The 57671-nt window shown below is 63.2% G+C and carries 52 protein-coding genes (1 of these 52 running past the window's edge); 45 read left to right on the top strand and 7 right to left on the bottom strand.

The genetic code is table 11. From position 1 onward, the window contains the following. Together ACE3RX_RS17480 and rplQ are read left to right on the top strand one after the other, a co-directional pair. Window positions 1-591, top strand: the 3' portion of a protein-coding gene (locus tag ACE3RX_RS17480) for a DNA-directed RNA polymerase subunit alpha (protein WP_374486259.1). The gene continues 390 nt to the left of window position 1, outside the view; only the last 591 of its 981 coding nucleotides appear in the window; its start codon lies beyond the left edge, outside the window; the stop codon is at window positions 589-591. 26 nt (window positions 592-617) lie between these two features. Continuing rightward, a complete protein-coding gene (gene rplQ / locus ACE3RX_RS17475; protein ID WP_374486258.1) occupies window positions 618-1019 on the top strand; it encodes a 50S ribosomal protein L17 in 402 nt (133 codons plus the stop codon). Window positions 1020-1807: 788 nt separating this feature from the next. Here the strand turns inward: rplQ and ACE3RX_RS17470 are convergent. Further along, window positions 1808-2359, bottom strand: coding sequence for an NUDIX hydrolase (locus tag ACE3RX_RS17470; protein ID WP_374486257.1), 552 nt, complete (start codon window positions 2357-2359; stop codon window positions 1808-1810). Between the two features lie 154 nt (window positions 2360-2513). Here ACE3RX_RS17470 and ACE3RX_RS17465 point away from each other — a divergent pair, with 154 nt between their 5' ends. The 30 genes from ACE3RX_RS17465 (at window position 2514) to motD (ending at window position 39941) form a co-directional block, all read left to right on the top strand. After that, complete coding sequence (locus tag ACE3RX_RS17465) at window positions 2514-4535, top strand: diguanylate cyclase (RefSeq protein ID WP_374486256.1); 2022 nt, start codon at window positions 2514-2516, stop codon at window positions 4533-4535. Between the two features lie 57 nt (window positions 4536-4592). After that, window positions 4593-6374: an EAL domain-containing protein gene (locus ACE3RX_RS17460; protein ID WP_374486255.1), complete on the top strand. Its 1782-nt coding sequence runs from the start codon at window positions 4593-4595 to the stop codon at window positions 6372-6374. A 156-nt stretch (window positions 6375-6530) separates the two neighbouring features. Further along, window positions 6531-6848, top strand: coding sequence for a flagellar transcriptional regulator FlhD (gene flhD / locus ACE3RX_RS17455; protein WP_374486254.1), 318 nt, complete (start codon window positions 6531-6533; stop codon window positions 6846-6848). A gap of 24 nt (window positions 6849-6872) precedes the next feature. Beyond that, window positions 6873-7421: a flagellar transcriptional regulator FlhC gene (gene flhC / locus ACE3RX_RS17450; protein ID WP_374486253.1), complete on the top strand. Its 549-nt coding sequence runs from the start codon at window positions 6873-6875 to the stop codon at window positions 7419-7421. A 181-nt stretch (window positions 7422-7602) separates the two neighbouring features. After that, window positions 7603-8454: a flagellar motor stator protein MotA gene (gene motA, locus ACE3RX_RS17445; protein WP_079432679.1), complete on the top strand. Its 852-nt coding sequence runs from the start codon at window positions 7603-7605 to the stop codon at window positions 8452-8454. 43 nt (window positions 8455-8497) lie between these two features. Further along, a complete protein-coding gene (motB, locus tag ACE3RX_RS17440) occupies window positions 8498-9493 on the top strand; it encodes a flagellar motor protein MotB (protein ID WP_374486252.1) in 996 nt (331 codons plus the stop codon). A gap of 105 nt (window positions 9494-9598) precedes the next feature. Continuing rightward, window positions 9599-10759 carry a methyl-accepting chemotaxis protein gene (locus ACE3RX_RS17435; RefSeq protein WP_374486251.1) on the top strand — a complete coding sequence of 387 codons (1161 nt, stop codon included), beginning with the start codon at window positions 9599-9601 and terminating at the stop codon, window positions 10757-10759. Window positions 10760-10783: 24 nt separating this feature from the next. Next, entirely contained in the window at window positions 10784-11149 is a 366-nt protein-coding gene (locus ACE3RX_RS17430; protein ID WP_374486250.1) for a response regulator, read from the top strand. A 37-nt stretch (window positions 11150-11186) separates the two neighbouring features. Next, the gene (locus ACE3RX_RS17425) at window positions 11187-13490 is read left to right on the top strand and encodes a chemotaxis protein CheW (RefSeq protein ID WP_374486249.1); all 2304 of its coding nucleotides are present in this window, start codon (window positions 11187-11189) and stop codon (window positions 13488-13490) included. Between the two features lie 126 nt (window positions 13491-13616). Beyond that, window positions 13617-14120: a chemotaxis protein CheW gene (locus ACE3RX_RS17420; RefSeq protein WP_374486248.1), complete on the top strand. Its 504-nt coding sequence runs from the start codon at window positions 13617-13619 to the stop codon at window positions 14118-14120. Continuing rightward, complete coding sequence (locus ACE3RX_RS17415) at window positions 14086-17325, top strand: methyl-accepting chemotaxis protein (RefSeq protein WP_374486247.1); 3240 nt, start codon at window positions 14086-14088, stop codon at window positions 17323-17325. The genes ACE3RX_RS17420 and ACE3RX_RS17415 overlap by 35 nt, the downstream gene beginning before the upstream one ends. Before the next feature lie 53 nt (window positions 17326-17378). Continuing rightward, window positions 17379-20642: a Cache 3/Cache 2 fusion domain-containing protein gene (locus tag ACE3RX_RS17410; RefSeq protein ID WP_374486246.1), complete on the top strand. Its 3264-nt coding sequence runs from the start codon at window positions 17379-17381 to the stop codon at window positions 20640-20642. 10 nt (window positions 20643-20652) lie between these two features. Further along, window positions 20653-21594 (top strand): CheR family methyltransferase, encoded by a 942-nt coding sequence (locus ACE3RX_RS17405; RefSeq protein ID WP_374486245.1) that lies wholly within the window; start codon window positions 20653-20655, stop codon window positions 21592-21594. Beyond that, the gene (gene cheD / locus ACE3RX_RS17400; RefSeq protein WP_374486244.1) at window positions 21578-22195 is read left to right on the top strand and encodes a chemoreceptor glutamine deamidase CheD; all 618 of its coding nucleotides are present in this window, start codon (window positions 21578-21580) and stop codon (window positions 22193-22195) included. The genes ACE3RX_RS17405 and cheD overlap by 17 nt, the downstream gene beginning before the upstream one ends. Before the next feature lie 37 nt (window positions 22196-22232). After that, window positions 22233-23330, top strand: coding sequence for a chemotaxis response regulator protein-glutamate methylesterase (locus ACE3RX_RS17395; RefSeq protein WP_374486243.1), 1098 nt, complete (start codon window positions 22233-22235; stop codon window positions 23328-23330). A 74-nt stretch (window positions 23331-23404) separates the two neighbouring features. Then, entirely contained in the window at window positions 23405-23710 is a 306-nt protein-coding gene (locus tag ACE3RX_RS17390) for an STAS domain-containing protein (protein WP_374486242.1), read from the top strand. A 243-nt stretch (window positions 23711-23953) separates the two neighbouring features. After that, window positions 23954-25633 carry a methyl-accepting chemotaxis protein gene (locus ACE3RX_RS17385; RefSeq protein ID WP_374486241.1) on the top strand — a complete coding sequence of 560 codons (1680 nt, stop codon included), beginning with the start codon at window positions 23954-23956 and terminating at the stop codon, window positions 25631-25633. A gap of 174 nt (window positions 25634-25807) precedes the next feature. Then, a complete protein-coding gene (locus tag ACE3RX_RS17380; protein ID WP_374486240.1) occupies window positions 25808-26776 on the top strand; it encodes a chemotaxis protein in 969 nt (322 codons plus the stop codon). A gap of 24 nt (window positions 26777-26800) precedes the next feature. Then, window positions 26801-27748, top strand: coding sequence for a chemotaxis protein (locus ACE3RX_RS17375; RefSeq protein WP_374486239.1), 948 nt, complete (start codon window positions 26801-26803; stop codon window positions 27746-27748). Between the two features lie 15 nt (window positions 27749-27763). Beyond that, window positions 27764-28162, top strand: a complete 399-nt coding sequence (cheY, locus tag ACE3RX_RS17370) for a chemotaxis response regulator CheY (protein ID WP_079432693.1) — start codon at window positions 27764-27766, stop codon at window positions 28160-28162. A gap of 27 nt (window positions 28163-28189) precedes the next feature. Continuing rightward, complete coding sequence (gene cheZ, locus ACE3RX_RS17365; RefSeq protein WP_374486238.1) at window positions 28190-29026, top strand: protein phosphatase CheZ; 837 nt, start codon at window positions 28190-28192, stop codon at window positions 29024-29026. 38 nt (window positions 29027-29064) lie between these two features. Next, complete coding sequence (locus tag ACE3RX_RS17360; protein ID WP_374486237.1) at window positions 29065-31038, top strand: chemotaxis protein CheA; 1974 nt, start codon at window positions 29065-29067, stop codon at window positions 31036-31038. Window positions 31039-31156: 118 nt separating this feature from the next. Further along, window positions 31157-31462: a DUF3135 domain-containing protein gene (locus ACE3RX_RS17355; RefSeq protein WP_374486236.1), complete on the top strand. Its 306-nt coding sequence runs from the start codon at window positions 31157-31159 to the stop codon at window positions 31460-31462. 102 nt (window positions 31463-31564) lie between these two features. Then, the gene (gene flhB / locus ACE3RX_RS17350; protein ID WP_374486235.1) at window positions 31565-32716 is read left to right on the top strand and encodes a flagellar biosynthesis protein FlhB; all 1152 of its coding nucleotides are present in this window, start codon (window positions 31565-31567) and stop codon (window positions 32714-32716) included. Window positions 32717-32806: 90 nt separating this feature from the next. Beyond that, window positions 32807-34897 carry a flagellar biosynthesis protein FlhA gene (flhA, locus tag ACE3RX_RS17345; protein WP_374486273.1) on the top strand — a complete coding sequence of 697 codons (2091 nt, stop codon included), beginning with the start codon at window positions 32807-32809 and terminating at the stop codon, window positions 34895-34897. Window positions 34898-35054: 157 nt separating this feature from the next. Beyond that, on the top strand, window positions 35055-36614 hold the full coding sequence (gene flhF, locus ACE3RX_RS17340) for a flagellar biosynthesis protein FlhF (RefSeq protein ID WP_374486234.1): 1560 nt from the start codon (window positions 35055-35057) through the stop codon (window positions 36612-36614). 1 nt (window position 36615) lies between these two features. Continuing rightward, complete coding sequence (locus ACE3RX_RS17335) at window positions 36616-37407, top strand: MinD/ParA family protein (protein WP_374486233.1); 792 nt, start codon at window positions 36616-36618, stop codon at window positions 37405-37407. Window positions 37408-37521: 114 nt separating this feature from the next. Then, window positions 37522-38295, top strand: a complete 774-nt coding sequence (locus ACE3RX_RS17330; protein WP_374486232.1) for an RNA polymerase sigma factor FliA — start codon at window positions 37522-37524, stop codon at window positions 38293-38295. Between the two features lie 20 nt (window positions 38296-38315). After that, window positions 38316-39056, top strand: coding sequence for a flagellar motor protein (locus tag ACE3RX_RS17325; RefSeq protein ID WP_374486231.1), 741 nt, complete (start codon window positions 38316-38318; stop codon window positions 39054-39056). Between the two features lie 3 nt (window positions 39057-39059). Then, window positions 39060-39941: a flagellar motor protein MotD gene (gene motD / locus ACE3RX_RS17320; RefSeq protein WP_374486230.1), complete on the top strand. Its 882-nt coding sequence runs from the start codon at window positions 39060-39062 to the stop codon at window positions 39939-39941. A gap of 26 nt (window positions 39942-39967) precedes the next feature. Here motD and ACE3RX_RS17315 read toward each other — a convergent pair whose 3' ends face one another. The 3 genes from ACE3RX_RS17315 to flgA all read right to left on the bottom strand — a co-directional run bounded on the left by ACE3RX_RS17315 (window position 39968) and on the right by flgA (window position 41560). After that, window positions 39968-40447, bottom strand: a complete 480-nt coding sequence (locus tag ACE3RX_RS17315) for a flagella synthesis protein FlgN (protein ID WP_374486229.1) — start codon at window positions 40445-40447, stop codon at window positions 39968-39970. A 6-nt stretch (window positions 40448-40453) separates the two neighbouring features. Next, the gene (gene flgM, locus ACE3RX_RS17310) at window positions 40454-40768 is read right to left on the bottom strand and encodes a flagellar biosynthesis anti-sigma factor FlgM (protein ID WP_374486228.1); all 315 of its coding nucleotides are present in this window, start codon (window positions 40766-40768) and stop codon (window positions 40454-40456) included. Between the two features lie 87 nt (window positions 40769-40855). Further along, the gene (gene flgA, locus ACE3RX_RS17305; protein ID WP_374486227.1) at window positions 40856-41560 is read right to left on the bottom strand and encodes a flagellar basal body P-ring formation chaperone FlgA; all 705 of its coding nucleotides are present in this window, start codon (window positions 41558-41560) and stop codon (window positions 40856-40858) included. Window positions 41561-41880: 320 nt separating this feature from the next. Here flgA and flgB point away from each other — a divergent pair, with 320 nt between their 5' ends. From flgB to ACE3RX_RS17240, 13 genes are all read left to right on the top strand, one after another. Then, entirely contained in the window at window positions 41881-42285 is a 405-nt protein-coding gene (flgB, locus tag ACE3RX_RS17300) for a flagellar basal body rod protein FlgB (RefSeq protein WP_374486226.1), read from the top strand. A gap of 11 nt (window positions 42286-42296) precedes the next feature. After that, window positions 42297-42701, top strand: coding sequence for a flagellar basal body rod protein FlgC (flgC, locus tag ACE3RX_RS17295; protein ID WP_374486225.1), 405 nt, complete (start codon window positions 42297-42299; stop codon window positions 42699-42701). An 18-nt stretch (window positions 42702-42719) separates the two neighbouring features. Continuing rightward, entirely contained in the window at window positions 42720-43400 is a 681-nt protein-coding gene (locus tag ACE3RX_RS17290; RefSeq protein WP_374486224.1) for a flagellar hook assembly protein FlgD, read from the top strand. A 12-nt stretch (window positions 43401-43412) separates the two neighbouring features. Continuing rightward, window positions 43413-45065 (top strand): flagellar hook protein FlgE, encoded by a 1653-nt coding sequence (locus ACE3RX_RS17285; protein ID WP_374486223.1) that lies wholly within the window; start codon window positions 43413-43415, stop codon window positions 45063-45065. Window positions 45066-45085: 20 nt separating this feature from the next. Beyond that, window positions 45086-45826, top strand: coding sequence for a flagellar basal-body rod protein FlgF (gene flgF, locus ACE3RX_RS17280; RefSeq protein ID WP_374486222.1), 741 nt, complete (start codon window positions 45086-45088; stop codon window positions 45824-45826). 138 nt (window positions 45827-45964) lie between these two features. Continuing rightward, window positions 45965-46750, top strand: coding sequence for a flagellar basal-body rod protein FlgG (flgG, locus tag ACE3RX_RS17275; protein WP_374486221.1), 786 nt, complete (start codon window positions 45965-45967; stop codon window positions 46748-46750). A 23-nt stretch (window positions 46751-46773) separates the two neighbouring features. Then, window positions 46774-47451: a flagellar basal body L-ring protein FlgH gene (locus ACE3RX_RS17270; RefSeq protein WP_374486220.1), complete on the top strand. Its 678-nt coding sequence runs from the start codon at window positions 46774-46776 to the stop codon at window positions 47449-47451. A gap of 12 nt (window positions 47452-47463) precedes the next feature. After that, window positions 47464-48573, top strand: coding sequence for a flagellar basal body P-ring protein FlgI (locus ACE3RX_RS17265; protein ID WP_374486219.1), 1110 nt, complete (start codon window positions 47464-47466; stop codon window positions 48571-48573). Then, the gene (gene flgJ, locus ACE3RX_RS17260) at window positions 48573-49550 is read left to right on the top strand and encodes a flagellar assembly peptidoglycan hydrolase FlgJ (protein WP_374486218.1); all 978 of its coding nucleotides are present in this window, start codon (window positions 48573-48575) and stop codon (window positions 49548-49550) included. Before ACE3RX_RS17265 ends, flgJ begins: the two co-directional genes overlap by 1 nt. An 80-nt stretch (window positions 49551-49630) precedes the next feature. Then, a complete protein-coding gene (flgK, locus tag ACE3RX_RS17255; RefSeq protein WP_374486217.1) occupies window positions 49631-51583 on the top strand; it encodes a flagellar hook-associated protein FlgK in 1953 nt (650 codons plus the stop codon). Between the two features lie 11 nt (window positions 51584-51594). Next, window positions 51595-52785, top strand: coding sequence for a flagellar hook-associated protein FlgL (gene flgL / locus ACE3RX_RS17250; protein ID WP_374486216.1), 1191 nt, complete (start codon window positions 51595-51597; stop codon window positions 52783-52785). 25 nt (window positions 52786-52810) lie between these two features. Continuing rightward, the gene (locus ACE3RX_RS17245; RefSeq protein ID WP_374486215.1) at window positions 52811-53251 is read left to right on the top strand and encodes a hypothetical protein; all 441 of its coding nucleotides are present in this window, start codon (window positions 52811-52813) and stop codon (window positions 53249-53251) included. A 103-nt stretch (window positions 53252-53354) separates the two neighbouring features. Then, window positions 53355-53651, top strand: a complete 297-nt coding sequence (locus ACE3RX_RS17240) for a PilZ domain-containing protein (protein WP_374486214.1) — start codon at window positions 53355-53357, stop codon at window positions 53649-53651. Window positions 53652-53678: 27 nt separating this feature from the next. Here the strand turns inward: ACE3RX_RS17240 and ACE3RX_RS17235 are convergent, their stop codons facing one another. The 3 genes from ACE3RX_RS17235 to ACE3RX_RS17225 all read right to left on the bottom strand — a co-directional run. Next, a complete protein-coding gene (locus ACE3RX_RS17235; protein WP_374486213.1) occupies window positions 53679-56153 on the bottom strand; it encodes an EAL domain-containing protein in 2475 nt (824 codons plus the stop codon). A 259-nt stretch (window positions 56154-56412) separates the two neighbouring features. After that, window positions 56413-57174, bottom strand: a complete 762-nt coding sequence (locus tag ACE3RX_RS17230; RefSeq protein WP_374486212.1) for a hypothetical protein — start codon at window positions 57172-57174, stop codon at window positions 56413-56415. Between the two features lie 125 nt (window positions 57175-57299). Continuing rightward, window positions 57300-57671: fumarate hydratase C-terminal domain-containing protein (locus ACE3RX_RS17225; protein ID WP_374486211.1), on the bottom strand; the 372-nt coding region annotated here is incomplete at its 5' end.

Raw genomic sequence — 57671 nt, 5'->3', positions numbered from 1 at the left:
CTTGCCCCTGGTGGTAAGCTGGACCTGCAGATCAAGGTTGAGCAGGGGCGTGGTTACGTCCCTGGCAACCAGCGCCCGGCCGCCAACGAGTCGAAGGCTATTGGTCGTATCGTTCTTGATGCGTCTTTCAGCCCGGTTCGTCGTGTGAGCTACGCGGTCGAAAGCGCGCGGGTTGAGCAGCGTACCGACCTGGATCGCTTGGTCCTCGATATCGAGACCAACGGCGCGGTTGATCCGGAAGAGGCTGTGCGGTTCGCGGCTCGTGTGTTGATGGATCAGCTTTCCGTCTTTGCCGATCTGGAGGGTACTCCTACGGCGGTGGAGGCTCCGAAGGCTCCGGCCATCGATCCTATCCTTTTGCGTCCGGTAGATGATCTTGAGCTGACCGTTCGTTCTGCGAACTGTCTGAAGGCTGAGAACATTTATTACATCGGTGATCTGATTCAGCGCACCGAAACTGAATTGCTCAAGACCCCGAACCTGGGTCGCAAGTCGCTGAATGAGATCAAGGAAGTCCTTGCCTCGCGCGGTTTGACGCTGGGCATGAAACTTGAAAACTGGCCGCCGGCCGGGCTGGAAAAGCTCGGTTGAGCGTAACGAAGAAGAGGTAATTTCAAATGCGTCACCGTAACGGTCTTCGCAAGCTCAACCGCACCAGCAGCCACCGTCAGGCTATGCTGCGCAACATGGCTAACTCCCTGCTGCGTCACGAAGTCATCAAGACGACCGTGCCGAAGGCAAAGGAACTGCGCAAGGTTGTTGAGCCGCTGATCTCGCTTGGCAAGAAGCCGAGCCTGGCTAATCGTCGTCTGGCCTTTGATCGCCTGCGCGATCGCGAAATCGTCGTCAAGATTTTCGACGAACTGGGTCCGCGTTTTGCTGCCCGTAACGGCGGTTATCTGCGTATCCTGAAATGCGGTTTCCGTGATGGCGACAACGCCCCGATGGCGTTTGTTGAGCTGCTGGACCGTCCGGAAGGCGCGGTTGAGGCACCGGAAGCTGAACAAGCTGCGGCTTAAGCCGGAGTTGGGAAGTTGAAGGAGAGAAGGGTCAGCGAAAGCTGGCCCTTTTTGTTTTTGTAGTTGCAGCGAAGGAGGTGCAGGTGGGGCGATTTGTTTATGCCGTTTTCGCGCTTTCGCTGGTACTACACGTTGTTGTTTTTTGGCCGGCACCGGACGCGCCACCGCTCCGGAAGCGAACGACACCGCTTACGGTACGCTTGACTGGTGGCGCTACACCCGCGATGCCGGCTGTGCGGGGTGCGGACTTGGAGGTGCCGGAGGGTAAGGGCGCGACGGCTGCGGCTAAGGCGCGGTATGAGCACAGTATGTCCAAGGCCGACCTCGCTCCGGTCAGAGCGCTCACGCAAGATGGGCGAGAGCGTGGTCTTGCTTCGTCCAAGTTGGTCGGCATCACTGTATCGTCGGGCGCATCTACTGTGGAGCCTGTGCTGCCGGCACAGGCTGTCGTGCCGGATGAAGGGGGTGCTGACCTTGTCCAGATAGGCCGCTACCGCTTAGCTCTTGCCGTCACTGCGGTGCGGCTGCAGCGTGCGTCTGGGCAGTCCGTGGCAGGCGGGCTGGAGGGACGGGCGTTGCTCGTTGTGTATGTTAGGCCAGGGGCTGAGCGGCCGGAAGTCCGATTGGCCGAGTCCAGCGGGGTCGGGCATCTGGATGATGGGGCCTTGAACCTGATGCGGCGTGCCGTCTCGCAGGTTGCGGTGCCGCCGCAGGGGCAGCCGTTTTCAGTGGAACTGCCTGTGTTGTTCGAGGCAATGTAGGCGCGCGGATCGAAGGGCGGTGGGCGGCTATCGATAAGTTCCGGGGATCGGAACGGCCAAAGTCGTCGTGTGAAGGTCGAAGCGCCCGCGGCGCCGGTCTTCAAAGTAGCACTTCAAGGTGTATTCGATCGAGCGGAACGCGATCTCTTCCCACGGAACGTCAGCTTCGGTGATGAGGCTGGCTTCAAGGGATTCCTCACCCGGTGCAAAGTCGGGGTCAATGAGTTTTGCGCGATAGATGATGTGAATCTGGCTGATGTGTGGCAGATCCACAAAGGAGAACATCTCGGCCAGTTCAATCTTGGCCCCTGCCTCTTCAAGGGTTTCACGCAGCGCGGCTTGGCCGGTGGTTTCGTTGTTTTCCATGAAGCCAGCGGGTAAAGTCCAGCAACCGTAGCGCGGCTCAATGGCTCGGCGGCACATGAGGATCTTGTTCTCCCATTCAGCGATGGCGCCAACGACGACTTTTGGGTTCTGATAGTGGATCGTTCCACACTGGTCGCAAACGTGGCGAGGAAGATTGTCTCCGGGGGGAACCTTGAGGCTGACGGGGGCACCGCAATGGGAGCAGAAGTTCATGATGTGCGGACAGGCTTGGACAGTCCGGTCATTCTAATTCAATGGCACTCCGGTATACCTAGCGCTGGTCGCGGCATGTCGGGTTCAGGGGGTGCGCGCTTCGTCCGATACTGACGGACTAGACTGGGAACGCTGGCGAGAGCCAGGCGGGGATATGGCAGCGTCGATAGATATTACGAAGTTCGAGCAGTTGAAAGTTTCCGGGGACCTGCCGTCCCCGAAGGGCGTTGCCTTGGCGGTCATCAGGTTGATACAGCGGGAGGGTAGCTCGATCGATGATCTGGCCCGCGTGGTGAAGACCGACCCGGCTTTCGTAGGGCGTTTGATCAAAGCAGCCAATTCGCGCACGGCGCACGGGCGCCGCGCGGTGGCGTCGGTGACCGAGGCCTTGATGGTGCTGGGACTGCCGGCGGTGCGTACGCTTGCGCTTGGTTTTTCCTTACTCTCCAGCTACCGGGGCGGGGCGTGCAAGGGCTTTGACTATGAGCGTTTCTGGACTGGGTGTCTGGTGCTCGGCATCGCGATGCAGGCCATCACACAGCGGACACGGGTTGCCGCGGCTGAGGAGACTTTCTGCCTTGGGCTGTTGGCCCGGGTAGGGGAGTTGGCGCTAGCGACCCTCTATCCGACGGAGTATGAGCGGGTGCTGCGGCAGACGCTGGAGTTCCGGGATGTAACTCTGGCACAGCTGGAGCAAAAGGCTTTTGCCATGGATCACCGGCAACTGACTGCGGCGATGTTGGCCGATTGGGGGATGCCGCGTATTTTTCACGAGACTGCCTACTTCGTCGAAGCGCCGGAGGAGGCCGGGTATACAGATGGTTCCCGGGAGTTCGTCGTCGTGCAGTCGCTTCATCTGGCCGAGTACATCGCCGAGGTTTGTACGGCGGCTGCGCCGGAGCGTCCGAATCTGATGCGACGCCTCTTTGAGATTGGGGAGCGGCTTTCCTTTGATCGCGGGACGGTGACCGAGCTTTGTGACCATGTTGTCAGTGAATGGCATTCGTGGGGGCAACTGCTTGCCTTGCAGGCCGAGGAGGTGCCGCCGTTCAGGGAGCTGGCGGTCCGTGGAGAGGAACTGGCTGCAGGTCGGGTCGGGGAACCGGACGTGTCTCCCGCTGAGCATCCCACGGTGGATGCGGGAGAGGCCGGGCAAGTGTTCGATGGCGAGTCTGCTGGTGTGCCGGGTAGTCCTTCGATGCGCGTCCTCATCGTCGATGACGATGCTTCCATGCGTTCGGTCGTGCGCAAGGTTCTTGAGACCGTCGGCCATCGGGTGATGGAGGCCGCTGACGGGCGAACAGGGATGGAGATGGCGCTGGAGTTCCAGCCGCAGTTGATGATCGTGGACTGGGTCATGCCGGAGATGACCGGGCTCGAGCTCACGCGCGCCTTGCGGCAGACCAAGATCGGGCGCGCGATCTATATCCTGATCATGACGAGTCTCGATGACGATGATCGCCTGATCGAGGCTTTCGAGAATGGCGTCGATGACTTCATGAACAAGCCCATCAATCCGCGGGTTCTGGCGGCACGCCTGCGTGCCGGGCAGCGGGTGATTCGACTGCAGCAGGAGGTGGATCGGGACCGCGAGGAGATCCGCCGGTTTGCCGCCGAGCTGGCCGTGTCTAATCGGAGGCTCCAGGAGGTGGCGCTGACCGATGCCTTGACGGGCTTTCCCAACCGGCGCTACGCGATGGATCGCATCCAGCAGGAGTGGCTGGTGTCGTCGAGAACCCGCCGCGCCTTGTCGGTGATGGTCATCGACGTGGATCAGTTCAAGCTTTACAACGACTCCCATGGCCACGACGTCGGCGATGCGGTGCTCAAACGGGTCGCCGCCGTGGTAAAGGGGGCGCTGCGGGCCCAGGATGTCGTCGCCAGGACCGGTGGCGACGAGTTTCTTGTCATCTGTCCGGATACCAATTTGGATGCAGCCATGGCGTGTGCCGAGCGAGTGCGGTTCGCGGTGGAGAACGTACGTGCTCCACTCAATGGGGTGTCACTGAAGATCTCTCTGAGCATCGGCGTGGCGAGCCGCGAGGGACAGATGCCGGATCCCGATGCCTTGATCAAGCGTGCGGATCAGGCGCTTTATCAGGCGAAGGAAAAGGGAAGAAATCGGGTCATGAGTGTTCAGCTCTCCCGTCCGGGGCCGGTCGTTCCACGGCGCTAGTACGATCAAGCTGCTTGAGTCCTGATCTTCGCAAACGAGAATGACGGTCGTGCATTGATGAATTTGAATGGACAGGTAGTCGGTCGCGACAGCGCAGGCGACAGGGATATCGGAATCCTGGTTGTCGATGACAGTGAGGATGACGTCTTCCTCCTGGGCAGGGCACTCGCCAAGTGGGGCATGAAGGTGCGCTGCGAGCGTGTGGATAACGCAAGCGCGATGCGGGCCGCGCTGTGCGCGCCGGGCTGGGATATCGTCATTTCCGATCACCGCATGCCGGGCTTCGATTCGGCAGGGGCCTTGCAGGTCCTGAAGGAGAGCGGTTGCGACCTGCCGTTCGTGATTTACTCCGGGGTCATCACTGACCAGCAGGCTTTTTCGTCGATGCTGGATGGTGTCAGTGATTACGTGCCGAAGGGTAATTTTGCCCGTCTGGTGCCTGTTATCACCCGGGAGCTGCGCGGCGCCGCGGCGCGCCGGGTGGCGCGGGAGGCGGGCAGCCAGATTCAGGCGCTGGCGTACTTCGATGCCCTGTGCAAGTTGCCGAACCGACAGCTAATCTGTGCCCGTCTGGCCGAATGGGCGCGTGAGGCATCGACAAGGCAGGTTCCCTTGAAGGCGGCCATCTTTCATGTCGATCTGGACCGCTTCCAGCGCATCAATTCAAGCTTTGGTTACGAGGCGGGCAATGTCCTGCTGCGTCAGGTTGCCAAGCGTCTGCTAGAGAGTTCCGAATCCCACGGGCTGGTCGCCCGGCTCGGTGGTGATGCGTTTGGTATTCTCGTGCCGGGTGTCTGCGAGCACGGGGCTGCGGAGGTCTTCGCCCGCTGGCTGATACGTGCATTCGAGTTGCCTTTTGTTCTGGACAGGATCGAGTTGTTTCTGTCGGTCAGCGTCGGGGTGGCCTGGCTTCGCGAGGGCGAGGATGATGTGTTTTCCCTGCTGACCCATGCGGAAACGGCGATGAGCGCAGTCAAGCAGGAAGGGGGTAACGCCTACCGCTTCTTCGATGCGGACATGCTGAGCGGTTCGGCAGAGCGGATCGCCCTGGAGAGCGATCTGCGCTTTGCGATTGAGCGCAATGAGCTCTGGGTTGCCTATCAGCCTTGTGTCGAGGGAAGCGATGGTCGGGTGGTGAGTGCGGAGGCGCTCCTGCGCTGGCGTCATCCCCGTCTCGGGCCTATCGGTCCTGACCGCTTTATTCCGATTGCCGATGAGAACGGGATGATCATCGAGCTCGGCGAGTGGGTCATGCGGGAGGCCTGCCGGGAATGCCGGCGTTGGCGCGACATGGGGTGGCGCGACATGTTCGTTTCGGTGAATGTCTCCGCTGTCCAGTTTGCGCAGCCGCGGCTCATCGAATCGGTGCGACGGGCGCTGGAGGACGCAGGGCTGGAGCCTGGGGGGCTGCAGCTTGAGATCACCGAGTCCTCCTTGATGCAGGATGCCGAGACGGCCGTGGCCATGTTGCGGGCGTTCAAGAACATGGGGTTGCGGGTGGCCATCGACGATTTTGGCACGGGGTATTCGTCGCTTGCCTATCTCAAACGCTTTCCGGTTGATGTGATCAAGGTCGACCAGTCCTTTGTGCGGGATCTTTGTGACGATGAGGAGAACGCGGCGATCGTCCGGGCCATCATCGTACTGGCACGCAGCATGCGGCTTCACGTGATTGCCGAGGGGGTAGAGTCATCGAGCCAGGTGGATGCCTTGCTTACCGATGGTTGCGACTGCTTTCAGGGGTATCTGTTTGGAAGGCCTGTCGCGGCCGCCGACTTCCGGGCTGCGCTGGAGGCGGCGGTCGAAGGTGGGGCGGCTGGGAGGGAAGTAGTTCTTTGAACCGGTTTGCCTGAAGGTGGTTTGCGTGTAAGATTTTTTCTTACATTTGTATACGGTTTTTTTCTTACTTCATAATCCGTCGCCGTCGGATGGCGAGCCTTGCCGGTTGACGGCAGAATTTGCCGCATACGATGGCCAAATGCTGAGGAGAGCACCATGCGCACCAATGGTATGCAAGATGAAATCCGGGAGTTGAATCTCGCTTACCTGATGTTGGCTCAGCAGATGCTGCGCGAGGACCGAGCCGCGGCCCTCTATCGTCTCGGTATCGGGGAAGATGTGGCTGCCATCCTGGAAGGCCTGAGCGCGGCCCAGGTTCTCCGTATGGCCAGTTCCAATATGTTGCTGTGCCAGTTCCGCTTCAATGACACGATGCTCGTTGATCTGCTGTCGTCCCACGGCAGGGAACGGGGAACTGCTCATCTGCATGCGGCTATTCTGGCCGCTGGCCGTCCGGTAGAGGATCTGGCCTGAAGCTTGATCCGTCCAGGGGCTGCCATGCGTAACAAGAGCGTATTGGCTGAGGCGCAGGACATTCAAAAGGCTGTCGAGCTGATCCGCCTCGGTGCGCGCATGCAAATGCTCGAAGCGGAAACCTCCCTGAGTCGTGAGCGCCTGCTCAAGCTGTACAAGGAGGTCAAAGGCGTATCCCCGCCGAAGGGAATGCTACCGTTCTCCACGGACTGGTTCATGTCGTGGCAGCCGAACATTCATGCATCTCTGTTCATGGCGTTGTACCGCTTCGTGCGCAAGCATGCCAAGCAGGATGGCCTTGATGCGATCGTGCAGGCCTATCGCCTGTACAACGAGCATATTGAATCCTTCGAGATGGAGCAGATCCTGAGCCTGACGCGGGCCTGGACGCTCATCCGTTTCTTCGACGCCAATCTGCTGCAGTCGGCCCGTTGTACCTGTTGCGGCGGGGAGTTCGTCACGCACGCTTTTGATCCTACCCATGAATACGTCTGTGGTTTGTGCCATGTCCCGTCGCGGGCCGGCAAGACCCGCCGGGTTGCACCCGGGGCGGAGGAGGCGGCGGGGCCGTGATGACAGGTGTTCGATGACGGGGAATGCCGCCATGCTAGTGGCGGCTTTTTTTTGTATGCACAGGGGACGATAGGCTTGCCTCGCGGGCTCAAGTTTCCGGGGCCTGGGCCGATATCGACGAAGAAGAATAACGCTCCGGATGCGCCCCGTAAGGGCGTGTCCGCTGATAGAGGTTGCAGCGATGTTTTTGATCATCGGCTACGTGATTATCCTGGCGGCTTCGTTGGGCACTTATGCGGTGCACGGCAGTCTGGCCGCGCTGTGGGTGCCCACCGAATACATCGCCATTGTCGGTCTGACCATTGGCGGCTTTGTGGCGGGTAATGGCCCCAAGGCGATCAAGGGCACGATCGCGGCGCTTCCGACCATCTTCAAGGGCTCCCCGTACAACAAGGCGTTCTATGTCGACGTGCTGTGCATGCTCTACGAGATCCTTGCCAAGGTGCGCAAGGAAGGCCTGATGTCGATCGAGGGTGACGTGGAAAACCCGGACGGCAGTCCCATCCTGTCCAAATATCCGGCTTTCACGGCCGACCATCATGCTGTCGATTTCCTGTGCGACTACCTGCGGATGATGGTTGGCGGCAATCTCAATGCGTTCGAGATCGAGAACCTGATGGATGTGGAAATGGAAACCCACCATCAGGAAGCCCACGGTCCGGCGCACGTGGTGTCCAAGGTGGCGGATGGTGTTCCTGCCTTTGGTATCGTTGTGGCGGTGATGGGCGTGGTGAACGTGATGGGCTCGGTCGGTCAGCCGCCGGCAGTGCTGGGCAAGATGATCGGTGGTGCGCTGGTCGGGACCTTCCTGGGTATTCTCGTTTCCTATGGTTTCGTCGCTCCGGTCGCTGGGCAGCTCGAGCAGAAGGTCGATGAAGGCGGCAAGATCTACCAGTGCATCAAGGCAGTATTGCTGGCCAGCATGAACGGATATGCGCCTCAGGTGGCGGTGGAGTTTGGCCGGAAGGTTCTCTTCTCGTCCGATCGGCCCAGTTTTGCCGAGTTGGAAGAAGCCATCAAGAGCCGCAAGTGAGGCTGGCGACAGTGGAACTCCGTGATGCGGGAGGGTGCGCCGAATGAGCGACGATACCCAGCAGCCAATCGTCGTCAAGAAGATCAAGAAGGGCGGCGGTGGCGCCCATGGTGGCGCCTGGAAGATCGCCTACGCCGACTTCGTCACGGCGATGATGGCCTTCTTCCTGTTGATGTGGCTCCTGGGGTCGACGGCGCAGGGCGACTTGAAGGGGATCGCCGATTTCTTCAGTTCTCCCCTCAAGGTTGCGATGAACGGTGGGTCAGGGGCCGGCGACGCGTTGAGTCCGATCGCCGGTGGCGGGCAGGACCTCACGCGTTCCGTTGGCCAGGTCAAGCGTGGCGATGTGGACGGCCGCCGATCCGTCAACATCGAGGCCGCCAAAGGGGCGACCAAGCCGGAAGGGGACGATGGCAAGAACGTCCAGAACAAGAATGAAGAGCGCAGGGAGCGGGCCAAGCTCGAGGACTTGAAGGGGCAGATCGAGGCCATTATTGAGGCCAGTCCCAGTCTGCGGGCTTTCAAGAACCAGTTGCTGCTGGACATCACCTCGGAGGGGCTGCGCATCCAGATCGTCGATGAGCAGAATCGGCCGATGTTCGATTCCGCCAGTGCCTCGCTCAGGCCTTATACGCAGGAACTGCTGCGCGCCATCGGTGCGACGCTCAATGGCGTGGAAAACAATGTCAGTCTTTCAGGGCATACGGACTCGACCCGCTATGCGGGCGGCGAGCGGGGCTTTTCCAATTGGGAGTTGTCTGCCAACCGGGCCAATGCATCGCGCCGGGAATTGGTGGCGGGAGGGCTCGCAGAAGGCAAGATGGTGCGGGTCGTTGGCCTTGCCGATACGGTGCCGCTCGATCCGGCCAACCCGAATGCGGCACTCAACCGACGGATCAGCATCATCGTGCTCAACCGTCAGGCGGAGGCTGCGTTGAAGGCGAGCACGAGCCGAACTCTGGAAGTGAGCAGCGGTGACGAAATGGATGCGACGGATATTCGCCGTGGCATGGTAAAAGGAGCGCGCCCGGTGCGGTGAGTCCGTTCCGTGCATGCGATTCGGTGAGTGGCGATATGCGGATTTGGTGATCCAGCGGGCCAGGTGCTAGAAAAAATGTCACGATCAAATGCGGTTTTGCTTGGAGTGCTGTGGTCCCTGCTGATTGTTGGCGGGGTGGTGCTGCTGTCAGGCGCGAACGCTTGGCACATGCTGGCCTTCGTGTTACTCGCCGGTGGCTGGTGCGGCGTGCTCCTGATGCAGCGGCAAGGTGCTACGGGTCCGACGTCGGGAGAGCTGGTGCCAGCTGGCTCCGCGGGCCTGGCAACCGTCGAGAATGTTCTGCGTGAATCCATCCGGGGATTCCAGCGGCAGCACGAGGCGGCGCTGGCCGAGGTCCGGAGCGTGGAGGAGAGGTTGTCTGGCGCCATCGTGACGCTGACGCAGAGTTTTCAGGGCATTCTTGCCGCAACCAACCAGCAACAGGAGATTGCCCTCGGGCTGGCCAAGGAAGGCGATCCGGTCGATGGTGCCAGTCGCGTCGACGACTTTGTTGCCCATACTTCGGGTGTGATGCAGCGGGTCGTCGATAGCGTGATCATGAATAGCAAGCTGGGTATGGAGCTGGTCGAGCTGACCGATCGCATCTCCAAACGGGCCAGTGATGTGGAGGCGATCCTCGGCGAGATTGGAGCGATTGCCAAGCAGACCAATCTGCTTGCCCTCAATGCGGCAATCGAGGCCGCCCGTGCGGGTGAGGCCGGGCGCGGGTTCGCGGTGGTGGCCGACGAGGTGCGGGACTTGTCCACGCGCACGACCCAGTTCAGCCAGCAGATTGCGGCGGTGATGAAATCCATGCGGGAGGGCGTGAAGGGAACCGAGGACGCCATCGCCAAGCTGGCGTCCACCGACATGAACTTCGCACTTGAGTCGAAGCAGCAGGTGGAGCGTGTGCTGATGTCGATGGAGACGCTCAACAAGGCACGTTCCGGCGCCATTCGCGAGTTGGGCGAATATACCCACGCAATGGATGCTGAAGTGAACCGTGCGGTAATGGCGCTGCAGTTCCAGGATCTGGTGTCCCAGCTGATTGGTCGCGTGCAGCGGCGGATCGAGGGGCTCGGCCAGCTGGAGACTGAATTGGATGCGCTGATCGGTGAGATCCAGCTCGCCGCAGCTGGGGATGTCCGCTCCCTGCAGCACGCAGCCGAGTCCGTCCAGAAGCGCCTGGCTGAACTTGTAGTTGTCGAAGAGGGGGCCGCTGGGCACGCTCGGGAAGTCTCGCATGGCGAGATCGATTTGTTTTAGTTTCAAGAACCTAGGAAATATACGATGGCCAAGATCGTACTGACTGTTGATGATTCTGCTTCCATCCGGCAGATGGTTTCATTCACCTTGAAAAGTGCCGGCTACGAAGTCGTCGAAGCCGTCGATGGCATGGATGGCCTCGACAAGGCCAAGGCCAAGGCCTGCAGCCTGGTGCTGACCGACCAGAATATGCCCCGCATGGATGGCCTGTCGTTGATCAAGTCGCTGCGTGCGATGCCCCAGTACCGCAGCGTGCCGATCCTGATGCTGACGACCGAGTCTTCCGACACGATGAAGTCGCAGGGGCGGGCGGCCGGCGCAACGGGCTGGCTGGTCAAGCCCTTCGATCCGCAGAAGCTCATCGAAGTGGTCAAGAAGGTCATCGGCTGATCAGGTTGGTACAGGGCGGGCATCAGGGGAGGCAGTCATGGCCATAGACATGAGCCAGTTCTATCAGGTCTTCTTCGAGGAGGCCGCGGAGCACCTGGCGAGCATGGAAGCATTGCTGCTTGCCATCGATCCCGGCGCTCCCGATCCGGAAGATGTGAACGCCCTGTTCCGGGCGGCCCATTCCATCAAGGGGTCGAGCGGGACCTTCGGCTTCCAGGACATGATGGAGGTTACCCACATCCTTGAAACCATGCTCGACCGCGTACGCAAGGGTGAGGCGCCTCTGACGGACGACATGGTCGATGCCTCGCTGGTGGCTGGGGATGTGCTGAAGAACCTGCTGGCGGCCCACCGCGGCGAGGACGAGGCGGATCGGGAGGCGGCGGAGGCCATCTGTCACCGGCTCGAAGCCTTATGCCGGGCCCTCGATGAGCCGTCCCGAGGTGAGGCTGAAGGGCCCGCCGTTGTGCCGCCGCAGGAGTCATCGTCGTCCGCGGGTTTCGACCTGCTATTTACGCTGGTCGGGGACGTGGGTGGGGAGCGGGATACGTTTGCTGACCTGTTGTCCGAGCTTGGGCGCATCGGTGTGGTGCAGACGCTGGAGGCCCCGACGCCGGGCGAGCGTCGTTGCCATCTGCGCATCGAAACCGACAAGGATGGCGATTTCTTGCGTGGCCTTCTCGAGTTCGTGGCCGAAGCAGCCTCGCTGCGCATCGAGCCGCTAGCGGGAGGGGGAGCAGAAGAGGAGGCATACGGCTTCTTTGAAGACATCCCCGAGGTGGCGGGTGGCAGCGAGTGGCGTAGCAGTGACGATGCCTATGGTTTCTTCGAGCCGCTGCAGTCTGTGCCCGGCGCGGCGGTGACCGAGGAGGCTTATGGCTTCTTCGACGAGCAAGAAGTGGCCAGCCTTCTAGCCAAGCAGCAGGCGGCCGAGCCTTACGGTTTCTTTACCGAATTGCCGGTGCCCGATGCGGAGCCGTCCGGAGTTACGGCGGTCCAGGAAACGGCGTATGGCTTGTTTGAGCCTTTGCCCGAGGCGCCGGCGACCAGTTCTCCCGAACAGGTCGATGCGAGCGTTGCAGTTGATGCTCCGGCAGCCGTCGCCGCCGTGCCGCAGGTGCCTGCCCGCAGGCCTGCCGCGCGTGCGCCGGGTGGCGGCGATAGCGGTTCCATCCGGGTCAGCGTCGAGAAAGTAGACCAGATGATCAATCTGGTGGGCGAGCTCGTCATTACCCAGGCCATGTTGACCCAGGCGGCGGTGAATGTGGACCCGGTTATTTGTGAGCGCCTGATCAACGGACTGGCGCAGCTTGAGCGCAATACCCGTGACCTGCAGGAGTCCGTGATGTCGATCCGGATGATGCCGATCTCGGTGGTGTTCAGTCGTTTTCCGCGGGTCGTGCGGGATCTGTCCCAAAAGCTGGGCAAGCAGGTGGAGCTCAAGACCATCGGCGAGAGCACCGAGATGGACAAGAGCCTGGTCGAGCGGATCACCGATCCGCTGACCCACCTCGTGCGTAACAGCCTCGATCATGGCCTCGAAACCCCCGAGAGGCGTCGTGCTGCGGGCAAGTCCGAAACCGGCACGATCACCCTCAGCGCCTATCATCAAAGTGGCAACATCGTCATTGAAGTCGGCGACGACGGCGCGGGTCTCAACCGCGCGCGCATCCTGGCCAAGGCCAGGGAGCGCGGCATGCTGGTCAGCGACTCGATGAGCGATCAGGAGGTCTGGCAGCTCATCATGGAGCCGGGCTTCTCCACTGCAGATCAGGTGACCGAAGTATCCGGGCGTGGCGTCGGCATGGACGTGGTGAAGAAGAACATTTCGGCGATGGGCGGGCGGATTGAGCTCGATTCGATGGCGGGTATCGGAACCCGGATCACCGTGCGCCTGCCCCTGACGCTGGCGATTCTGGATGGCATGAGCGTCGGGGTCGGGCCGGAAACCTACATCATTCCGCTCAGCTACGTGATGGAGTCCATGCAGCCCGAGCGGGGCATGATGAAGAGCGTGTCCGGCGTCGAGCGCCTGATCCAGGTGCGTGGCGAATACCTGCCGGTGATCTGTCTGCATGAAGTGTTCCGTATCCCCGGGGCGATCACCGACTGGTCGAAAGGCATCATGGTGGTGCTCGAGGCGGATGGACAGAGTGCAGCCCTGTTCATCGACCAGCTTATCGGTCAGCACCAGGTCGTGATCAAGAGCCTGGAGGCCAACTATCGCCGGGTCCAGGGTATTGCCGGTGCCACGATTATGGGCGATGGGCGTGTGGCTCTGATTCTCGATGTGCCGATGTTGGTCGGGATGGCTCGGCGAGTGCTGCCAGCTGCCGCCTGAACGCATTGGTGCCGCCCCGGCAGGGCTTTCGGCGGACGGGTAACTTTTGGTGTCGCTGTTATCCGCCGGCTTCAGAAAAGGTGTCTCGTGCCGTAAAGGCAAGTGTTCCCTTGGAGGAGTGTTGCCATGCTGCAGGCCGCCCATACTACTGCCGCGCAGGAGCCCGAGGACTCCGGCGCCGTGCAGGAATTGCTTACCTTCACCCTCGGTGCAGAGGAGTACGCCATCGACATCCTGAAGGTTCAGGAGATTCGTGGCTATGATGCGGTGACAACCATCGCCAATGCCCCCAGCTTCATCAAAGGGGTCATCAACCTACGCGGCACGATCGTGCCCATCGTTGATCTGCGCATCAAGTTTTCCGTCGGCGTTGCGGAATACACCCCCTTTACCGTCGTGATCATCCTCAATATCGGCGGCCGCATCGTCGGCATGGTGGTCGATGCGGTCTCCGACGTCATTGCCCTGAAGCCCGAGCAGATCCGTCCAGCTCCCGATTTTGCTTCGTCCGTGGATACCGCCTACATCATGGGTCTGGGTGCGCTCGGCGAACGCATGCTGATCGTCGTCGACATCGAGCGGCTGATGCTCTCCAGTGAAATGGCCCTGGTGGACGAAGCGGCAGCTTGACTACGCGTTCTGCCTGTCCCGGCTCTCGTTCCTGTCTCTTGAGAAAGTCTTTGTCATGACTACCCTCCTGTCTCCCGCGGTTGGAGTGATGAATCGCCTGTCCGTGCAGGGCAAGATGCTCCTGCTCGGTCTGATCGCCATGGTGTCCGTGGTGGTACTGGCGTACATGCTGCTGGCCCGGGTCGAAGGGGATATCGCTTTTTCCGAAAAGGAAACCCAGGCTGCGCCGCTGGTGATGCCGGCACGTCACCTGATGCAGGCTTTGCAGACCCATCGTGGCGTGGCTCAGGGCGTGATCGGCGGGAATGCGTCGCTTGCCGGTAAGCTGGCTGAGCTGCGGGCGGAGGCGGACAAGGCCATCGCCGAAGGCGATGCGGCATCGGCCCGTTTTGGTGAGGGGCTTGGGGTGAGCGCCGACTGGGCCGCCCTTCGTCAGGGGTGGACCGAGGTGCAGGCCAAGGCGGTCAGCGTCGGCAGCGCGGAGAGCTTCAAGCTGCACACGGATTACATTGCCCAGGTCCGCCGCTTCATCACCATGGTGGCCGACAAGACAAATGCCACCCTCGATCCGGAACTGGAAACCTATTACCTGATGGACCTGTTTACGGTCCGTCTGCCGGCGCTGGCCGAGGATGCCGGGCGGGCGCGAGCCATGGGAACCGCCCTGGCTATCCGTCAGCACAGCACGGAGGCCGAACGTATCGACATGAACGTGTTCATGCGACGTCTCGCGGACGGGCGGGAGGGCGTCGAGGCGGCTATCGTCAAGGTCGGAAGCAACGGGCAGGCGCTGCGTGCCCGCCTCGATGTGCCGGGACAGAACTTCGATGCGGCGGTGAAAGGCTTTGGTGTCTTGGTCGATGAGCATGTGTTGAAGGGCTCGGACGTGTCGATTGGTGCTGCCCAGATGTTCGAGGAGGGCTCCAAGGCCGTGGATGCGAGTTACGCAATCCTCGACGTGGCTGTCCAGGAGTTCGACCGTTACCTCCAGTTGCGTCTGCAGCGCCTTTACATGGCACGTTGGACGGCGATTGGCGTGATCCTGTTCAGTCTGCTGGTGGTGGGTTATCTGTTTCTGGGCTTCCGCCGCACCATGTTGGACGGCATCGGCGAGATCCAGGCCGGTGTGCGGCGCATGGCGGACGGAGTTCTCGATGAGCCGGTGAATGTGAGTTCCCGTGATGCGTTCGGCGAGATTGCCGCAGCCTTGAATGCCATGCAGGCTAGCCTCAAGGCACGCCTGCTCGCTGAACATGAAGTGGCAGAAACCAATCTGCGGGTCCGCAATGCGTTGGACAAGGCGTCGACCAGCATCATGCTGGCCGACAATGACGGACAGATCGTGTACTGCAACGAAGCCGTGATGGGGATGTTGCGTGATGCGGAAGCCGACATCCGCCGCGACCTGCCGAATTTCAGTGTGGCGGGGCTGGTGGGCCGCAATTTCGACGACTTCCATCAGAACCCGGCGCACCAGCGCAACCTTCTCGGCCATCTGCAGGGCGAGCACAAAGCCAGCGTCCGGATTGGCGGGCGTACGTTTGCACTGGTCGCCAATCCGGTGGTCAACACCCAGGGCGTCCGTCTGGGGTCGGTGGTGGAATGGCAGGACCGTACCAACGAGGTGCGGGTCGAGCAGGAACTCGCGGGGTTGCTCGATGCCGCAGTGGCTGGAGACTTTGCCCGTCGCCTGTCTCTTGAAGGCAAGGCCGGTTTCTTTGCGACGGTCGCCGAAGGCATGAACAACCTGATGGGGATCGTTTCCACCAGTCTTGAAGACCTTGCGCGGGTTCTGAACGCGATTGCGCGGGGTGACCTGACGGAGAAGATCACGGCGGAATACAGCGGGACGTTTGGACAGCTGAAGGACGATACGAACACGACGGTGGAGCGTCTGCGCGAAGTGGTGGGGCAGATCAAGGAGTCTGCGGAGTCGATCAACGTGGCGGCGCAGGAGATCTCGGCGGGCAACTCGGACCTGTCGGCACGTACGGAAGAGCAGGCGAGCAGCCTGGAAGAGACGGCGAGCTCGATGGAGCAGCTGAACGCGACGGTTCGTCAGAACGCGGATAACGCGCGTCAGGCGCGGGAGCTGGCGAGCTCGAGCAACGAAGTGGCGGCGCAGGGCGGCGAGATGGTGGCGCGGGTGGTGGACACGATGGGCTCGATCCAGGAGAGCTCGAAGAAGATCGCGGACATCATTGGGGTGATCGACTCAATCGCATTCCAGACGAACATTCTGGCGCTCAACGCGGCGGTGGAAGCTGCGCGGGCGGGCGAGCAGGGGCGTGGTTTTGCGGTGGTGGCGAGCGAGGTGCGGAGCCTGGCGCAGCGTAGCGCGCAGGCGGCGCGGGAGATCAAGGCGCTGATCGCGGACAGTGTGGACAAGGTGGAAGACGGAGCCCGGCTGGTCAATGAAGCGGGGCAGACGATGGAAGACGTGGTCTCGAACTTCCAGAAGCTGTCGGCGCTGGTGACGGACATCTCGGAGGCGAGCCAGGAGCAGAGCGGCGGGATCGAGCAGGTGACGCAGGCGGTGGGCCAGATGGACGAGGTGACGCAGCAGAACGCGGCACTGGTGGAAGAGGCGGCGGCAGCGGCCGAGAGCCTGGAGGACCAGGCCCGCAGCCTCGTCCGGGCTGTGAGCACCTTCCGCCTGGTCGCCCAGGCTGGGGAGCCTGCGCCTGCGAGCCTGGATTTCGATGGGGTGATCCAGGCGCACATGGGCTGGAAGCACAAGTTGCGTAACTACCTGTCTGGCGAAGGCGAGGCTCTGGATCCGGTCGTGGTGTCCCGTGACGACAAGTGCGTACTTGGGTGCTGGATCCATGGTGAAGGCAAGCGTTACGCCGGCAATTCCCATTACGCTGCTTTGCGTAGCAAGCACGCGGATTTCCATACTTGCGCAGGTGCGGTTATCCGTGCCAAACAAGATGGAGACGATGCCGGCGCGCGGCGTTTGCTGCTCAATGAATTCGCGGTGCTTTCCGACGAAACGATTCAAGAAATACGCCATATGAAGCAGAGCTGTGAGGGGCTCCCTATGCCCGCCTCGATACCCGCCACTCCGAAGGCCAGTGTTACGCCTTTGCCGTCCCGCGCCCGGGGTGAAAAAGGGGGGGGAGGGGGCAAAGTGGCTGCACCCTTGCCCAAGCTGAAAGCAGGGGGCGTAGATCTGGCGGAAGCCGAGTGGGAAGAGTTTTGAACATTTGATTGGCCATTGGCTGTCGTGTGCAGGTGGCGAGGGAAGGATTCGAGATGAAAATAAATATGCCGGTGACCCAGCACGAGGTTGAATTGAGGGAAACGACGCTGATCGTTTCCAAGACCGACCTCAAGGGGCAGATCACCTATATCAATTCGGACTTCATCGCGATCAGTGGGTTTACCGAAGAGGAACTGCTCGGTCAGCCCCACAACATCGTGCGCCATCCTGATATGCCGGTGGAGGCCTTTGCCGACATGTGGCAGGCCCTGAAGGCAGGGCGTCCGTGGGTTGGGATGGTCAAGAATCGTTGCAAAAACGGGGATTTCTACTGGGTTGAAGCCCATGCCTCGCCGATTTTCGACAACGGTCGCGTTCTTGGATACATGTCAGTGCGACGCAAGGCCAGCGCGGACAAGATTCGCGCTGCAGAGGCGGCCTATGCTCAGTTTCGCGAGGGTAAGGCCGGCGGCAAGCAGATCGTGGATGGCAAGGTCGTGTCGGCTGGTGTCGCGCTCAGGTTCGGGCGTTGGCTGGGCAGCACCTCATTGGCCGCGCGTTCTGCGTTGGCTGCAACGCTTGCGCTGGCGGTGATCCTCGGAGCAGGTTCGCTGTACATGCGCGGACGGGCCAGCGAGGCGCTCGAAGCGCAGGGGTTGGCCGTGGTTTCCGATAAGGTGGCGGCCGTACGAGCGCTGGTCGAATCCAAGGCACAGAGCTTGCGCGTCGAAACCGACAGGCTAGGTAACCTCTTTGCGGCCAGTCTGGGGGACGGATTCAGCGTTAATGCCGCTGGTGAGGGTATGCCTGTGCTGCTCAACGGCGGCACGGTGATGAACCTGCGTACCCAGGAGGTGGATCGCTTCACCGCCGCCAGTGGCGCGGTGGCCACTCTTTTTGCCCGTAAAGGAGACGAGTTCTACCGGGTCGCCACATCGGTTAAAAAGGAGAACGGCGAGCGTGCCGTCGGGACTACGCTGGCCCATGACAGCCCTGCCTATGCCCGTTTGCTGGCCGGTGAGCGCTACGTGGGTAAGGCCGTGTTGTTCGGTGTCGATGCTTACACTGGCTATGCTCCGATCAAGGATGCCAGTGGGAAGGTGATTGGTGCCACCTTTGTCGGACGCAAGTTTGCAGAGGAAATGGCGGCTTTGCGCCAGCAGATCAAGACTGTCCGCTTCGGCGACACGGGTTATGCCTATGTGCTGGACTCCACGGCGGGCAAGACCCAGGGAGCCTTGGTCGTTCATCCGGCCAAGGAAGGGCAGAGTGTTCTCGAATCGAAGGATGCGAGTGGTCGCCCGTTCATCCGCGAGATGCTCGAGCGAAAGCAGGGGGTGATCCGTTATCCGTGGCTGAATGCAGAACTGAACGAGACCTCGGCCCGCGACAAAGTTGTGGCTTTCGACAGCTTTCCTGAATGGAACTGGCTGATCGCCGGCGGCACCTACATGGATGAATTCGAGAGCGTTTCCCGCAATATCGGCGTCATGCTGCTTGGCATCAGCCTGCTCGCAACGGTGTTGCTGGCGGGGCTCATCTTTGTGTTGTTGCGTGGCCTGATCGCGGGTCCGTTGGCGGCAATGGTACGGACTGCCCAGAGTGTGGCCAACGGCCGTTACAACAACGAGATCGATGTCAGCCGCAATGACGAGGTGGGGCGCGTCATGCAAGCGATCGAGGCGATGCAGGTCAAGCTGGGCAGCGATATTGCCGAGCAACAGCGGGTCAGTGATGAGAACGCACGTATCCGCCAGGCGTTGGACAGCGTCGAGACAAACGTGCGGATCGCCGAGCCCGATGGCCGGGTTATTTATGCCAATCCAGCTCTGGTGAAGACCATTCGTGGAATCGAAGGGGAAATCTGCAAGAGCGTCCCGGGTTTCCGCGCCGACAGCTTCGTTGGTAGCGATATCACCCGCCTGTATGCCGATCCGTCTGCGGCACGCCAGCGCCTGGCGGCGCTGCAGCAGACCACGCGCAGCATGATGGAGATTGGCGGGCGTAGTTTCGAGGTGGTGACCAGTCCGATCTTCAATGCGGGCGGAGAGCGCCTGGGGTCGGTTGGCGAATGGCGTGACCGTACCGATGAGCTGGCTGCTGAACGTGAAATTCAGGCCATCGTGTCGGCAGCGGCGGATGGTGACTTCTCGGCCCGTTTGCAGCGCGAGGGCAAGACCGGCTTCTTTGTCGATCTGACGGATGGGATCAATCGCCTCATGGAGGGGGTCGCGGGGAGTTTGAACGACCTTGCGCGGGTTCTGAACGCGATTGCGCGGGGTGACCTGACGGAGAAGATCACGGCGGAATACAGCGGGACGTTTGGACAGCTGAAGGACGATACGAACACGACGGTGGAGCGTCTGCGCGAAGTGGTGGGGCAGATCAAGGAGTCTGCGGAGTCGATCAACGTGGCGGCGCAGGAGATCTCGGCGGGCAACTCGGACCTGTCGGCACGTACGGAAGAGCAGGCGAGCAGCCTGGAAGAGACGGCGAGCTCGATGGAGCAGCTGAACGCGACGGTTCGTCAGAACGCGGATAACGCGCGTCAGGCGCGGGAGCTGGCGAGCTCGAGCAACGAAGTGGCGGCGCAGGGCGGCGAGATGGTGGCGCGGGTGGTGGACACGATGGGCTCGATCCAGGAGAGCTCGAAGAAGATCGCGGACATCATTGGGGTGATCGACTCAATCGCATTCCAGACGAACATTCTGGCGCTCAACGCGGCGGTGGAAGCTGCGCGGGCGGGCGAGCAGGGGCGTGGTTTTGCGGTGGTGGCGAGCGAGGTGCGGAGCCTGGCGCAGCGTAGCGCGCAGGCGGCGCGGGAGATCAAGGCGCTGATCGCGGACAGTGTGGACAAGGTGGAAGACGGAGCCCGGCTGGTCAATGAAGCGGGGCAGACGATGGAAGACGTGGTCTCGAACTTCCAGAAGCTGTCGGCGCTGGTGACGGACATCTCGGAGGCGAGCCAGGAGCAGAGCGGCGGGATCGAGCAGGTGACGCAGGCGGTGGGCCAGATGGACGAGGTGACGCAGCAGAACGCGGCGCTGGTGGAAGAGGCGGCGGCAGCGGCCGAGAGCCTGGAAGACCAGGCCCGCAGCCTCGTCCGGGCTGTGGCGATGTTCCGCCTGCAGGCCAGCCAGCAGGTGCCGCCGGCGGTCGCCGATGGGCGCCTGATGGCCGATAACGTGTCGCGTCTGCCCGAGCGTGCGTCGCGGCCTGCACCTGCTGCGGTCCGCTCCGCTGCGCCCTTGCCCAAGGTACGGCGTACCGGTGGCGTGGTCGGTAGTGACCTCGATGATGAATGGGAAGAGTTCTAAAGAGCGGCTTATGTCGGACAAACCTTTTTCCCGTAGTGCAGTGCCGCCCCGGGACACGGCCGTATCGCGTTCTGGGACGACGGCGCGGCCTCTAGCGCCTGTCCCGCGGTCTCCCGCAGCGGCGTCCCCGGATCGCGAATTCCAGTTCTCGTCAGCGGATTTCGAGCGTGTCCGCGACCTGATCTACCGCCATGCCGGCATCTCCCTGTCCCCGATCAAGCAGGACATGGTGTACAGCCGCCTGGCCCGCCGCCTGCGAGCGCGGGGCGATCGTACCTTCGGCGAGTATCTTGACCGGGCCCAGCGCGAGCCACAGGAGTGGGAAACCTTCGTCAATAGCCTGACCACCAATCTGACTTCCTTTTTTCGGGAGGCCCACCATTTCGAGATCCTGGCCGAGCGCCTCAGGAAGCATGTCGCGCGCTCGCCTTTCCGGATCTGGTGCAGTGCCGCCTCGACGGGCGAGGAGCCGTATAGCCTGGCCATCACTGCCTGCGAGGCCTTCAACAGTCTGAGCCCGCCGGTGCAGATCATTGCCACCGACATCGATACCAATGTGTTGGCAACGGCAGAGAAGGGGGTCTATGGTCTGGACCGGGTCGAGCGCCTGTCGCGGGAGCGCATGCAGCGCTTCTTCCTGAAGGGGACCGGGACGCAGGCCGGCCAGGCCCGCGTGCGTCCCGAGTTACAGCGTCTGATCGAGTTCCGGCGGATCAACCTGCTGGACAAGAGCTGGGCCGTGCAGGGGCCGTTTGACGCACTGTTCTGTCGCAACGTGATGATCTACTTCGACAAGCCGACACAGCATGGCATCCTTCAGCGTTTCGTTCCGCTGTTGAAGCCGGATGGCTTGCTGTTCGCCGGTCATTCGGAGAGTTTCCTGCATTCGGCAGATCTTTTCCGCTCCCTCGGCCGAACCGTTTACGAAAGGGCCGATGTCCGTGCACGCTGATCCCGGTTATGTGGAACATCTGGCAGGAAACCGCTACTTTGATCGGACTTTCGATTGCGATGCGGTGAAGGTGCTGCCCGGCGAGTATTTCGTGACCACCTCCGACATCGTTCTGGTTACGGTACTGGGTTCATGCGTGACGGCCTGCGTGCGGGACCGGGACAAGGGCCTGGGGGGGATGAACCATTTCATGCTGCCAGAGAATGGCGGGGAGGGCGTCCTTTCCTCGTCGGCCCGCTATGGTGCGTATGCGATGGAAGTCCTGCTCAATCATCTGCTCAAGCTGGGTGCCCGACGCAGCAGCCTTGAAGCCAAGGTCTTCGGTGGGGGAAAGGTGCTGGCGAGTTTGAGCCAGGCCCAGGTGGGCGAGAAGAACGCCGAATTCGTGCTCAACTATCTGAAGACCGAACGCATACCCATTGTTGCGCAGGATCTACTCGACATTTATCCGCGGAAGGTTTATTTCTTCCCGGCCAGCGGACGCGTGATGATGAAGAAGCTGGTGCGAGTGAAGAATGACACGCTCATCGCTCGCGAGCGTGAATATGAAGCCCGTCTGCGGCGCGACAATGTACAGGGGGATATCGAGCTCTTTGGCTGATCGCGTGCCGGGCTCTGTCCTGATCTGAAAGTGAAGCATGACAATCAAGGTTCTCGTCGTCGACGATTCGGCGCTGATGCGCAGTCTGCTGTCGGAGGTGATCAATTCGGCGCCTGATCTGGAGGTCGTCGGCGTGGCGCCCGACCCCATCGCAGCCCGGGAGATGATCAAGACCCTTAATCCGGACGTCCTGACCCTCGATATCGAGATGCCCCGCATGGATGGACTCGATTTTCTGGAGCGTCTGATGAGATTGCGCCCCATGCCAGTAGTAATGATTTCGAGTTTGACCAAACACGGTTCCGAGGCGACCCTGCAGGCCCTCGAATTGGGCGCAGTCGATTTTCTGCCCAAGCCGAGGTTTGACCTGCCGTCGGGTATCGAGGCGTACCGCATCGAGATCTGCGACAAGATCCGGGCCGCCTGTGGTGCCCGCCTCCAGTCTCGGCCATCTGCCGCGCCATCCCTGTCCGGGGCTGGCGCCGTGTCGCGCGAGAGTCCCGCCGCCGCTGGCGGGACGTCGGGTTTGCCGGAAAAGATCCTTCAGGAGCGGCTGGTCCTGATTGGTGCGTCCACGGGTGGAACGGAAGCGATCAAGGAGGTGCTCTGTTCGCTGCCGGCGCAGATGCCGGGCATCCTGCTCGTGCAGCACATGCCCGAGATGTTCACTGCGTCCTTTGCCAAGCGCCTCGATGGCCTGTGCCGTCTGAGGGTCAAGGAGGCTGAGCACGGCGAGCGGGTGATGCCGGGAACGGCGTATCTGGCTCCCGGTCATTCCCATCTGTCGGTGCGTCGTTCCGGAGGAGGCTACGTGTGTGAACTGGCCAACTCGGAACCGGTCAACCGCCATCGGCCGGCGGTGGATGTGCTGTTTCATTCTGCGGCCAGTCAGGTCGGTGCCAACGGCATCGGCGTGATCCTCACCGGCATGGGTAAGGACGGTGCACAGGGCCTGCTGGCGATGCATAAGGCGGGCGCGTGGACGATCGGGCAGGACCAGGACTCCTGCGTCGTCTATGGAATGCCCAGGGAGGCGGCCAGTGTCGGGGCGCTCGATGAGGTCGTGTCCCTCAAGGATGTCGGTCAGCGTGTGCTGGCACGTTTACGGGGCGGTGAGCGGCGCGGAAAAGTGTGAAAATGCGAGGGTGACGCTGGCGACTGCCAGTTGGTTGAAAAAGCGAGTCATTGCAAAGCAGAGGCATTACATATATGGATACAACAGTCAGTACCCAGCAGAATCAGGCCCGCATTCAGCTTTCGGGCCGGTTCGATTTCAATTCCCATCGGGAATTCCGCGATGCCGTCGACCGGGCCCTGAGCAGCCCCGACACCTCCGAAGTGGCCGTGGATCTGGCGAACGTGGCCTATCTCGACAGCTCCGCGCTCGGCATGCTGCTGATGTTGCGGGACAAGGCCAAGGGCGCCGGCAAGACGGTCCGATTGGCGAATGCCAAGGGAAGTGTCCACCAGGTGCTCGAAATCGCCAATTTCGGAAAGCTGTTCCCCATCGACTGATGATCCCGCGCTTCCGTCTGCAGCTGTATTCCCAGGTGTCCGGGTGTGACGGATTTGTGCTCCGAGCCGTAGGCGATCTTTAAAGTTCTGTGTCCACCGGCCGATAAGTGGGCGACGTTCGTGTTACCTGTCGATAACAGGTAACGGAGCGGAGGCTCCGGCGCGCGGGGGGCGTGCCGGTTCCCGGGGGAGGCGCAAACGCCTGCCCATACCCATTTCAATACACGGGGTTGGCCGGACATCATGCAAATTCAGTTTTTTTCCCTTATTGCCGGCCTGATCGTCGCGGGAGGCAGCGTCGCGATCGGGTTGGCTTTTGGTGTGCCCTTTGGGGCGGGTCTTGCCCTGGCGGGCGTGGTGCTTGGCGGTGTGGTTGGTGTTGCCGTCCTGGCAGCGACCCGATTCATCTTCGTGCGCCCCCTCGCGGAGCTGCGCGACACTATCAAGGCCATGCACAAGGACGGGGATCTTTCCCGTCGGGCTCCCGTTTCCAGCGGTCAGGTCGGTGAGGTCGAGGCCGTTTTCAATGAACTGATCGGCAGTTTCCAGGGAATCGTCGGCAAGGTGATCTTCGACGCCCAGCGGGTGTCCGAGGCGGCGGATCTGCTGTCCGGCCATGCGGGGAGCGTGGCTCAGGGCTCGGGCAGCCAGAAGGCCGCGGCCGAAAGCATGGCCGTTGCCATTGAGCAGATGACGGCGGGCGTCAATGCCGTTGCCGACCATGCCAGCCAGACGGCGACCAATGCCCAGGTGGCGCGCGAGCTGTCCATCAAGGGGGCGGAAATCGTTACCAGTGCGTCGCGGGAGATCGAGCAGATCGCCCGCTCCGTCGAGGATTCCGCCCAGGTCATCTCCGCTCTCGGTGAGCGTTCCGAGGCAATCAGCGGGATCGTCAAGGTCATCCGCGAGATCGCCGATCAGACCAATCTGCTGGCCCTCAATGCCGCCATCGAGGCGGCCCGTGCGGGTGAGCAGGGGCGTGGCTTCGCGGTGGTGGCGGACGAGGTGCGCAAGCTGGCCGAGCGGACTTCGTCGGCGACGACTGAGATCAGCACGATGATCTCCGCGATCCAGGCCGAAACGAAGACGGCCATCGCCTCCATCGATGCTGGCAGCGCCCAGGCCCATGCCGGCGCGGCGCTGGCCCAGAAAGCCGCGGACTCCCTCCAGCAGATCAACGAGGGGGCCCAGCAGACGATGGAAAAGGTGGATGCCATCGCCGACGCAATCAATGCCCACAGCCGCGAGGCCGACCAGATCGTCGGCCATGTGCGGGAGATCATGGATATGGTTGGCCGTAATTCGGCCGGTGCCCAGGAGACCCTCGACGAGGCGTCCAGCCTCAGCGGACTGGCGGTGAATCTCAAGGAAATCAGTCGCGTCTTCAAGCTTGGCCCGCAGGGCGAGCAGGCGATGAGCGTCCACAAGAAGATGCCCAGCGTCGTGCGGGAAGCGGCCCGGCAGATCGGCCAGTTGCTCGAGCAAGCCATCGCTGGCGGACAGATCAGCGAGGCCGATGCTTTCGACGACAGCTACAAGCCGATTCCAAATACTCGCCCACAGAAGTACAGTACGCGCTTCGATGCATTGACCGACCGGCTGTTCCCAGCGATCCAGGAGCGTCTGCTGGATGGCAATTCGGAAATGGTCTACGCCATCAGTACCGATCGCAATGCCTATGTGCCGACCCACAACAAGCGCTTCAGTCAGGCGCTGACGGGGGATTACGACAAGGACTTCGTCGGTAACCGGGGCAAGCGGATCTTCGATGATCCGGTTGGAAAACAATGCGGAAGGCATGAGATGCCGTTCCTGATCCAGACCTATCGGCGCGATACGGGCGAGATCATGCACGACATTTCGGCACCGATTTACGTGAATGGTCGTCACTGGGGAGGCTTCCGGATCGGCTACCGGGCCTGATCCGAAGCGCTCCCGAGAAAGTCCGGCCCGCCTGGTTGCGGGCCGTTTTGTCATTATGCAGAGGCGTGAAATGGTGTTTGACAATCCTCAAGATTGTTTGCCCCCCGCCGATATTGCTTCCAAGTCGAGGCCTGCCCCATCGGGACGGCAGGTAGTCTGCGACGGAGAGTGAGCATGTCCGAACTTCTCAAGAACATCGATGCGCGTACCCGTCTGGCGGGTACGAACAAGCTCGAGATCCTGCTGTTTACCCTCGGGGTCGATCCCCGCACCGGCCGGCGTGAGACCTTCGGCATCAACGTCTTCAAGGTCCGTGAGGTCATGCGTACGCCTCCCATCACTGCCGCGCCGGAAATGCCGTCGTCGGTGGAGGGGATGGTCAGCCTGCGCGGCGTGCTGGTGCCGGTGGTCGATCTGGCCAAGTATGCCGGCATGGGCAGTGAAGGCCCGCGCGACATCATGATCGTCACCGAGTACAACGGGCACACCCAAGGTTTTCTCGTTGAGGCGGTCGATACCATCCTGCGTCTGGACTGGTCGCAGATGCGGGTTCCGCCGGACATGCTGACGGCCAACCTGGGTGGGCTGGTCACTGCGGTGACCGAACTGCCCGGTCCCAAGCTGGTGATGCTGCTCGACGTCGAGAAGGTGCTGTCAGAGACGACCCGTTACGACGACGAATTCCTGTTCAAGGGCATCGAGCCGATCTCGGTCGATGAGCCGCTGACCGTCTATTTCGCCGATGATTCCTCCGTCGCGCGCAAGCAAATCGAGCGCACCCTCGACGCGCTGGCCGTGCGCTATGTAGGGGCGGTGAATGGGCGACAGGCTTGGGACGAGCTCGAGAAGCTGGCGAGTTTCGCGGCGTCCAGCGGACGCAAGGTCAAGGACATGGTGGCGCTGATCCTCACCGACGTGGAAATGCCCGAGATGGACGGCTACATCCTGACCAAGCGGATCAAGACCGACCCTCGGTTCGAAGGGATCCCGGTGATCATGCATTCGTCGCTGTCCGGCATGTCCAACCAGCAACTTGGCCGTTCCGTGGGCGTTGATGAATACGTTGCGAAGTTCGAGCCGCAGCGGCTGGCCGAAGTGCTGCGCCGCCTGATCACCCAGCGCACCGCAGCGAAGGCGGACTGAAGGAAGTAGAGGAGCATGATGAGCATGGATCATGTCGATCGTGGGCTGCTTGAGGCCGTCGATGCCCGCACGAAGCTGGCGGGCTCCAACCGCATGGAAATCCTGTTGTTTTCCCTGGGTACCCAGGAGATCTTCGGGATCAACGTGTTCAAGGTGCGGGAGGTGTCCCGTACCCCCTTCATCACCAAGGCGCCCAATATGCCGGTTGGTGTGGAAGGGCTGATTTCCCTGCGCGGCAACGTCATCCCGGTGCTTGCCTTGGCCAAGATCATGGGGATTTCCGCCCCCGGCGATCCGCTGGGCGGCTCGATGATGGTCACCGAGTACAGCAAGCGCACGCTGGGTTTCCTGGTACACGAGGTGGATCGCATCATCCGCGTCGAATGGGACAAGGTGCGTGCGCCGGATAACGTTACCTCGTCCGGTCATCATTTCATCACCGCGATCACCGAACTGCAGGACGGCAAACTGGTCTCCATCCTCGACGTGGAAACCATCCTCGCCAGTACCTTCGGTGAGGCAATCGTTGGCCAGATCCACCCGTTGGAAGGCGGGCAGGACGCCACGGTGTTCTTCGTCGATGATTCCGCGGTCGCCCGCAAGAAGATCGTGGAAACCCTGGACAAGCTCGGCGTGCGTCACAAGCATGCCCTCAACGGCCTTGAGGCCTGGACGCGCCTGGAAGGGATGGCGACCCATGCCCAGCAGCGTGGTGCCAGCCTGTCCGATGAACTCAATCTCATTCTGGTCGACGCGGAGATGCCCGAGATGGACGGCTACGTGCTGACTCGCAACATCAAGTCGGACGCCCGTTTCGAGGGTATTCCGGTTGTTATGCACTCGTCCCTGTCGTCGGAAGCCAATCGCGCGATGGGTAAAAGTGTCGGTGTCGATTCCTACGTGGCCAAATTCGATGCCGAAGTCCTGGCTGACACCCTGCGCCCCTTGCTGATGCGGGCCTACCGGGATTGAACGGAGATCAACAATATGTCAGACCCCAAGATGAAATTTCTCGTTGTCGACGACTTCTCGACCATGCGTCGGATTGTCCGCAACCTACTGAAGGAACTCGGCTTCACCAATGTGGATGAGGCAGAGGACGGGCAGATCGCGCTGCAGAAGCTCAACTCTCTGCCGTTCGACTTCGTGGTGACGGATTGGAATATGCCCAATATGGATGGCCTGACCCTGCTGCAGAACATCCGTGCGACCCCGGCCCTCAAGCATCTGCCGGTGCTGATGATCACCGCCGAGGCGAAGAAGGAAAACATCATCGCGGCGGCCCAGGCCGGTGCCAGCGGCTACATCGTCAAGCCTTTCACGGCGGCAACCCTTTCCGAAAAGCTTGAGAAGATTTTCGAAAAGATGGGCAAGAAGGCTGCCTGACGGCAGCTGACGAGACGGAAATCCATCATGGCAAAACGGCTTAAATTCGATGAATCCGGCGACAACGACGATCTGCAAGCCCTTTTTGACAGCATTGCCGACGGAGCCCCGCCAGCTCCTGCTGCACCGCCACCCCGCCTTGAGGTCGTGTCGCCGGCCAGCAGTGCCGGAGGGGATGACGATGAGCTCCAGGCCTTGTTCGATTCGGTGGCCAGCGAGTATTCCTCGGAAGACACGACTGTTGCGGCGGAAGAGCGGCCTCACAGTTGCGATGCAGTCTTCAATCGGATCGGCGTGATGACCCGGCAGCTTCATGACACCCTGCGTGAGCTCGGCTACGACCGCAGCCTGCAGGAGGCGGCCCATGCGATTCCGGATGCCCGCCAGCGCCTCACCTACATCGCTGAGATGACCGAGCAGGCGGCCAGCAAGGTGCTCAATGCCACCGATATCGCCAAGCCGATCCAGGATCGGATCGAGGTTGATGCCGGCGCGCTGCGGGCTCGCTGGGACCGGCTCTATGCCAATCAGCTGAGTCCGGATGAGTTCCGGCAACTGGCCGGCGAGACGCGCGACTTCCTCGGTACCGTAGTGAATGGCAGCCGCGACACCAGCGCACAGCTGATGGAAATCATGATGGCCCAGGATTTCCAGGATCTGACCGGGCAGGTCATCAAGAAGGTTGTGGATCTTGCACAGAATCTCGAAAAGCAGCTGCTGCAGGTGCTGATCGAGGCGATTCCGGCAGAGCGGAAGGTGGAGGACGGTCTCCTGAATGGTCCGGTGATCAACGCCGTCGGGCGTGATGATGTGGTGTCGAACCAGGAGCAGGTGGACGACCTGCTGGAGAGCCTGGGTTTCTGACCGGAAGGTAGCGGGCGAGTCCGCAAGGAGCAGAGCAAATGAGCGATTTTGGCGGGATGGAAGACCTGCTGCAGGATTTTCTGGTCGAGGCCGGAGATCTCCTGTCGGGCGTGGACAACAAGCTGGTGGACCTCGAGCGGGCACCCAATGACAAGGGGCTGCTCAACGACATTTTCCGGGGGTTCCATACCATCAAGGGCGGGGCGGGCTTCCTGAACGCTACCGAGCTAGTCACCCTATGTCATCTCACCGAAAACCTTTTCGACAAGCTGCGCAATGGCGAGCTGGAGGTGACGCCGGAGGTGATGGACGTGATCCTGTCTTCCACTGGTGCCGTCCGCGACATGTTCGGCTATCTGGAGCAGGGCGTGCAGCCCCCGGCTGCGGCCGGCAGCCTTATCGAGAGCTTGCGCCTGGCGATCGCTGGTGGGTTGTCCCCAGAGTCGGCGGTCGCTCCAGCGCGCGTAGCGCAGCCCGCGCCTCCGCCCGCTGCGGTGGCTGCGCCTGAGGCGCCGACAGCCGCGGCGCCTTCCGCCGATGGCCTGGATTGGAATGCGCTCTTCGAGACCGTGACCGGAAGCAAGCCCGCAACGCCGACCGTTACCGCGCCCGTGCCGGTGACGATTGAAGCCCCCCCGCCGGTGGTGATGCATCAGTCTGACGAGGCGCTGGCCCACAAGACGCCCGATCAGGTCATCAAGGCTGCAGTTGGCCGACGGGCTACCGACAAGCCGGGTGCCTCCGGGCCGATCGGCCGTCGTGATAGCGAAAAGACCCGTGACAACTCGATTCGCGTCGACACGTCGCGTCTCGACCAGGTGCTCAACCTGTCCGGCGAAATCGGCCTGACCAAGAACCGCCTGAATGCGCTGCGCAGCGACATCCTGAATGGCCGCAATGACACCGAGACCCTGCACGCCCTCGATCTGGCGGTGAGCCAGCTCGACCTGCTGGTCTCCGACCTGCAGAACGCGGTGATGAAGACCCGCATGCAGCCCATCGGCCGCCTGTTTCAGAAGTATCCGCGGATTGCCCGCGACCTGGCGCGCAACCTCGGCAAGGACGTGGAGCTGGTGCTGGCCGGCGAGGAAACTGAAATCGACAAGACAATGATCGAGGACTTGTCCGATCCGATCATTCACCTGATCCGCAACGCCGTGGACCACGGTATTGAGGATCCCCAGGAGCGTCTGGCCAACGGCAAGCCTGAAAAGTCCATCGTGCGTCTCGAGGCGCGGCAGGAAGGCGATCACATCGTGATCCTCGTGGCTGACGATGGTCGCGGCATGAATGCCGAGCGCCTGCGTGCCAAGGCGGTGGAGAAGGGGCTCATCACCGATGAGGAAGCCAACACCATGGACGAGCGTCAGAGCTTCAACCTGGTGTTCCTGCCCGGCTTCTCGATGGCCAGCCAGATTTCCGACGTGTCTGGACGCGGGGTCGGCATGGATGTGGTGCGCACCAACATCCAAAAGCTCAATGGCTCCATCGACATCCGCTCCAGCCTCGGCAAGGGGACGACTTTTGTCATCAGCCTGCCGCTGACCTTGGCGATCCTGCCCGTGTTGCTGGTGCGCCTCGGCGAGCAGCCCTTCGCGGTGCCGCTGTCGATGGTCCGTGAGATCCTGCCGATCGAGCCGGCCGAGGTCCAGGAAGTCGGTGGCCGGGCGACAATGGTCGTCCGCGGCGAAGTCCTTCCGATCATGCCGCTGACTACCCTGCTGGGTTGGGAGCCGGTGCAGACGCCCGAGTACGGCGTGCTGATGCAGAGCGCCGAGCAGAGCTTCATCCTGGCCATCGACAGCTTTGCCGGTCGCGAGGATGCAGTGATCAAGTCCCTCGACGATTTCCGTCCGAAGGGTGTGGCCGGCGTCACCACCCTGTCCAATGGCCAGATCGTGCTGATCCTCGACATGAAGGAACTGCTCGGCGCCCTCGGCGACACCCGCGGTGGTGGCGTATCGCGTCGGGAGCTGCTGGCCAAGCTGGAGGTGCCCGCGCTGGCGGCCTGACGGGCTTGTGACATTCGGCGCTCGTAAGTTGGGCGACGGTCGGTTAGGATAGTTCCTGACTGCCGTCGCCCTTCGCCTTACAGGCGTCGCGCGCCTTTGTCCGGCAGGAGGAGGGTGTGTGGGTGGCTTCGATTTCGACTACTGGAAACACCTCGCAGAGCATGATCCCGCTGCTTTTTTCCAGGCCCGGGATATGGCGCTGCGCCAGTGCATCGCGATGCACCCGGGCCAGGAAGGCCCGCTCTCCGCGCTGCAGTCCCGGATTGACATGACCCGCGTGCTGGCGGGCAGTCCGGTGCAGGCATGCAAGGACATCCTCGACATGATGGAAGAGCACCTCATTCTGCTCAGCCTGAAGCTGTCCGAACTCCAGCGTGAGACGGACAGCCTGCGGGGCCTGTTGCAGGGTGGCTCAGCACCCTGATGTCAGCGCCAGGACGGTGGGCGCACAGGCCTGCTGTTTTGTGCTGCGCGCCGTTCTGCCGGCGCGTATCCTGATCACCCCTGAACACTTTCCGGATCGTCCGTGGCTGAAGACAGCGACGCCGAAAAAACAGAAGAGGCCTCAGGCCGAAGGCTAGAACAGGCGCGCGAAGAAGGGCAGGTGCCCCATTCGCGCGAGCTGTCCACGTTCATCCTGCTGATTGTCGGGGTGGTGGGCCTGTACGTGCTCGGGCATTGGAGTGGGCAGCGCATGATGGGGCTGCTTAAGTCGGCTTTGTCCTTCGAGCGCAAGGCTGCGTTCGAGCCGGGGGGCATGGGGCAGGTGCTGTCGGCCCTGTCCCTTGACGGGCTGATCACCATTGCGCCGCTGTTGATGGCTTTGGTCCTGGCGACTCTGGTCACACCTTTTGTGATGGGGGGCTGGGTGTTCTCTACCAAGGTGTTTACGCCCGATCTGAACCGCCTGAATCCGCTGCCCGGCCTCGGGCGCATGTTCTCGACCCATGGTCTGGCCGAGCTGGTCAAGGCCAGCCTGAAGGCCGTGCTGGTGGCCAGTGTCGGGGTGTGGGTGGTGTGGCGGGAACGGGATCATCTGTTCGGCCTGATGATGCAGCCGATCGAGTCCAGCGTCGACGATTTTGCCAGCCTGGTGCTGTTCTCGACCCTGCTGATCGTTGCCAGCCTGGCGCTGATTGCCGCCCTCGACGTGCCTTACCAATTGTGGGAATACCACCGCAAGCTGCGCATGACCAAGGAAGAGCTGCGCCAGGAGATGAAGGAGCAGGAGGGTGATCCGCAGATCAAGGCGCGCATCCGGGCGGCCCAGCGCGAAATGTCCCGCCGTCGCATGATGGCCAATGTGCCGACCGCCAACGTGGTGGTGACCAACCCGACCCATTACGCGGTAGCGCTGCGTTATGACCCGGAGGCCGCTGGTGCGCCGGTAGTCATTGCAAAGGGGATGAACCTGATCGCCCAGAACATTCGAGAACTGGCCCAGCAGAACGGCATTCCGGTTCTTGAGGCGCCGCCGCTGGCGCGCGCCCTGTACGCGCATTGCGAACTCGAACAACAGATTCCGGCGGCTCTTTATACGGTGGTTGCTGAGGTGATGGCCTACGTGTATCAGCTCAACTACTGGATTACCGAAGGCGGCTTGCCGCCAGAGGTGCCAACCGGCCTGGCGGTGCCGGCTGGTATGGATCCCGCGGAGAGCCGTCCCGAGCTGCAGTGAGCCCGCCGTCGCCGCTCGCCCTGAATTGGATGGTAAATCCCTGTGTTCTCCCGCCTTTCATCGGGCTGGAGAAGGAGGATCATGGCCCCCATGAATGGTAGCCTGAACCTGCGAACGCTCTTCGCGCCCAGCAACATCCGTGCCCTGGCCGGGCCGCTGCTCATCGTCTTGATCCTGGCGATGATGGTGTTGCCGCTGCCGGCCTTCGTGCTGGACCTGATGTTCACCTTCAACATCGCGGTGTCGGTGATCGTCATGCTGGTCGCCATGTACACCCTCAGGCCGCTGGAGTTCTCGGTATTTCCGACGGTGCTGCTGGTGACCACCTTGCTTCGGCTGTCCCTCAACGTGGCGTCCACTCGGGTGGTGCTGTTGGACGGTCATAAGGGGCCAGATGCGGCGGGCAAGGTCATCGAGGCCTTCGGGCACTTTCTCGTCGGTGGCAACACTGCGGTCGGTCTGGTGGTGTTCATCATCCTCACGGTGATCAACTTCGTGGTGATCACCAAGGGTGCCGGACGGATTGCCGAAGTGGGCGCGCGCTTCACCCTCGATGCGATGCCCGGCAAGCAGATGGCCATCGACGCCGACCTCAATGCCGGCCTCATCGACGAGAAGGAGGCCAAGCGCCGTCGTGCCGAAACCGCCCAGGAAGCGGACTTCTACGGCGCGATGGACGGTGCCTCGAAGTTTGTGCGCGGCGACGCGGTGGCCGGCATCCTGATCATGGTGATCAACGTGGTCGGTGGCCTGGTCGTCGGGGTGCTCCAGCACAATATGGAGCTGGGTCAGGCCGCCAACAACTATACCCTGCTGACCATCGGCGACGGCCTGGTGGCGCAGTTGCCGGCACTGATCATCTCCGTTGCGGCGGGCCTGGTGGTGTCCCGGGTCGGCGACGAGGGGGACATGGGTTCCCAGCTGATTGGCCAGGTGTTCACCAACCCGCAGGTGCTGATCCTTACCGCGGCGATCCTCGGCATCCTCGGCCTGATCCCCGGCATGCCGAATCTGGTCTTCCTGCTGCTGGCCGGTGGTCTGGGCTTTCTGGCCTGGAAGGGCGGGGCGCGCCAGGCCGAGATCGTCGAGGAAGCCGAGGCGCCGGCGGAGGCGCCGGCCGCACCGGTCGAGAGTCAGGAGGCCAGCTGGGCCGACGTGACGCCAGTGGATGTGCTGGGCCTGGAGGTCGGTTACCGGCTGATCCCGATGGTGGACAAGGGCCAGGATGGCGAGCTGCTGAAGCGCATCCGTGGGCTCCGCAAGAAGTTTGCCCGCGATATCGGCTTCCTGGCGGCGCCGGTGCATATTCGCGACAACCTGGAACTCAAGCCCAACGAGTACCGCATCGTCCTGAAGGGGGTCGAGGTTGGCACCGGGGCGGCCTTCCCCGGGCAGTTCATGGCGATCAACCCCGGCCGGGTGGCCGGTCCGCTCAATGGCCGGGAGACGACCGATCCGGCCTTTGGCCTGCCGGCCGTGTGGATCGACGCGAGCCAGCGGGAGCAGGCCCACGCGCTCGGCTATACGGTGGTCGATGCCAGCACGGTGGTGGCGACCCACCTGAATCACGTGATCCTCAGCCATGCCTCCGAGCTGCTCGGCCGTCTCGAGACCCAGGCGCTGCTCGACCATATCGCCAAGGAAACGCCGAAGCTGGTGGAGGACCTTGTGCCCAAGATGCTGTCGCTGGCCACGGTGCAGCGGGTCCTGCAGAACCTGCTCGACGAGGGCGTCAATATCCGCGACATGCGCACCATCATCGAAGTGTTGGCGGAGTTCGCGCCGCGGATTCAGGATCCGCTGGAGCTTACCACCCGCGTCCGCCAGTCTCTGGGGCGGGCCATTGTGCAAGGGCTTTTCCCGGGCAACGGGGAGGTCCAGGTCATGGCCCTCGACCCAGGGCTAGAGCGGGTGCTGATGCAGGCGATGGCCGGCGGCGGACCGGAGGGCGGGGCGATCGAGCCGGGCCTGGCCGATACGCTGCTGCGCGAAACCGCGGCGGCGGCCCAGCGCATGGAGGACATCGGCTTGCCGCCGGTGCTGCTGGTGCCCGCGCCGCTGCGCTGGCTGCTGTCACGCTTCTTGCGCAGGGCTGTGCCGAGCCTCAAGGTGGTGGCCAATTCCGAGGTTCCCGAGACTCGTCTGATCCGGGTTTCCGCGATGATCGCCGTGACGTCCTGAAGAACGCCCGGATACTGGCGCGGGAATAGCGCCTTAAAACCTGTCTTTTCCGCGCCTTCGATGGGCGCCGGGGCGGCGACAATGGAAGCTACCGAAGTGCCAGCTGGCGTCTGCACGTGTCCAGACCCCTGAGGCCTTCGTTCCCGGAGACAGGAGCATGAACGTCAAGCGCTACTTTGCCAAAACCGCTCGCGAGGCCCTTCGCATGTTGAAGGATGATCTTGGGCCGGATGCGGTGGTGCTGTCCAATCGGGCCGTCAATGGCGGCGTCGAGATTCTGGCCTTGCCGGCTGGCGACGTGGCCAGCATGCAGTCGGCCCAGCGTGCGCGCAGCCAGGCGCAGGCGATGCCCGCTGCCGCCCCGGCTCCCGCGCCGGCGGCTGCTCCCAAGCCTCCCGAGGATTTCTTCGACGACGATTTCCGGGTCAGCCTTTCACGGGCGGCTGGCAATCGCCAGCAAGTAGCGGCTGCGTCCGTGCCGCCGACTCAGTCGGTGCCGCGCCCCGCTGCGCCCCAGCGTCCGGCGCCGACGGTGCAGAACTTCACGCCTCCGCGCGTCGAGTTGAACCGCGACGTTTTCAACGCTGCCTCGGCCCAGGTCCGCCGCCCGCCGGCAGAACATGCGGTGGCGCCGGCGCCCCGCTCGCCGCTGCGCAGCGAGTCCGTTCCGCCGCGGGAAGCGACGCCGGCCCGCGACAATGCAGCCCGCCAGCGCCCCGCAGGCATTGAGGAAGAGGCGCGTATCCGCGCCCTGGAGAATGCCAACTCCCAGATGGCCAACGAGTTGGCCGCCATCCGCGGCATGCTGGAGCGCCAGCTCGCCGGCTTCGCGTGGGGGGAGATGGCCCGTTCGACGCCCGGGCGTACGCGCTTGATCGGTGATCTGCTTGAGGCTGGCTTCTCGGCAATGCTGGCGCGCGAACTGGCTGAAGAAGTGCCGGAGGACGAGGCGCCCGAGGAGGCGCATCGCCTGCTGCAGGTGGCCCTTGATCAGCGTTTCCGTTCGATGGCCAGCGACGTGGACATCATCGACCGCGGTGGCGTGTATGCGCTGGTCGGGCCCACCGGCGTCGGCAAGACCACCACCACGGCCAAGCTGGCGGCCCGCTGCGTGGTACGCCACGGTGCCGACAAGCTGGCCCTGATCACCACCGATGGCTACCGGATCGGTGCCCACGAACAGCTGCGCATCTATGGCCGCATCCTCGGCGTGCCAGTCTTCGTAGTCCGCGATGCCACCGATTTGCGCGAGACTCTGGCCGGCCTGCGCGACAAGCACATGGTGCTGATCGACACGATGGGCATGAGCCAACGCGACAAGATGGTCGCCGAGCAGGCCGCCATGCTGACCGGCGCCGGTAAGGTGTCGCGCCTGTTACTGCTCAACGCCACCAGCCGGGGCGATACCCTCGACGACGTGGTCAATGCCTATGCTGGCGATGATCTCGCCGGCGTGATCCTCACCAAGATGGATGAGGCCATGTCCCTGGCTCCTGTGCTCGACGTGGCCATCCGCCGCCAGGTGGAGGTGTTTTACGTCGCCAACGGCCAGCGGGTGCCGGAAGACCTGCACCTGCCCAACCGGGACAAGCTCCTCGGGCAGGCGCTCCGCGAGTTGCCGGCGAATTCGCCGTTCCGCCTCGATCCCCTGGAAGCGGGCCTGATGCTGGCATCGGGAGGCAAGGGCGGCGGCACGGGCCTGAGAGGAGGCCTCTAAGATGCTGCACGCATCCGATCAGGCTGCCGGCCTGCGTCGTCTTTTCCGTCGTACACCGTCCCCCGTGGTGGCGCTGTTCGCCTCCGGACGCTCGCCTCGCGATCTGGCGGTGCAGGTTCTGCTGGCGCTGACCGATGGTGCCCGGCGGGTGGTTGCGATCGACGAACATGCGCCCGAGCGGGGCTCCTTGCTGGCTGCTTTTGGTTTTCCTGAAGGAGGCGATTTGCTCGGCGCGCTGCAGGGCCAGCATGAAGTCTCTGAAACGATGCGCGAGGTGGCTGACGGCCTGTGGGTCGTGCCGGCAGCGGCCACCGTGCAGGCGGTTCCGCTCCTCGGGGCGGGGCATCACGAGCGGCTGGAGGTCGGGATTGCCGAACTTCAGCGCCGTGCGGACCTACTGGCCATCCATACGGTCGGCGATGCCCGCCGTCTGACGCCCTTTGCCCGTGCCGCCGGGCGTCGCCTGCTGGTGGTTGAGGCGAGTGGTGTGGGCGCGCGCGGAGCCTGTCAATGGATCAAGGGATTGGCCGCGGCCGGTGCCGGCTCGCTGGAGATCGCCGTCAGCGGCGCTCGCGACCGGGCTGACGCGACGGCGCTGTTCGCAAGCCTGCAGGATTTCAGTTCCCGTCACGTCGGCCTGCCGCTGGTATGGCGCGGCGAGGTTGGGCGCGATCCGCTGGCCGAGGCGATGACGACGCCCCTCGGTGCGCGCCACCCCGCCGACGGGGCCAGTGCCTTCATCCGTCGCCTGCGCGCCTGGTCGGCCCAGGCCGGCGCCGGCCTGGCCGGCTAAAGGGGAGTGGGTGTGGATTGTGTCGCACGGGGCCGTGAGAAGCGTAGCCTTGCCGGTGGGGGTCTCGTAACATGCGGACGGCCCCGGAAACCCAGATCAGAAAGCCGATGAAAGATGTACACCGCCTCCGGCACCCTCGATAAAGAGCAACTCGTTGTCCAGTACGCGCCGCTGGTCAAGCGTATTGCCTATCACCTGATGGCCAAGTTGCCGGCCAGCGTCCAGGTGGAGGACATCATCCAGAACGGCATGCTGGGCCTGCTCGATGCGATCAACCGCTACGAGGAAGGCCTGGGGGCGCAATTCGAGACCTACGCGGTGCAGCGCGTCCGGGGCGCCATGCTTGACGGGCTGCGCGAGAACGACTGGTTGCCGCGCAGCCTGCGGCGCGACATGCGGCGTATCGAGGCGGCCGTCCACCAGCTTGAGCAGCAGAATGGGCGCCCGCCGACGGAGAAGGAACTGGCCGACTCTCTGGGCTTGCCTCTCTCCGACTACCAGCACATGTTGCAGGAGGCCCGTGGTTACCAACTGGTGTACTTCGAGGATTTCACCGGAGAGGGTGAGGACGATTATCTCGAGCGCCACATCACGCTGGAAGGCAACGATCCGCTGACCCTGCTGCTCGAGGGAAACATGCGTGACGTGCTGGTGAGGGCCATCGACGACCTGCCGGAGCGGGAGCAGACGGTGATGGGCCTGTATTATGAGCAGGACATGAACCTGCGCGAGATTGGCGAAGTCCTCGGCGTGTCCGAGTCGCGGGTGTGCCAGTTGCACAGCCAGGCGATCGCGCGCCTGCGTGCCCGTATTTCGGGGGCTGCGCAGGGCATGGCGAAGGCCAAGGGTGAAGGTCGTGGCCGCGGCCGCCGGCCGGCGGCACCCTGAACGACGGCCAGAGGGCACGCATGGATAGCATCAGTCTTATCGGGATCACCCTTGCCCTGGCGGCAATTCTCATTGGCCAGGTGCTGGAGGGGGGGCATGTTGGGTCGCTGATCCAGCCCACGGCCTTCATGATCGTCATCGGCGGCACCCTCGGGGCTGTCATGCTGCAAAGCTCACTGCAGGTATTCCGGACCGGCGTGCGGATGATCCGCTGGGTCTTCGTTCCGCCGGCGCTCAACCATGCCGAGCTGATCGCCCAGATCGTCGAGTGGAGTCACGTGGCCCGCAAGGAAGGCTTGTTGTCCCTGGAGGCGCAGATCCCTGCGCTGGAGGACCCCTTCATCCAGAAGGGCCTGCAGCTGCTGGTCGATGGGGTCGAGCCCGAGCGCTTGCGCGAAGTGCTGGAGGTGGACATCGATACCTGGGAAGCCCAGATGAAGCAGGGGGCCAAGGTCTGGGAGGCGGCCGGCGGTTACGCACCGACGATAGGCATCCTGGGGGCGGTGATGGGCCTGATCCACGTGATGGAGAACCTGTCCGATCCGTCCCGTCTCGGCTCGGGGATCGCGGTCGCCTTCGTGGCAACGATCTACGGGGTCGGCTCGGCCAACCTGATCTTCCTGCCGGTCTCGAAGAAGCTGATGGCCGTTATTGGTACGCTGGTCTCCATGCGCGAGATGCTGCTCGACGGACTGGTCGGGATCGCCAATGGTGACAACCCGCGCATCATCGAACGCCGGCTCAGCGGCTACGTGGGATAGACCATGGCGCGGCGCAGGAAGGGCGAGGAGGAGCACGAGAACCACGAGCGCTGGTTGGTTTCCTACGCCGATTTCATCACCCTGCTGTTCGCCTTTTTCGTCGTGATGTATTCCCTGTCGTCGCTCAACGAGGGCAAGTACCGGATCATGTCCGATTCGGTGGTGAACGCCTTCCGGAATATCGCCAACAGCGAAAATCCGCGCATCGTCTCGAACCCGATCCAGTCGATCCGCCCGAGCACCACGCCACCGCCCAACGCCGCGGGCGAGACCGACGAGGCGCGCCGTTCGAAGGCTGAGCGGGTACGCAACATGGCAGAGGAAATCCGAAAGGTGCTGGCCCCGCTGGTAGCTGATGGCCAGGTGCGGGTTACCGAGGGTGCCTTCGGCATCACCGTCGAGATCAACGCCAGCGTCCTCTTTGCGCCGGGCTACGCCCAGCTCGGGCCCGAGGCGGTGCGGGCGCTGCGCGCGGTGGCTCAGGTGCTGGCCGCCGCCGAGTTTCCGATCACCGTGGAAGGGCATACCGATGTGACGCCGATCGCGACGGCGATGTTTCCGTCCAACTGGGAGCTGTCTGCGGTACGAGCCTCCAGCGTGGTGCGGCTGTTCGTCGAGAGTGGTGTACTGCCTTCCCGTCTGACTGCGGCCGGGTATGGCGATCAGCGTCCAGTGGCGGACAACGCTACGCCGGATGGGCGCGCCCGCAATCGACGGGTGACCATCCTGATCGAATCGCGGGTGGCCGAGCCGGAGCCAAACAAGCCAGTCAGGGCGTCGGGGGTGGCGGACTCCATCCTGCCGCAGAACGCTACCCCTCCGCAGCCAGCTGCAGCGCCGGGGGCTGTGGCACCGGAGGCCGTTGCCGGCGGGGGCCGGCGCTGAACGGATCGGGTGACCAGGGGTGGCGCTCAGGCCGAACCGAGATGGCGGCCGCCGCCAGTGGGGCGTGATTGGCCGTCCTGGCCGTAGATCTGAGGGTGCTCGGCAGCTGAGAGGAGCGTGGTGAGGGCCTGCTGGTTGTTTTGCAGGCGGTCTCGGATCAACTGGCCATTGACGCGATTGCGCTCTTTCGCTTCTGTGGCCAGGGCGATCACCTCGTCCCAGCTCGTCAGCGCGTCCGGCAGGCTGCCAAGGGCGAGCCGGATGTTCTCATTGCTGACCCGGGCGCCGACCCGCGCAAACATCACCGTCCGGTCGTCCGACAGGCGCTGCAGTGCGCGATACAGCGCAGTCTTCTCTTCCGCGAGGGTGGTCAGGGTGTCGATCTTGCCGGCTATCAGCAAGGCCTCTTCCTGCTGCAGCAAGGCGATGAATTTCTGCAGGCCGTCACGTTCCTCGCCGATCAGCACGGCAAGGCGGTGAACGAAGGTCTGATCGACGGTGGCCATGCTCTATCAGGCGCGTCCGGTCTGGGAGGCCAGCATCTGGCGCACGCTTTCGATCAGCCCGTCGGCAACCTTGCCGGTATCCACCTTAAAGCGTCCCTCGCTCATGGCTTGCTTGATTTCGTCGACCTTTGCGCTGTCCACGACGGGGGTGCCGGCAATGGTTTCTTCCATCTGTTGCAGTCGCGACGACAGGGAGGAAATCTCGACCTTGTCGGTGTCGCCGCTGTTCGCCTGGGTTCGGGGCGTGTCTTTGGTCGCGCGGGTTCGCCCGTCGTTGGACGGCAGGCCACCGGTCGCTTTGACTGAGTTTTCAATCTTCACGGTCTTGTCCTTTCTTCCAGAATTCGTCTCGGTCTACGACTCGTCGGAGCAAAACTTTAACCTGAACGAGTGGCATGAGTGCGAATGTCATGGCGTGATGATCTCGACGAATCCGCCATTGCGGGCCACGCCGCGCACGACCTGGCCGGTGCTCAGCCGGACCTGCGCGCCTTGGCCGTCGGAGGCCGTGCTGAGGGCGGTGCCGTCGTTGGCGACCTGGAAGCCGGGGCCGCGCGAAATGACCTTCACCGGCTGTCCCTGGACGACGGCCGGCGGCAGGCGCAGGTTGCTGGCGGCCAGCGGCTTGCCGGCGGCAAGGGAGATGCGGGCGGCATGGCCCACGGCCTGGGATGGGTCGGTCAGCACGTCCGCCGCCTGGGCGCTCAGTTCGCCGATTTCGCGGCGGAGGTCGTCGGGCCCGACGATCTGGCCAGCCATCAAAGGGATCGCCGTTACCAGATAGACGCCCCGTACGCGGACCTCGGCAGGAACGTAGGCGGACCAAGCACTCGGTGCGAGGCAGCGCACGCCGACAGTCAGGCGGCCCCACTGTCGGCTCCCGGGGGGCAGGAAGGCCTCCAACTGGACGCAGGGGGGCAGCACGTTGTCGGCGGCGAAGTCGCCCACCTGGACGCTGACCTCGCCCGGCAGGCTGCGGCTCTGGATGTTGAGGAAACGTGCGACCTCGGCGCGTACCGGGGCCGGATCCTGGCGGGCGCTGGCCGGCGGTGGCGCGATGAGCAGAACGGGCAGGGCCAGTGCGGGGATTAAACGGAGCAGGGCGGACTTCATTGGCTGAGGGATTGGACGGATGTCCTCATTCGACCACGTCGGCCGGAAGAGTGCGAAAAATCCGCAGATCTTTTCCGGTGCAGTGGGGCGGCAGGCGTTAGTTGCCGGTTCGAGCGGCAAAGTTTGCCGTTGCGACCGGAGGGGAGTGCGCGCCATTCAAATTGAAGAAGGATTCACCGCTTGTTTGAGCCATCAAAGGGGGGCTTCACGGCGTAGAGTGCTTGGCACGGAAGCTGCATTGAAATGCACGAAAACCGTGGTGCCCTGAGTGACAGACAGTGTATCGGCACCGACGGAAACGAACTTTAGGGGTGAATCGAATGGCTGATCGACTGGACAACGCATTGCGCTTTCATCAGACGGCGTTGAACGTGCGGGCTTATCGCCAGCAGGTGATCGCATCCAACATCGCCAATGCCGATACGCCCAACTACAAGGCACGTGATATCGATTTCCGGGAGGCGCTGAACGGCGCGCTGGGAGGCAAGTCTAGTGGGCTGCCGATGGCTACGACCTCGGCCCGTCACCTGGCGGGCAGCGGGGAGCAGGGGCTGGATGGCAACCTCAAGTACCGGACGGAAGAGCAGGGCGCCATTGATGGCAACACGGTCAGCATGGATGTGGAGCGCAGCGCCTTTGCCGAAAATTCCGTCCAGTACCAGGCCAGCGTGACTTTCATCAACGGCCTGCTGCGCTCCATGCAGCAAGCTATCCAGGGTCAGTAAGGAGAACGTTCGTGAGCATGCTCAATGTCTTCCACGTGGCTGGCAGTGCGCTCACCGCGCAGTCCCTGCGTCTCAATACGACAGCCAGCAACCTGGCCAACGCCGACAGCATCACCTCCAGCAATGGCCAGCCGTACAAGGCCAAGCAGGTCGTGTTCGCGGCGACGCCGATGGCGGGCCCAGGCGCCCAGGGCGTGCGCGTAACCCAGGTCGTGGAGAGCGCCGCGCCGATGCGAATGACCTACGATCCGAAGAGCCCGGCGGCCAATGCGGAAGGTTATGTAGCGCTCCCAAATGTGAATGTCGTCGAAGAAATGACCAACATGATCTCCGCTTCCAGGGCCTACCAGACCAATGCGGAAGTGATGGGGACCGCAAAGTCCCTGATGGAAAAAACATTGACCATCGGTCAGTAAGCGTAACGGAGCACGATGATGAGTACCGTCAATTCCACGACCTCGACTACCGCTGCCGATGTGCTGGCCGGGCTGCAGAAGTCCTCGAAGGCCACCAGCAAGACCGACGATGCGCAGACCCGTTTCCTGAAGCTGCTCACCGAACAGCTCAAGAACCAGGATCCGCTCAATCCGACCGACAACGCGCAGATGACGTCGCAACTGGCACAGATCAGCACGGTGAATGGCATCGACAAGCTCAACGCGACGCTGACCTCCCTGCTCGATCAGTCCCAGTCCAGCGATGCCCTGCAGGCTGCAGCGCTGGTGGGCAAGGGCGTAATGGTCTCCGGCAACACCCTGGCCCTGTCGAGCAGCAAGGCCTATGGTGGTTTCGAGGTCGCCAGCGCTGCCGACAAGGTGACGGTCACGATCAAGGATGCCAATGGTATCGAGGTTCGCAAGATGGAGCTCGGCGCGGTCGACGAGGCGGGCGTCTATAACTTTGCGTGGGATGGCAAGACCAACAATGGCGCCGTTGCGGCCGACGGGAAGTACACGGTCAGCGTGAGCGCGACCCGCGGTGATACCGACGTGAAGCCGACCGCGCTGACCCTGACCACGGTGAACAGCGTGCTGCGCTCCAGCACCGGTAGCGTGTCGCTGGACGTGGGGTCGGGCGGGACCGTCGCCCTGTCCGACATCAAGCAGATTCTGTAAGCGGAGACGAAAATGGGATTCCAACAAGGTTTGAGTGGCCTTTCGATTGCGTCCAAGGCCCTCGATGCGATCAGCAACAACGTGTCCAACTCCGGGACCGTCGGCTATAAGCAGGCCGTTGCCCAGTTCTCCGACGTGTTTGCGGCTTCCTTGGCCAGTGGTGCGACCCAGGTTGGTATCGGCGCCCAGGTCGCCAAGGTGGCCCAGCAATTCGGGCAGGGCAACATCACGACCAGTACCAATGGCCTCGATCTGGCGATCAATGGCCAGGGCTTCTTCCGGATGAGCAACGATGGTGCGATCACCTACAGCCGGAATGGTCAGTTTCAGACCGACAAGAACGGCTACATCGTGAATTCCCAGGGCTTGCGTCTGACCGGCAAGGTGGCGGACGCGAACGGTGTCCTGACCGGTGCGACCGGCGACCTCAAGCTCAATCTCAGCGACGCCAAGCCCCAGGCGACCAGCAGCGCCGGCTATAACGTGAACCTTGATTCCCGTTCCGCCACGCCGACCTCCCTCACCGCTGCGTCGGGCAAGAGCGCGGCCATCGCCTCGTTGACTGGTGCGACTCCGTCCTTTACGTTGGCGGCGACCGATAAGCTGACTTTCCAACTCGACGGTGAAACCGGCTCGACGGTGGTGACCATGCCGGCCGGGACCTATACCGACGTGGGTTCTCTGGCTGCGGCGATCCAGACGGCCATCGACCAGAGCGCGCTCAAGGGGCGCATCAAGGTGGCGGGTGACAGCACCCCGGCCCTCACTTTCACGTCGGCGCGGACCGGTCGCCTGTCCGGCATCACCGTCACCGGCACGCCGGCCACGCTGCTGCCCACGACGACGACAGCGGGCAGCAATGCCAACTTCAGCATCAATGACCCGAGCAGCTACACCAGTTCGACTTCGCAGACTGTGTATGACTCCCTCGGCAATCCGCACACCCAGTCCCTGTACTTCGTAAAGACCGCCCAGGCCAATACCTGGGACGTGTACAGCAGCCTGGACGGCTTGCCGCCGCAGATCAATGCGGATGCCAAGGCGCTGAATCCGACCACCACTGAAAACCGCTGGATGTCGGTCAGCTTCGACAGCAATGGGGTGTTCCAGAGCACCAGCCTTTACCAGAAGGATCCGGCCAATCCGACGCAGATGGCCTATGTGCAGAGTCCGAGTTCCAAGGTCCAGGTCGCCTACGACATCACCACCGGTGCCACCACCCAGCTGACCTTCGACGTCGATCTGAATGGCACGACCCAGTTCGGCAACAGCTACGGCATCAACCAGCTGACCCAGGACGGTTTCACCACCGGCAAGCTGTCCGGCCTGAGCGTCAGTGCCGACGGTACGGTGCTGGGCAACTTCAGCAATGGCCAGTCGCGGGTCATGGGGCAGGTGTTCCTGGTCAGTTTCCAGAACCCCAACGGCCTCAAGTCTGTCGGCGGCAACCAGTGGGTGTCCACCAACGACTCCGGTCCGGAGCAGCCCAATGCCCCGGGTACCGGCGTGCTGGGTGTGATCCAGTCCGGCGCCCTGGAAGACTCCAACGTGGACCTCACCGCAGAACTGGTCAACATGATCACCCAGCAGCGCGCTTATCAGGCCAACGCCCAGTCCATCAAGACCCAGGACCAGGTCTTGCAGACCCTGGTCAACCTGCGTTGATGAGTTGAGCGGGGCAAGCCATGGACCGTCTGATCTACACCGCCATGACCGGCGCCTCCTCCACGATGGGGCAGGAGGCGTCCGTTTCCCACAATCTGGCCAACGCCACCAGTACCGGTTTCAAGGCGGAGTTGCACCGCCTGCGCGCGGTGCCGGTGCAGAACGCGCAACTGCCGACTCGTGCTTTTGTGGTGGACGCCAGCGTATCGGACGACCTTTCCGCAGGAACCCTGCAGAGCACCGGGCGCGGATTGGACATGGCGGTCCAGGGCAAGGGCTGGTTTGCCGTCCAGTTGCCGGACGGCAGCGAAGCCTATACCCGCAATGGCAGCTTCGAAGTCAGCCCCAACGGCATCCTGCAGACCCGCAACGGATTGCCGGTCCTCGGCAACGGGGGGCCGATCACCATTCCGCCGGACGTGGAAGTGCAACTGGGCGCCGACGGTACGCTGTCCACGGTGCAGCGCTCGGGTTCGCGCAACAACACCAGCGCGGTGGACCAACTGAAGCTGGTCAATCCGCCAGAGCAGGATCTGCAGCGCGGCGCAGACGGCCTGTTCCGCCTGGCAAATGGTGCCCAGGCACCGGCAGATCCTGCCGTCAAGGTTGCCGCCGGTTACCTGGAAGGCAGTAACGTGAACGTCGTCGAGCAGATGGTCTCGATGATTTCCCTGTCCCGCCAGTACGAAATGCAGACCAAGATGCTGAGCACCGCCCAGGAAATGGACCGCTCTGCCACCCAGCTCCTGGCGAAGAGCTGAGCGGCGCCGGGCGGGGCGGAATAGGCGGGGCTTTCCCTGTCTGCTCCGGAGCTGGAACACCTCTTGCTCAGTCTAGTATCGAATCCACTGCGGCGGTCGATCCTGTCGCCGCAGTAACCAGATACCCAGGAGCCCGCCATGCTCATTCGTTCCCTCTCGACTGCCGCCACCGGCCTCGAAGCCCAGCAGACCCAGCTGGACGTCATCGCCAACAACCTTGCCAACGTTTCGACCAACGGCTTCAAGCGTTCGCGGGCGGTCTTCGAGGATCTGCTGTACCAGAACCTGCGTCAGCCGGGAGCCCAGTCCACCCAGCAGACGACGATTCCGTCGGGCTTGCAACTCGGCGTCGGGGTGCGGCCGATTGCCACCGAGCGCAACCACACCCAGGGAACGCTGACCCTGACCGGCAACGCGCTGGACGTGGCGATCAACGGCGAGGGCTTCTTCCAGATCCTGCTGCCGGACGGCACCACGGCCTATACCCGGGATGGCGCCTTCCAGAAGGACGCCAACGGGCAGGTCGTAACCTCCAGCGGCTACCCGCTGCAGCCCGCCATCACGATCCCCTCGAATGCCCTGTCCCTGACCATCGGCAAGGATGGCGTGGTGTCGGTGACACTGCCCAACCAGACTGCGCCGTCCCAGATTGGCAACATCCAGGTGGCCAGTTTCGTCAATCCAGGCGGCCTGCAGAGCATCGGCGAAAACCTTTTCCTGGAAACCGCTGCCAGCGGCACGCCCAATCCGAACACGCCGGGCACCAACGGCGTCGGTGTGCTCAACCAGACCTACGTGGAATCCTCCAACGTGAACGTCGCCGAGGAACTGGTGCTGATGATCCAGACCCAGCGCGCCTACGAACTCAATTCGAAGGCGATCTCCACGTCCGACGCGATGCTCGGCAAGCTGACCTCCCTGTAAGTCCTGCACCGCGGAGATTGATCGTGTCCCTGTCTCGTCCCCTTTCCGTGCTGCTGCTGGCTGGGCTGAGCGGTTGCGCCGCCCTGCAGAGCACCCCGCCGACAGCCGTCCATCAACCGATGACCATCCGTCCGGAAGCGCGTCCGGCCCAGGCCTCCCAGGGCGGCTCCATCTTCCAGCCGAGCTTTTCGCGCCCGCTGTTCGAGGACCGGCGAGCCCGCTTCGTCGGCGACGTGATCACCATCAACCTGGTCGAGCAGACCGCAGCGAGCAAGAAGTCGTCGGCCAATGCGGAGCGCAATGCCAGCCTCAGCGCCTCGCTGTCCGGCCTCGCCAAGGTGCCGCTGGCCGGTGCCCTCAACGGGCTCGGCGCAACCGCCTCGGATGCCAGCAAGTTCGGCGGCAAGGGCGATGCGGCGGCCAACAATGCCTTCACCGGCACGATCACCACGACGGTCATCGAGGTGCTCTCCAACGGCAACCTGCTGGTGTCCGGCGAGAAGCAGATCGCCATCAACCAGGGCAATGAATTCATCCGTTTCTCCGGCATCGTCAATCCGGTGAACGTGACCGGCGCCAATACCGTGCAATCCACCCAGGTGGCCGATGCGCGCATCGAGTACCGGGCCAACGGCTATATCGACGAAACCGAGAACATGGGCTGGCTGCAACGTTTCTTCGTGAACGTGATGCCTTTCTGAGGGGCTTGAACGATGTCTTCCTTCTCCCGTCTGTGCCTGGCCCTTGCCGCGGTGGCGAGCCTGGCCGTGGGCGTTCCGGCCCAGGCCGAGCGCCTGAAGGATCTGGCCTCTATCGGCGGTGTGCGGCAGAACCAGCTGGTCGGTTATGGCCTGGTGGTCGGTCTCGATGGCTCGGGCGATCAGACCACCCAGACGCCCTTCACGGTGCAGAGCATCATCAACATGCTCGGCAACCTGGGCGTCACGTTGCCGCCTGGGCAGTCCCTGCAGCTCAAGAACGTGGCGGCGGTGATGGTCACCGCCAGCCTGCCCCCCTTCGCGCGGCCAGGGCAGCAGATCGACGTGACGGTCTCGTCGATGGGCAATGCGCGCTCGCTGAAGGGCGGAACCCTCGTGATGACGCCGCTGAAGGGGGCAGACGGGCAGATTTACGCGATGGCCCAGGGCAGCCTGGCGGTGAGCGGAGCCAGCGGTTCGGCGGGCGGCGCGAAAGTGACCGTCAACCACCTGTCAGCCGGGCGCATCCCGGGCGGGGCGACGGTCGAGCGGGCGGTGGCCAGTCCGGTGGGGCAGGGGGATTCGGTCTTTGTCGAGCTCAATGAAGCCGACTTTGGCACTGCCCAGAATGTGGTCGATGCGATCAACCGCGTTGCCCCCGGTGCCGCTCAGGCCATCGACGGTCGTCAGATCCAGGTGCTTGCGCCGGAAGATCCCAACCGGCGGGTGGCCTTCCTTGGCCGCCTCGAGAACCTCGACGTGACGCCGGCGGTGCAGGCGGCCAAGGTGATCGTCAATTCGCGTACCGGTTCGGTGGTTATGAACCAGAAGGTCGCCCTGCAGAATTGCGCGGTTGCGCACGGCAGTCTGACCGTCACGGTCAATAACGATCAGCAAGTGAGCCAGCCGAACCCGCTGGCCGGCGGTCAGACCGCGGTCACCAACAAGGGTTCGGTGGATATCAAGCAGGAAGGCGGCACCCTTTTCAACATCAAGGCCGGCACCAACCTGGCCGATGTGGTCAAGGCTCTCAACGCGGTGGGCGCCAACCCCCTCGAACTGATCGCCATCCTGCAGGCAATGAAGGCCAGCGGGGCCTTGCGCGCCGAGCTTGAGGTGATCTGATGGCCGACTTCAGCCAGATCAACGCCCTCGACCCGAATGCGCTGTCCGGCCTGAAGCGCTTGTCGAAGGACAATTCGCCGGAGGCCATCAAGGAGGCGTCCCGCCAGTTTGAAGCGCTGTTCGTGCAGCAGGTCATGAAGTCGATGCGCGATGCGACGCCCAAGGGCGGCATGTTCGACAGCGAAGAGACGCGCATGTACCAGTCCCTGCTCGACCAGCAGATGTCCATGCAACTGTCCGCCCGCGGGCGCGGCTTCGGCCTCGCCAAGGTCATCGAGCGGCAGATGAGCCAGGGGCGGGAGCCAGTGAGCCTGCCTGACGGCCCGGTGCCGCTGGAGCCGTCGATCCGGCGCAGTTTCGATATGGCGCTGCCGCCTCCGGCAAAGGACGGCGGTAGCGGCAATGCTGCGGCAAATTCTGCCGTAACCTTGCCGGCCGCTGGTGTCGTCGGCGGCACTGCTCCGCAACTGTCGGACATGGCGAGTAGCAGTCGGGCCCGGGCCTTTGTCGACAAGGTCTGGCCGCAAGCCGTCGAGGCCAGCAAGGCGACCGGCATCCCCGCGCGTTTCCTGGTCGCCCAGGCGGCGCTCGAGACCGGCTGGGGCAAGCACGAACTGAAGAATGCGGACGGCACGCCCAGCTACAACCTCTTCAACATCAAGGCTGGACGGAACTGGGCGGGAGGGACCGTGAATACCTCCACCACCGAACACCGCAATGGCCAGCCGACCGCGGAGAGCGCCCGTTTCCGGGCCTACGCCTCCTATGAAGAGTCCTTCCGCGATTACGCGCGTCTCATCGCGGGCAATCCCCGCTACGCCGCGGTCGTTGGCCAGACCGATGCCACCCGTTTTGCCCGCGGCCTGCAGGAGGCCGGCTACGCAACCGATCCGCAATACGCGAACAAGCTGGCCCGCATCATTAACGGCAATACCCTGAGGGTCGCCCTCGGCGCGGGGGCAGTGCCCAGCGCCTGAGCGGCGCCGTTTGCCGGTTCACTGCTGGCAAAGTTCTTGCGTAGTCTGCCGTAGATACCTCCGAATCAGGGACGCGGATCATGGGCAGCAGCATCTTCAACATTGGCCTCACCGGACTCAACGCCGCCCAGGCGGGGCTCATCACGACCAGCCACAACATCTCGAACGCGGGAACGGCCGGTTACAGCCGCCAGTCGACGGTCCAGAGCACCAACCCGGCGATGTTCAGCGGCGCTGGCTTCTTCGGTGAAGGGACCAAGGTCGATACGATCAAGCGGGCCTACGACAGCTTCCTGACCAACCAGGTGCTGTCCGCTGATACCAAGTACAACGAGTACAACGCCTACAGCGTCGAGATCAGCCAGATTGACAACATGCTGGCGGACGCCACGGTAGGCCTTGAGCCGGCGGTGGACTCCTTCTTCCAGGGCGTGCAGGAAGTGGCCGCCAACCCGTCGAGCATCCCGGCCCGCCAGTCGATGATCTCCAGCGCCCAGAGCCTGGTGGATCGTTTCCAGAACCTGGCGACCCGTCTCAACGACATCCGCTCCGGCGTCGAAGGGCAGATCAAGGACACCGTCACGTCGATCAGCACCTACGCCCAGGAAATCGCCGACGTCAATCGCCAGATCGCCATTGCCCAGCAGGCTGGCTCATCCCAGCCGGCCAACGATCTGCTCGACACGCGCGACCAGCTGGTGAAGGAGCTGAACCAGCTGGTGCGGGTGTCCACCACCACGGCCAGCGATGGCTCCATGTCCGTCTTCATCGGCACCGGTCAGCCGCTGGTGGTTGGCATCAATGCCACCAAGCTCGAAGCCCGGCCGTCCACCACCGATCCATCGCGCCTCAACGTAAACATCATCACCCAGAGCGGTGCCCCGCTGACGGTGCCCGAGAGCCTGCTCGGCGGTGGCAAGCTGGGTGGCCTGCTGGCGATGCGCTCCGAGTCGCTCGACGCGACGCAGAACCAGCTCGGCCTGATCGCCGTCGGCCTGAGCTCTGCGTTCAACGCCCAGCACGCGCTGGGCCAGGATCTCAATGGCAACCTGGGGACGTCCTTCTTCACGACGCCCGCCGTCACCGTGCTGAGCGACTCCAGCGCGACTACGACGCCGCCGACGGTGCAGCTGAGTAACGTATCCAAGCTGACCGGCGATGATTACAAGCTGGTCTTTACCGATGCTGTCGGCAATTATTCGCTGACCCGGCTTTCGGACGGCATGTCGGTGAGCCCCGCGACGGTCGGTTTGTCGATCACGCCGCCGGCGACCTCCAAGCCCGGCGACAGCTTCGTGATCCAGCCCACCCGTAACGCCGCGGCCAACATCAACGTCGCCATTTCCGATACGCGCATGATCGCCGCCGCGGCGCCGGTTACCTCATCGGCCACCAGCGGCAACCTGGGCTCGGCCAGCATCACGGCGCCGGTGGTATCGAGCACGGCTAATCTGGCCAGCTTCGGCACGCCGGCGGCACCGCTGAAGCTGACCTACTCGGGCGGTGCCTTGAGCGGCTTTCCGGCCGGCCTCCCGGTCACCTACACGCCGGCGGGTGGCACCGCGGTGACGGTGGCGGCGCCGGTCGCCTCGATCCCCTACACGAGCGGGATGACGGTAAGTTTCGGCGGCGTCTCCTTCGCGATGAACGGTGCCCCGCAAACCAACGATACGTTTACGCTCGCGCCCAACGCCGGCGGCGTGTCGGACAGCCGCAACGCGGTGCTACTGGGTAATCTGCAGACCAGCAAGCTGCTTCTCTCCGCCAGTGGCCAGCCGTCCGCCACCTTCCAGTCGGTGTATGCCCAGCTCGTCAGCGCGGTTGGCAACAAGGCCCGCGAGGTCAGCGTGAACAGCGATGCGCAAAAAAGCCTGGTGGATCAGGCCGTCCAAGCCCAGCAATCGGTGGCCGGCGTAAATCTGGATGAAGAAGCGGCCAATCTGATCCGTTATCAACAGGCATACCAGGCGGCAGGCAAGGTCATGACCATTGCCTCCAAACTTTTCGATCAAGTGCTGGCCCTCGGCCAGTAAGGAGCGCCATCATGCGAGTCACCACCGGCATGATCTTTGAAAGCGGCGTCGCGCAGATCCAGTCGCAGAACAGCCAGCTGCTCAAGAGCCAGAAGGAAGTCGCCACCGGGCGCAGGGTACTGGCACCGTCGGACGATCCGGTCGCGTCGGCACGGGCGCTGGAAGTCACCCAGTCGAAGAGCGTCAATGCGCTGTACACCTCCAACCAAGGCTATGCGACCGACCAGCTCAAGCTGGTGGATAGCAAGCTGAGCGCCGCCACCGATCTCGTCACCTACGTCCGTACCCGCGCCGTCGAATCCGGCAATGGTGCCTATACCAACAGCGAGCAGCTCAGTATCGCTGCGGACATCACCCAGCAGTATTCCGCGCTGCAGGGTATTGCCAATAGCCAGGACTCCACCGGCGAATACATCTTTGGTGGCTACACCAGCAACACCCAGCCTTTCGTCGGCAACCTGACCACCGGCATGACCTACCAGGGCGACCAGGGGGCTCGCACGCTGCAGATCTCCTCGTCGCGCAACCTGCCGATCACCAGCTCCGGCGACGAGATCTTCAACGTCCTGCGCGCACCGGCAGGCTCGGCCTTTGCGCTCAGCTCGGCTGGCAACACCGGCACGGCGCTGGTTTCCGGCCTGGGTTTGAACGCCTACAACGGCCACAGCTACGACATCAGCGTGGGTGCGGGCCCGACCTACCAGGTCTTCGATTCGACCGCCGATCCCACCCATGCCGCGCCGATCACGCCAACCGTGACGGTTAACGGCTCCGACACGACCCTCACTTTCGGCGGCGTGAGCATGACTCTCAGCGGCGCCGCGGCAGCCGGCGATAGCTATTCAGTCGGCACGGTGGCCAGTGCCTTCGACGTGATGGGCAATTTCGTGGCGGCCCTGCAGTCCGGCAACTCGGCAGTGACCCGTTTCGGCGGGCGCCAGGCCATTGCCGGCATGGATGCGGCGCAGGACAGCATTTCGCGGGTGCAGGCCGGTGTCGGCTCCCGCATGCTGGAGGTGGAAACACAGCAGAACATCGGCAGCAGCCTGGACCTGCAGTACAGCGAAACCCTGTCGCGCCTGCAGGACGCCGACTATGCTTCCGCGGTGAGCAACCTGTCCCAACAACAGATCTACCTGCAGGCGGCCCAGCAGAGCTTCATCAAGGTCAGCAACCTGTCACTTTTCAACTACATTAATTAAGCGGATGCGGGTCTATCGGCGTTCCTTGCTCGCCCTCGGCCTGAGCCTCGTGCTCGCCGGTTGCGGCAGCACGCCGTCCAAGGAGTGGGCGCTCCTGCCGGCGGCGGCCCTGGTGGCTTCCAACGCCGGCTACCTGAAGGCGCCGATGGTGGCCGGTGCGGTGATCTTCTACGTGGTCAGCGATCCTTTCGCGCCCAACTGGAACATCGAGGAAGCCCGTCAGGGGGAGGACCGCTACCTGCTGGCCCTGCGTCTGAAGGCAATTCATTCCGGTGGTGATGGCGAGGCACGCCAGGTCTTCATGCGCCGTGCGGCCCAGTTGGCCGGGCAACCCGGCTTTCGCGCCTATGAGGTGATTTCCTGGCAGGAGGGGCTCGAAAGCACCCGACCGTTCGCCCAGCGGGTCGCCTATGGTGAGCTGCGTCTGGTCCGAGAGGGCCCCGCGGCCGGCCTGCCGGTGAGATAAGCGTCACACCAGATTGCCTGCAAGCGTCTGTGAGCCTTGCGGGACGCGGCCGAGTTTCGTATGGTGCGCGCTTCGACCGCTGGAATTTGCTGATATGGACCGAATGACCGAAAGGCGGAAGGAGCGCCGCATTCCGCTGGGCTGCAAGGTGGGTATCAGGCCGTACGGCGGCGGGCCGACCGTCGTCGGGATCTGTGTCGAACTGGGCGTCGGCGGCATGACCATCCATTCCAGCCATGTGCCGCGAATGGACGAGGTTTTCGAGGTCGCCGTGCTGCCGCCGGAGAGCGGCGGCACCTACATGCCCTTGCACGCCCGGGTGCGGGTGCGGCGCTGCCACGGCCTCGAGCAGGCCGGCCTTTACGAAATGGGCGTGGAGATCATCGAGATCATCCGCTGAAGCCCAACGCGGGCAGTCGATCCGCGCTCAGCCGTTGGCGGCCATCGCGGGGCTGCCCGTCGGGTTGGCGGCAAAGAACGGAAGCTTCTCGAATTCGTCTGCCGGGCAGGGCTTGCCCAGGTGGTAGCCCTGCAGGACGTCCACTTCCAGCTGCTGCAGCGTCGAGGCGGTGGCTTCGTCTTCGACGCCCTCTGCAACCGTGCGCAGCCCTAAGGCGCGCGCCAGGTTGACGATGGCCTGCAGGATGCGCAGGCCATCCGGCGTGTGTACCCGCTGCACGAAGGAGATATCGATCTTCAGTTCGCCCACCGGCAGTTCGTGGAGCTGGGACAGGGACGCGTAGCCGGTTCCGAAATCATCGATGGACAGGGTGAAGCCGGCCTGCACCAGCTGGCGCAGGCGCTCCTCGGCGGACTCCACTTCCATCAGCGCCACCGATTCGGTCACCTCCAGGATCAGGGCTGCGGCTGGCAGCCCGTAGCGGGCCGTGTCGGCCTGCAACAGATCGACGAAATCGGGGGCGAACAGCTGGCGCTTGGAAATGTTCAGGGAGAGCTGCATGTCGGGGCGCAGCCGGTACCACTGGGCGAACTGCTCCAGCGCCTGGCGGCGCACCAGCTGGCCGAGGTCGTGGATCAGGCCGAGGGTCTCCGCCATCGGGATGAAGGTGCCGGGGGAAATCCAGCCGAGGTCGGCATCGCGCCAGCGGGCCAGCGCCTCGACGCCGGTCAGCTGCCGCGTACCGTCGGCGCTGGGCGTGGCGGCGAACTGGGGCTGGAACCAGCTGGTGATGCCCCCATCGCGGATCGCCTGGGCCAGCCGCGACTGGATGTAGAGCTCTTTCTTGCCCAGCCCGCGGGCCGACATGTCGGAGAACATCTGGAAGTTGTTGCGTCCCTGCGACTTGGCGTAGAACATCGCCCGGTCGGCGTGGGCCAGTAGGGTGTCCACGCTGTCGCTGTCGTCCGGGAAAAGGGAGATGCCCATGCTGAAGGTGGCGTTGATGGGCTGGCCTTCCAGTTCATAGGTCTGCTGCATGACGCTGACCAGCTTGCGCGCTACGTTGCGAGCGTCTTCGGCGTTGGCGAGGCCGGGCAGCAGGGCCACGAACTCGTCGCCCCCCCAGCGGGCTATCGTGTCGCCATCGCGCAGGCTCTTTTCGAGGGCCTTGGCCATGCCCAGCAGCAGCGCATCGCCGGTCTTGTGGCCGTAGGCATCGTTGATGTTCTTGAAGTGGTCGAGGTCGATGAAGCACACCGCCACCCGAGAATTGGTGCGCCGTGCCAGCTGGACGGTCTTCTTGATGCGGTCTTCCAGCAGCACTCGGTTGGGGAGGCCGGTGAGCGCGTCGTGCAGCGCCATGTGGGCGATGTGGCGCTCCTGCAGGTAGGTCTTGGTGATGTCCCGCAGTACGCCGCGGATGCCGACCAGCTGGCCTTGTTCATTGCGCTCGGCAACGAAGCGGCACTCCATCCATTGTTCGTAGGCGGCTTCGGCCATGATGCGGAAGCGGCCATGAAACTCGTCCTTGCGGCCGTTCTGCAGGTCGGCCAGGCATTTCAGGAAGGCGTTCCGGTCCTCCCCGTGGATCGCGTCGGCCAGCGGGCCGCGGCCTGGCGCATTGCCGGTCAGCTGCCACCAGCCGCTGTTGGCGCTGGCGATGCGCCCGTCCGGCAGCAGTTCGAGCACGGCCTCGTCGAGCATGTCGAGGGTGCGCACGAAGGAGTGTTGTTCCGCGGCCCACAGTTTTTCCTTGGCCAGCGCCCGGTTCAGGGCGGCGAAGGGCTGGTGCACGCTGTCCACGAACACGGCGCGGTAGATGAATCCGTAGGAGATTACCTTGTAGATGTGGCCGACGAAGTTGAAGACGTCGCTGACCGATGCATACAAGGTGAAGCACAGTTCCGACAGTGCGGCGATCGCAGCTGCCGCGAACAGGTCGCTCGCATTGTGGGCGGCGCCACGGCGGGCCTGCCGGTAGAACTGCAGGGCGGCGAGTCCGTAGAGGACGATCAGACCATACTCGCTGACGATCTTGAGCTGGGTCAGGCCGCTCTCCTGGACGAAGAAGGTCGGCAGGCTCGCGGCATGGAACAATTCCAGACCGTACACCGCGCCGACATAGGCGAGCACGACGGTGAGGAGGCCGAAGCGGTGCAGGCTGCCTAGTGACGGCTGCCACGGGCGGGTGGCGACGATCAGCAGGCCGGCGGCGACTAGCACGCGGGCGGCCAGCCAGAAGACGATGGCTTTCTGTGGGCTGGACGGGGTGACGAAGTCCGGCATGCCGCGATAGCCGAACATGTGCCCGAAATCGAGTAGTGCGGTGCCGAGGAGGACCGTGCCGAGCAGGACCACATTGCCGGGCCGGGCATGGGAGTGGGCGTTCCAGGCGATGCCGAAGACCAGCATCGACACGATGATCGATGCCGTTTCCATGGCGGCGTGCAACGGAAGGTAGTGCCCCAGCCCCAGATCGAGGTCGCCTTGCAGCCAGAGCATGGCGTATAGCAGCGTCAGTGCGCCCAGCCAGTAAAAGGCCCGGGTCAGATCCTGGGGGCGGGATGAGAGGGGGGGAAATGAGTTTTCAACGTGCATCGGACGCCAGGCACACGGACAAGAGCGAGGAACGGATATCAGGCCGACACTAATATCACAAAGCGTTTAAATGACAGCCATTTATGGCTTCCAGGGCGTGAAATATGGCGTCGCATGGCCTGAAATATGGCATCGGCACAGTGTGTGATGCCGTTCGCGTCGTTCAGAGGCCGATTTCGCGGGCCGTCTGGGGGCCGATGAGGGTTTCTGCCAGGCTGTCCGGGATCCGGGCCTCTTCGGCGCTGAGGGGAATGCGGCCGGCCATGATCTCGGCTGCCGTCTGCGGATAGCGCGGCTGCTGCCCGGGGGCGGCGTAGCCAGCCGGAAACTGGGGGGTGAGGCTGTGGAGGTCGTACTTGTCCGTCGCGCCGAGGGTGTGCAGCAACTCGTGGGCGATGACCACTGCGTTGCGTTGGCGCTCGCGGCGGCTGGCGAAGACCTTCACGACGCCGAGCTTGCCCTTTTCGAGGCCGACTGAGTGGTCGAGCGACGGCGTCAAGGCCGGGTCGTGGTAGAGCAGGAACAGGCGCACATCCGGCCGTGGGCCGGGGGTAGCGTCATGACGCCAGGCCCAGAAACGCAGCTGCAGGCTCCAGCTCATCATCGCCACGGCGTTGCCGCCGGCCGGAAACGGGGGCGGCAGGCTGGCGAGCGGCGGGGCCAGGTTGATGGCTACTGGCCGCAGCAGGGGGCGCCCGAGGCGATGCAGCTCCGTTTCCAGCCAGTCGCCAATGGCTGCGAAGTCTTCGGACTTCAGGTCGGCCACAAGGCGCCGGCTCGTATCGGAAGGGTCGGCGGCGATCGGGTAGACCGTCACATGCAGGGTGCTATCCCATGCGGTGCTGCGGGCGCTGGATTTCCAGCTGCCGACAGCGACGCTGGCTAGGATGAACAGCAGGATGGCGATGCGGAGCTTGCGGAACATGGGGAATGGCTGAGGCACCGCGGCAGCGGCTTCCGGAAAGAGTACGGATTATGCCAAAGGATTTTGTGCGGACCGAAAAAAAGCCCGGCCAGACGGCCGGGCTTGGGGGCTGCGCAGGGGCGTGATCAGGCGACGGTGACCGGGATCTTGCCGATCTTGGCCTGCCATTCCTTCGGGCCGGTGTTGTGCACGCTGGTGCCGGAGGAGTCCACCGCGACAGTGACGGGCATGTCCTGCACGTCGAACTCGTAGATGGCTTCCATGCCCAGGTCGGCGAAGCCGACGACCTTGGCGCTCTTGATGGCCTTGGCCACCAGATAGGCGGCGCCGCCGACGGCCATCAGGTAGGCGGACTTGTTGTCCTTGATCGCCTCGATGGCCACGGGGCCGCGCTCGGACTTGCCGATCATGGAGATCAGGCCGGTCTTCTCGAGCATCATGCGGGTGAACTTGTCCATGCGGGTGGCGGTGGTCGGGCCGGCGGGGCCGACGACTTC

Source organism: Zoogloea sp. (assembly GCF_041914405.1).
Lineage (GTDB): Bacteria > Pseudomonadota > Gammaproteobacteria > Burkholderiales > Rhodocyclaceae > Zoogloea.
The sequence above is the reverse complement of the archived record's forward strand: the minus strand, read 5'-3'. Positions and strand labels throughout refer to the sequence as shown.

Coding starts and splice junctions, on each gene's coding strand:
- rplQ (WP_374486258.1), top strand. CDS start 618: ATGCGTCACCGTAACGGTCTTCGCAAGCTCAACCGCACCAGCAGCCAC.
- ACE3RX_RS17470 (WP_374486257.1), bottom strand. CDS start 2,359: ATGAACTTCTGCTCCCATTGCGGTGCCCCCGTCAGCCTCAAGGTTCCC.
- ACE3RX_RS17465 (WP_374486256.1), top strand. CDS start 2,514: ATGGCAGCGTCGATAGATATTACGAAGTTCGAGCAGTTGAAAGTTTCC.
- ACE3RX_RS17460 (WP_374486255.1), top strand. CDS start 4,593: ATGAATTTGAATGGACAGGTAGTCGGTCGCGACAGCGCAGGCGACAGG.
- flhD (WP_374486254.1), top strand. CDS start 6,531: ATGCGCACCAATGGTATGCAAGATGAAATCCGGGAGTTGAATCTCGCT.
- flhC (WP_374486253.1), top strand. CDS start 6,873: ATGCGTAACAAGAGCGTATTGGCTGAGGCGCAGGACATTCAAAAGGCT.
- motA (WP_079432679.1), top strand. CDS start 7,603: ATGTTTTTGATCATCGGCTACGTGATTATCCTGGCGGCTTCGTTGGGC.
- motB (WP_374486252.1), top strand. CDS start 8,498: ATGAGCGACGATACCCAGCAGCCAATCGTCGTCAAGAAGATCAAGAAG.
- ACE3RX_RS17430 (WP_374486250.1), top strand. CDS start 10,784: ATGGCCAAGATCGTACTGACTGTTGATGATTCTGCTTCCATCCGGCAG.
- ACE3RX_RS17425 (WP_374486249.1), top strand. CDS start 11,187: ATGGCCATAGACATGAGCCAGTTCTATCAGGTCTTCTTCGAGGAGGCC.
- ACE3RX_RS17420 (WP_374486248.1), top strand. CDS start 13,617: ATGCTGCAGGCCGCCCATACTACTGCCGCGCAGGAGCCCGAGGACTCC.
- ACE3RX_RS17410 (WP_374486246.1), top strand. CDS start 17,379: ATGAAAATAAATATGCCGGTGACCCAGCACGAGGTTGAATTGAGGGAA.
- ACE3RX_RS17405 (WP_374486245.1), top strand. CDS start 20,653: ATGTCGGACAAACCTTTTTCCCGTAGTGCAGTGCCGCCCCGGGACACG.
- cheD (WP_374486244.1), top strand. CDS start 21,578: ATGTCCGTGCACGCTGATCCCGGTTATGTGGAACATCTGGCAGGAAAC.
- ACE3RX_RS17395 (WP_374486243.1), top strand. CDS start 22,233: ATGACAATCAAGGTTCTCGTCGTCGACGATTCGGCGCTGATGCGCAGT.
- ACE3RX_RS17390 (WP_374486242.1), top strand. CDS start 23,405: ATGGATACAACAGTCAGTACCCAGCAGAATCAGGCCCGCATTCAGCTT.
- ACE3RX_RS17385 (WP_374486241.1), top strand. CDS start 23,954: ATGCAAATTCAGTTTTTTTCCCTTATTGCCGGCCTGATCGTCGCGGGA.
- ACE3RX_RS17380 (WP_374486240.1), top strand. CDS start 25,808: ATGTCCGAACTTCTCAAGAACATCGATGCGCGTACCCGTCTGGCGGGT.
- ACE3RX_RS17375 (WP_374486239.1), top strand. CDS start 26,801: ATGGATCATGTCGATCGTGGGCTGCTTGAGGCCGTCGATGCCCGCACG.
- cheY (WP_079432693.1), top strand. CDS start 27,764: ATGTCAGACCCCAAGATGAAATTTCTCGTTGTCGACGACTTCTCGACC.
- cheZ (WP_374486238.1), top strand. CDS start 28,190: ATGGCAAAACGGCTTAAATTCGATGAATCCGGCGACAACGACGATCTG.
- ACE3RX_RS17360 (WP_374486237.1), top strand. CDS start 29,065: ATGAGCGATTTTGGCGGGATGGAAGACCTGCTGCAGGATTTTCTGGTC.
- flhA (WP_374486273.1), top strand. CDS start 32,807: ATGAATGGTAGCCTGAACCTGCGAACGCTCTTCGCGCCCAGCAACATC.
- flhF (WP_374486234.1), top strand. CDS start 35,055: ATGAACGTCAAGCGCTACTTTGCCAAAACCGCTCGCGAGGCCCTTCGC.
- ACE3RX_RS17335 (WP_374486233.1), top strand. CDS start 36,616: ATGCTGCACGCATCCGATCAGGCTGCCGGCCTGCGTCGTCTTTTCCGT.
- ACE3RX_RS17330 (WP_374486232.1), top strand. CDS start 37,522: ATGTACACCGCCTCCGGCACCCTCGATAAAGAGCAACTCGTTGTCCAG.
- ACE3RX_RS17325 (WP_374486231.1), top strand. CDS start 38,316: ATGGATAGCATCAGTCTTATCGGGATCACCCTTGCCCTGGCGGCAATT.
- motD (WP_374486230.1), top strand. CDS start 39,060: ATGGCGCGGCGCAGGAAGGGCGAGGAGGAGCACGAGAACCACGAGCGC.
- ACE3RX_RS17315 (WP_374486229.1), bottom strand. CDS start 40,447: ATGGCCACCGTCGATCAGACCTTCGTTCACCGCCTTGCCGTGCTGATC.
- flgA (WP_374486227.1), bottom strand. CDS start 41,560: ATGAAGTCCGCCCTGCTCCGTTTAATCCCCGCACTGGCCCTGCCCGTT.
- flgB (WP_374486226.1), top strand. CDS start 41,881: ATGGCTGATCGACTGGACAACGCATTGCGCTTTCATCAGACGGCGTTG.
- ACE3RX_RS17290 (WP_374486224.1), top strand. CDS start 42,720: ATGAGTACCGTCAATTCCACGACCTCGACTACCGCTGCCGATGTGCTG.
- ACE3RX_RS17285 (WP_374486223.1), top strand. CDS start 43,413: ATGGGATTCCAACAAGGTTTGAGTGGCCTTTCGATTGCGTCCAAGGCC.
- flgF (WP_374486222.1), top strand. CDS start 45,086: ATGGACCGTCTGATCTACACCGCCATGACCGGCGCCTCCTCCACGATG.
- flgG (WP_374486221.1), top strand. CDS start 45,965: ATGCTCATTCGTTCCCTCTCGACTGCCGCCACCGGCCTCGAAGCCCAG.
- ACE3RX_RS17265 (WP_374486219.1), top strand. CDS start 47,464: ATGTCTTCCTTCTCCCGTCTGTGCCTGGCCCTTGCCGCGGTGGCGAGC.
- flgJ (WP_374486218.1), top strand. CDS start 48,573: ATGGCCGACTTCAGCCAGATCAACGCCCTCGACCCGAATGCGCTGTCC.
- flgK (WP_374486217.1), top strand. CDS start 49,631: ATGGGCAGCAGCATCTTCAACATTGGCCTCACCGGACTCAACGCCGCC.
- flgL (WP_374486216.1), top strand. CDS start 51,595: ATGCGAGTCACCACCGGCATGATCTTTGAAAGCGGCGTCGCGCAGATC.
- ACE3RX_RS17240 (WP_374486214.1), top strand. CDS start 53,355: ATGACCGAAAGGCGGAAGGAGCGCCGCATTCCGCTGGGCTGCAAGGTG.
- ACE3RX_RS17235 (WP_374486213.1), bottom strand. CDS start 56,153: ATGCTCTGGCTGCAAGGCGACCTCGATCTGGGGCTGGGGCACTACCTT.
- ACE3RX_RS17230 (WP_374486212.1), bottom strand. CDS start 57,174: ATGTTCCGCAAGCTCCGCATCGCCATCCTGCTGTTCATCCTAGCCAGC.